Annotated in this window: 43 protein-coding genes (1 of these 43 running past the window's edge); 16 read left to right on the plus strand and 27 right to left on the minus strand. The window is 70.0% G+C overall.

Annotated features, from left to right (window positions below):
- The 7 genes from AC5RUW_RS07170 to AC5RUW_RS07200 all read left to right on the plus strand — a co-directional run.
- Positions 1-628, plus strand: the end of a protein-coding gene (locus AC5RUW_RS07170; protein WP_494160041.1) for a 3-hydroxyacyl-CoA dehydrogenase NAD-binding domain-containing protein. The gene continues 1,511 nt to the left of window position 1, outside the view; only the last 628 of its 2,139 coding nucleotides appear in the window; its start codon lies off the left edge, out of view; it ends in the stop codon at positions 626-628.
- Between the two features lie 221 nt (positions 629-849).
- Positions 850-1,122 (plus strand): pyrophosphorylase, encoded by a 273-nt coding sequence (locus AC5RUW_RS07175; protein ID WP_494008250.1) that lies wholly within the window; start codon positions 850-852, stop codon positions 1,120-1,122.
- Between the two features lie 882 nt (positions 1,123-2,004).
- Entirely contained in the window at positions 2,005-2,370 is a 366-nt protein-coding gene (locus AC5RUW_RS07180) for a hypothetical protein (protein WP_494160042.1), read from the plus strand.
- An 801-nt stretch (positions 2,371-3,171) separates the two neighbouring features.
- Positions 3,172-3,444 carry a pyrophosphorylase gene (locus AC5RUW_RS07185; protein ID WP_494160043.1) on the plus strand — a complete coding sequence of 91 codons (273 nt, stop codon included), beginning with the start codon at positions 3,172-3,174 and terminating at the stop codon, positions 3,442-3,444.
- Between the two features lie 360 nt (positions 3,445-3,804).
- Entirely contained in the window at positions 3,805-9,297 is a 5,493-nt protein-coding gene (locus AC5RUW_RS07190) for a DUF6531 domain-containing protein (RefSeq protein WP_494160044.1), read from the plus strand.
- Between the two features lie 7 nt (positions 9,298-9,304).
- Entirely contained in the window at positions 9,305-10,084 is a 780-nt protein-coding gene (locus AC5RUW_RS07195; protein WP_494160045.1) for a hypothetical protein, read from the plus strand.
- A 77-nt stretch (positions 10,085-10,161) separates the two neighbouring features.
- Positions 10,162-10,971: an SDR family oxidoreductase gene (locus AC5RUW_RS07200; protein WP_494160046.1), complete on the plus strand. Its 810-nt coding sequence runs from the start codon at positions 10,162-10,164 to the stop codon at positions 10,969-10,971.
- Between the two features lie 23 nt (positions 10,972-10,994).
- Here AC5RUW_RS07200 and uvrA read toward each other — a convergent pair whose 3' ends face one another.
- From uvrA to AC5RUW_RS07235, 7 genes are all read right to left on the minus strand, one after another.
- The gene (gene uvrA / locus AC5RUW_RS07205) at positions 10,995-13,499 is read right to left on the minus strand and encodes an excinuclease ABC subunit UvrA (protein WP_494160210.1); all 2,505 of its coding nucleotides are present in this window, start codon (positions 13,497-13,499) and stop codon (positions 10,995-10,997) included.
- A gap of 176 nt (positions 13,500-13,675) precedes the next feature.
- Positions 13,676-14,653 carry an aldo/keto reductase gene (locus AC5RUW_RS07210; RefSeq protein WP_494160047.1) on the minus strand — a complete coding sequence of 326 codons (978 nt, stop codon included), beginning with the start codon at positions 14,651-14,653 and terminating at the stop codon, positions 13,676-13,678.
- 24 nt (positions 14,654-14,677) lie between these two features.
- On the minus strand, positions 14,678-15,052 hold the full coding sequence (locus tag AC5RUW_RS07215) for a hypothetical protein (protein WP_494160048.1): 375 nt from the start codon (positions 15,050-15,052) through the stop codon (positions 14,678-14,680).
- Between the two features lie 74 nt (positions 15,053-15,126).
- A complete protein-coding gene (locus AC5RUW_RS07220) occupies positions 15,127-15,972 on the minus strand; it encodes an SDR family oxidoreductase (protein ID WP_494160049.1) in 846 nt (281 codons plus the stop codon).
- Between the two features lie 45 nt (positions 15,973-16,017).
- On the minus strand, positions 16,018-17,991 hold the full coding sequence (dxs, locus tag AC5RUW_RS07225) for a 1-deoxy-D-xylulose-5-phosphate synthase (protein ID WP_494160050.1): 1,974 nt from the start codon (positions 17,989-17,991) through the stop codon (positions 16,018-16,020).
- Positions 17,992-18,171: 180 nt separating this feature from the next.
- Entirely contained in the window at positions 18,172-21,000 is a 2,829-nt protein-coding gene (locus AC5RUW_RS07230; RefSeq protein WP_494160051.1) for an aconitate hydratase, read from the minus strand.
- Positions 21,001-21,293: 293 nt separating this feature from the next.
- The gene (locus AC5RUW_RS07235) at positions 21,294-22,622 is read right to left on the minus strand and encodes a class I SAM-dependent RNA methyltransferase (protein WP_494160052.1); all 1,329 of its coding nucleotides are present in this window, start codon (positions 22,620-22,622) and stop codon (positions 21,294-21,296) included.
- A 181-nt stretch (positions 22,623-22,803) separates the two neighbouring features.
- Between AC5RUW_RS07235 and AC5RUW_RS07240 the strand changes: the two genes are divergently transcribed.
- On the plus strand, positions 22,804-23,478 hold the full coding sequence (locus AC5RUW_RS07240) for a potassium channel family protein (protein WP_494160053.1): 675 nt from the start codon (positions 22,804-22,806) through the stop codon (positions 23,476-23,478).
- Positions 23,479-24,165 carry a potassium channel family protein gene (locus AC5RUW_RS07245; RefSeq protein ID WP_494160054.1) on the plus strand — a complete coding sequence of 229 codons (687 nt, stop codon included), beginning with the start codon at positions 23,479-23,481 and terminating at the stop codon, positions 24,163-24,165.
- Here AC5RUW_RS07245 and AC5RUW_RS07250 read toward each other — a convergent pair.
- Genes AC5RUW_RS07250 through dut form a run of 4 tightly spaced genes read right to left on the minus strand, consistent with a single transcriptional unit; the run spans position 24,162 to position 26,456 of the window.
- On the minus strand, positions 24,162-24,911 hold the full coding sequence (locus tag AC5RUW_RS07250) for a DUF3159 domain-containing protein (protein ID WP_494160055.1): 750 nt from the start codon (positions 24,909-24,911) through the stop codon (positions 24,162-24,164). The genes AC5RUW_RS07245 and AC5RUW_RS07250 overlap by 4 nt on opposite strands.
- The gene (locus AC5RUW_RS07255; protein WP_494160056.1) at positions 24,908-25,249 is read right to left on the minus strand and encodes a single stranded DNA-binding domain-containing protein; all 342 of its coding nucleotides are present in this window, start codon (positions 25,247-25,249) and stop codon (positions 24,908-24,910) included. Before AC5RUW_RS07255 ends, AC5RUW_RS07250 begins: the two co-directional genes overlap by 4 nt.
- Positions 25,242-25,937: a DUF3710 domain-containing protein gene (locus tag AC5RUW_RS07260; protein WP_494160057.1), complete on the minus strand. Its 696-nt coding sequence runs from the start codon at positions 25,935-25,937 to the stop codon at positions 25,242-25,244. The genes AC5RUW_RS07255 and AC5RUW_RS07260 overlap by 8 nt, the downstream gene beginning before the upstream one ends.
- 42 nt (positions 25,938-25,979) lie before the next feature.
- Complete coding sequence (gene dut, locus AC5RUW_RS07265; protein WP_494160058.1) at positions 25,980-26,456, minus strand: dUTP diphosphatase; 477 nt, start codon at positions 26,454-26,456, stop codon at positions 25,980-25,982.
- Positions 26,457-26,640: 184 nt separating this feature from the next.
- Here dut and AC5RUW_RS07270 point away from each other — a divergent pair, with 184 nt between their 5' ends.
- Positions 26,641-27,117, plus strand: coding sequence for a DUF3093 domain-containing protein (locus AC5RUW_RS07270; protein WP_494160059.1), 477 nt, complete (start codon positions 26,641-26,643; stop codon positions 27,115-27,117).
- A 25-nt stretch (positions 27,118-27,142) separates the two neighbouring features.
- On the opposite strand, the gene AC5RUW_RS07275 is transcribed toward AC5RUW_RS07270, so the two are convergent.
- Entirely contained in the window at positions 27,143-27,442 is a 300-nt protein-coding gene (locus AC5RUW_RS07275) for a DUF4193 domain-containing protein (RefSeq protein WP_494160060.1), read from the minus strand.
- Positions 27,443-27,746: 304 nt separating this feature from the next.
- Here AC5RUW_RS07275 and sepH point away from each other — a divergent pair, with 304 nt between their 5' ends.
- Positions 27,747-29,078 carry a septation protein SepH gene (gene sepH, locus AC5RUW_RS07280; protein ID WP_494160061.1) on the plus strand — a complete coding sequence of 444 codons (1,332 nt, stop codon included), beginning with the start codon at positions 27,747-27,749 and terminating at the stop codon, positions 29,076-29,078.
- A gap of 91 nt (positions 29,079-29,169) precedes the next feature.
- Here sepH and AC5RUW_RS07285 read toward each other — a convergent pair whose 3' ends face one another.
- The 3 genes from AC5RUW_RS07285 to AC5RUW_RS07295 form a co-directional block, all read right to left on the minus strand.
- A complete protein-coding gene (locus AC5RUW_RS07285) occupies positions 29,170-30,345 on the minus strand; it encodes an alkaline phosphatase family protein (protein WP_494160062.1) in 1,176 nt (391 codons plus the stop codon).
- A gap of 5 nt (positions 30,346-30,350) precedes the next feature.
- Entirely contained in the window at positions 30,351-31,016 is a 666-nt protein-coding gene (locus AC5RUW_RS07290; protein ID WP_494006792.1) for a DUF5998 family protein, read from the minus strand.
- An 80-nt stretch (positions 31,017-31,096) separates the two neighbouring features.
- Complete coding sequence (locus tag AC5RUW_RS07295) at positions 31,097-33,793, minus strand: bifunctional acetate--CoA ligase family protein/GNAT family N-acetyltransferase (RefSeq protein ID WP_494160063.1); 2,697 nt, start codon at positions 33,791-33,793, stop codon at positions 31,097-31,099.
- A 152-nt stretch (positions 33,794-33,945) separates the two neighbouring features.
- Here AC5RUW_RS07295 and AC5RUW_RS07300 point away from each other — a divergent pair, with 152 nt between their 5' ends.
- Positions 33,946-36,426 (plus strand): DNA gyrase/topoisomerase IV subunit A, encoded by a 2,481-nt coding sequence (locus AC5RUW_RS07300; protein WP_494160064.1) that lies wholly within the window; start codon positions 33,946-33,948, stop codon positions 36,424-36,426.
- 119 nt (positions 36,427-36,545) lie between these two features.
- Here AC5RUW_RS07300 and AC5RUW_RS07305 read toward each other — a convergent pair whose 3' ends face one another.
- The 3 genes from AC5RUW_RS07305 to AC5RUW_RS07315 form a co-directional block, all read right to left on the minus strand.
- Entirely contained in the window at positions 36,546-38,858 is a 2,313-nt protein-coding gene (locus tag AC5RUW_RS07305; protein ID WP_494160065.1) for a heavy metal translocating P-type ATPase, read from the minus strand.
- Between the two features lie 33 nt (positions 38,859-38,891).
- Positions 38,892-39,110 carry a heavy-metal-associated domain-containing protein gene (locus AC5RUW_RS07310; RefSeq protein WP_494160066.1) on the minus strand — a complete coding sequence of 73 codons (219 nt, stop codon included), beginning with the start codon at positions 39,108-39,110 and terminating at the stop codon, positions 38,892-38,894.
- 65 nt (positions 39,111-39,175) lie between these two features.
- Positions 39,176-39,517, minus strand: a complete 342-nt coding sequence (locus AC5RUW_RS07315; RefSeq protein ID WP_494160211.1) for a metal-sensitive transcriptional regulator — start codon at positions 39,515-39,517, stop codon at positions 39,176-39,178.
- A gap of 140 nt (positions 39,518-39,657) precedes the next feature.
- Between AC5RUW_RS07315 and AC5RUW_RS07320 the strand changes: the two genes are divergently transcribed.
- Complete coding sequence (locus AC5RUW_RS07320) at positions 39,658-40,350, plus strand: metal-dependent transcriptional regulator (protein WP_494160067.1); 693 nt, start codon at positions 39,658-39,660, stop codon at positions 40,348-40,350.
- 11 nt (positions 40,351-40,361) lie between these two features.
- Here AC5RUW_RS07320 and AC5RUW_RS07325 read toward each other — a convergent pair whose 3' ends face one another.
- The 4 genes from AC5RUW_RS07325 to AC5RUW_RS07340 form a co-directional block, all read right to left on the minus strand.
- Positions 40,362-41,351 carry a GNAT family N-acetyltransferase gene (locus tag AC5RUW_RS07325; RefSeq protein ID WP_494160068.1) on the minus strand — a complete coding sequence of 330 codons (990 nt, stop codon included), beginning with the start codon at positions 41,349-41,351 and terminating at the stop codon, positions 40,362-40,364.
- A gap of 2 nt (positions 41,352-41,353) precedes the next feature.
- Positions 41,354-44,818, minus strand: coding sequence for a thiol reductant ABC exporter subunit CydD (gene cydD / locus AC5RUW_RS07330; RefSeq protein ID WP_494160069.1), 3,465 nt, complete (start codon positions 44,816-44,818; stop codon positions 41,354-41,356).
- Positions 44,815-45,786, minus strand: a complete 972-nt coding sequence (gene cydB / locus AC5RUW_RS07335; protein WP_494160212.1) for a cytochrome d ubiquinol oxidase subunit II — start codon at positions 45,784-45,786, stop codon at positions 44,815-44,817. The genes cydD and cydB overlap by 4 nt, the downstream gene beginning before the upstream one ends.
- Positions 45,787-45,858: 72 nt before the next feature.
- The gene (locus AC5RUW_RS07340) at positions 45,859-47,478 is read right to left on the minus strand and encodes a cytochrome ubiquinol oxidase subunit I (protein ID WP_494160070.1); all 1,620 of its coding nucleotides are present in this window, start codon (positions 47,476-47,478) and stop codon (positions 45,859-45,861) included.
- Between the two features lie 236 nt (positions 47,479-47,714).
- On the opposite strand from AC5RUW_RS07340, the gene AC5RUW_RS07345 reads away from it, so the two are divergent.
- Positions 47,715-48,083, plus strand: a complete 369-nt coding sequence (locus AC5RUW_RS07345) for a BlaI/MecI/CopY family transcriptional regulator (RefSeq protein WP_494160071.1) — start codon at positions 47,715-47,717, stop codon at positions 48,081-48,083.
- Between the two features lie 12 nt (positions 48,084-48,095).
- On the plus strand, positions 48,096-49,064 hold the full coding sequence (locus AC5RUW_RS07350; RefSeq protein WP_494160072.1) for a M56 family metallopeptidase: 969 nt from the start codon (positions 48,096-48,098) through the stop codon (positions 49,062-49,064).
- A gap of 96 nt (positions 49,065-49,160) precedes the next feature.
- Here AC5RUW_RS07350 and AC5RUW_RS07355 read toward each other — a convergent pair whose 3' ends face one another.
- Positions 49,161-51,266, minus strand: a complete 2,106-nt coding sequence (locus AC5RUW_RS07355; protein WP_494160073.1) for a DNA gyrase/topoisomerase IV subunit B — start codon at positions 51,264-51,266, stop codon at positions 49,161-49,163.
- A gap of 251 nt (positions 51,267-51,517) precedes the next feature.
- Here AC5RUW_RS07355 and AC5RUW_RS07360 point away from each other — a divergent pair, with 251 nt between their 5' ends.
- Entirely contained in the window at positions 51,518-51,730 is a 213-nt protein-coding gene (locus AC5RUW_RS07360) for a DUF7455 domain-containing protein (protein ID WP_494006779.1), read from the plus strand.
- A gap of 206 nt (positions 51,731-51,936) precedes the next feature.
- Here AC5RUW_RS07360 and AC5RUW_RS07365 read toward each other — a convergent pair whose 3' ends face one another.
- The 4 genes from AC5RUW_RS07365 to AC5RUW_RS07380 form a co-directional block, all read right to left on the minus strand.
- Complete coding sequence (locus AC5RUW_RS07365) at positions 51,937-53,250, minus strand: RNA polymerase sigma factor (protein WP_494160074.1); 1,314 nt, start codon at positions 53,248-53,250, stop codon at positions 51,937-51,939.
- A gap of 285 nt (positions 53,251-53,535) precedes the next feature.
- A complete protein-coding gene (locus AC5RUW_RS07370; RefSeq protein ID WP_494160075.1) occupies positions 53,536-54,975 on the minus strand; it encodes a DUF4192 domain-containing protein in 1,440 nt (479 codons plus the stop codon).
- A gap of 139 nt (positions 54,976-55,114) precedes the next feature.
- On the minus strand, positions 55,115-56,446 hold the full coding sequence (locus AC5RUW_RS07375) for an MFS transporter (protein ID WP_494160076.1): 1,332 nt from the start codon (positions 56,444-56,446) through the stop codon (positions 55,115-55,117).
- 27 nt (positions 56,447-56,473) lie between these two features.
- Positions 56,474-57,502: a proteasome assembly chaperone family protein gene (locus AC5RUW_RS07380; protein WP_494160077.1), complete on the minus strand. Its 1,029-nt coding sequence runs from the start codon at positions 57,500-57,502 to the stop codon at positions 56,474-56,476.
- Between the last annotated feature and the right edge of the window lie 169 nt (positions 57,503-57,671).

Raw genomic sequence — 57,671 nt, forward strand, 5'->3', positions numbered from 1 at the left:
GGCCACCGCCTTTGCCCTGGCCAAGCAGCTGAAGAAGACCGCCGTGCTGGTCAAGGACGCGGCCGCGTTCGTGGTCAACCGCATCCTGGGGCGCATGTTCGGCGAGATCACCAAGGTCTTCGACGAGGGCACCGACGCCGCCGTCGCGGACAACGCGTTGCGCCCGATGGGCCTGCCGATGACTCCGTTCAACCTGCTGGCCCTGGTGGGCCTGCCGGTGGGCCAGCACGTGCAGGAATCCCTGCACGCCGCGTTCGGCGGCCGGTTCCACGTCTCCGCCAACCAGCAGAGGCTCATCGACAACGGCATCAAATCGCTGTGGCAGCAGGGCGAGGACGGCTCGCAGTACATTCCACAGGAGACGCTGGACCTGCTCGAGTTCGGCGACTCCCCCTCCACCTCCGAGGAGGTGCTGCGCCGTGCGCAGGATGCCCTCGCCGAGGAAATCGGGCTGATGCTCGAGGAAGGCGTGGTGGCCGGGCCCGAAGACATCGACCTGTGCGTCATCCTGGGGGCCGGCTGGCCGATGCACCTGGGCGGCATTACCCCGTATCTGGACCGGGTAGGCGCCTCGGAGCGGGTCAACGGACGCCGTTTCCACGCCGAGCGGGAACCGGCTTCCGTGTAGGTTCACCACTTCGCGTCACCGCGCGCCGGGCGGACCGAACGGCTGCTGCTGCATTTCCCATTCCGGGAAACGTCGTGGCAGCTGGACGGCCCGTCCGGCGCATTTTTCATTCCTTGGCTTAAACCGGCCATATTGCTAGGCTCGCTGTCGTTCGGCCGCCGGCATTGCCTGTGTCCGGCGGAGCATGACTGCCAACGAATTGGGGGATTCATATGTCGCGCGTGTTGTCTACTGAGCAGGCTAAGACCGCAATTAACCAGGTGCAGTCGATCATCAACGGCGGTTTCACGGATCAGATCTCGGCGCTGGATGCGCAGGGCAAGATCCTTTCGGATCCGAACGTGTGGGACGGCCCGCTGGCGGCTCAGTTCCGCGGCTCGACCTGGCCCGAGACCAAGGCGGCGCTGGACAAGGCCCGCGAGGAGCTGGAGCAGCTCCGCGGCCAGCTGCAGCAGATCTCCCAGAACATCTTCTCCGCGGGCGGCGGCGCCTAGGCCTGCGGTTTCCCGGTGCAGGGGCCGGGCTGCCGCGCCGTCTGCGGTCGCCCGGCCGCCTGCATCTTCCTGTACCGGCTGCTCTGTGCGCCGGGCATACTGACCGCCGGCCCGCAGCCGCAGGTCCTTTCACACCCCGCGCATGTTTAACGCTTTTCGTTGAGCGGGCCCGGTGCTGCTCGTCTTCTTTCCGGACGGCCGTCCAGCAGCCGCCCGTTTCCTGTCTGCAGTTGGACTCCTGGGTGGCCTATACGATGGCATATACGAGGGATCACGGCATGCTGCAGAGAAGAATGGCCTGCTGCCCTAATACCAGGACCCTTACTCGTGGCGGAAGTGATATATCGCAATTCGACATATAAGAGGGCCGAGTGGGATTGGGGACGATTTCTTGAGTCTTGAAGACGGGGCAAACCCGAAAAACACATACACGCAGCACGAGATTCGGCCCGGAGTCAAGGCTAATAAATTCCTTCGGGTGTTATCCTTTACTACTTTCGCGGGATGCCTAGTGATCGCAGGCGTTGTCCTTTTTGCCGTACCTTTTGGAACAGTAATTTCATATAACGGGCGATTTGGCAGGGATGGCTTTCCTGCTTGGATTGCCGTGGCCCTGCCGCCTATCGCCGCCTCCTTCGCATGGCGCGCGACGCGAAAGCATGATGCCCGTTCCGTGCCGAAAGTCGAAATATTACTAACACATGCTCTGGGGGCGCCGATACTACTTATCATCCTATACGCCCAGTGCCTGTTCGCCCACTCCGCACTAGTCGAAGCTGGAGTCCTCGCTGGATGAATGAAATCGAAACCTAAAGCCAAGGCAGCAGGTACGTTTTTCACATGTTTCCACTGCACCATTAGACACTTCCAAAGGAGTGGACAATGACCGAGGTGTTTGCTGCCGTGGCCGTCGCCGGCGTGGTGTTCTTTTGTTTGATGCTGCTGATGCTTTTTCTGCTCAAGGACCGGCAGGCACAAAAGCTGCAGCTGCCTGGTGTCAGTGTGGGCGTGGACCGCAGGAAACTGGCCCGGCTGGCACTCTTGGCTGCCGGACTGTTGGCCTGTGTGTGCATTGGCTTGACCCTCTTGCTAAACCAGATCGTATCGATGCTGGTATTCGGAGGAGCCCTGATGACCCTCCTTCTGACGATCCGACCCATAGTTCATGCCACGGTCGGCTCCCCCTTCATCCTGCGCGCACCCGATGGAAGCGTCATAGAGCTCCCTCAGCCAACCAACCAGGGATAAAAGAGTCGAACCGGCAGGCGTGCACTGCCTGAAGAGTTCGACGACGGCCTCCGGTTTCGGGATTCCGAAAGGAACGCCTCTTCAAGCAATGACCGTCCGTCCGCCCGACTCCATAGCCGCCCGGCCTTCGGCAGCGCGGGCGCCCACCCTTCCTGGCGCTCACCAAGACAGACACCGGGTATGCAGTGATAGACCTGCTGGCCGATGGCGGGATGCTGGCGACAGAAGGTGAGGCAGTCCCAGCTATCGCGGCTTATGAGTCAGCAGCCCGCCAAGTCAGCTACGTCCGGCCATGCAACTCCGAACTGAATCCAATGCACATCGAATCAAAGGGGACTGTTCATCGAGATCGAAGGGGGCGGGGAACTCACCTTCAGTGGCCGCAATGTTTCTGTGGTCAAGAGCCGCTTTGAGAAGTACCCGGCGCTCAAGATAGGGGGGCTTCGAACGGGCCTTATGGGACCCGCACGACGGTGTTTCTCCACCAAGACGGTACAGTTCCGGTCAGGTCACCTTCGCCTGCCCATCCCCTGGCTATCTCCACAGGTTTGACCGCGCGAAGCGGTAGCCATGCCATGGCACTTGGAGGAATGACCGCAGCCGGTCGGCGGGTCCGACCCCAGGCCGTGGTCCAGGCGCGACACCTCGACGCTGGGTACCCTCCGGCCGCGGGGTGCCTTCAGAGTGCCGGCCCCTGTTCATCTTCTTGGAACCCGCCAGCTCCAATTGATAAGGTTCCTTCGTCCGTTGCCGGCCTGCAGAGCCGGTACACATTTTTTGAGGGGGATTTTCATGTCTCGGGTGTTGTCTACTGAGCAGGCGAAGACTGCGATCAACCAGGTGCAGTCGATCATCAACGGCGGTTTCACGGATCAGATCTCGGCGCTGGACGCGCAGGGCAAGATCCTCTCGGATCCGAACGTGTGGGACGGCCCGCTGGCGGCACAGTTCCGCGGCTCGACCTGGCCCGAGACCAAGGCCGCCCTGGACAAGGCCCGCGAGGAGCTGGAGCAGCTGCGTTCTCAGCTGCAGCAGATCTCCCAGAACATCTTCTCCGCAGGCGGCGGCGCCTAAGCGTACGTGCCCACGCGCCAGGGCCGGGCATTCCCGCCGCTCCTGCGGCATGCCGGATGCCCGGCCCCTTGGCGCTCCCGGTACTTGATACCGGTTTCGGACGGTTGACGACGGAGCAAAAAGCAGCGTGGTCGCTCCACACCGTCGACCCGACAAGTCTTTCAATTCAAGCTGTGTTTTTATCTGGGGGCCCTGACAGTGACGTTCGTTGAGATGCCGTTGTTGCCGGACGATTCGCGTGGACGGTTCGTGTACGGCGTGGCAGCCGAAATGAAGTCGGTTTTCGAGTCCGCAGCGTCGCGGCTCGAAATGCAGTTGGGTCCTCGCCTTTCCTACGCCACAGACGCTGGACAGGACTTTTTGGGCCGCTTTTCCGAAGTCTTCCAGGCCAACGCCGCTGTCGCCCGCCAAGATGCCGGCGCCCTCGCTGACGCCCTGCGGACCGTCGCCGGCTACGTCGACGTCATGGTCACGGCAGCGAGGGAAGAAGACGCCCGCCGGGAGGAGAACAACGCCTGGGTCCGCCGGAACAACGACCGCAGCTGGCTGGAGGAGATCGGGGACTGGATCTGGGGCGCGGACCCGCGGCCGAACATGGACCCGGCACCCGCGCCTTCCTTTCCCCAGGCAGCCCCCGCCAACGGGGTCCGGCAGACCCCTGCCCCGGGCAGCGGAGGCGACGCCGGAGGCGGCACCTCCTCGGCGCGACCGTCGCATCTGCGCACCTTCGCCGCCCGTTCCCGCACTCTCGATGACGCGCTGGCTTCCACGCCGGGAACATTGGAAGGCCACTTGGCCTCCTTTGCCGCCCAGTGCAATTGGGGCCACATCGACGCCGGGGGCGTCATTCGCGCCTTCCGGCAATATCTGGAAGCCAACGAGGCGGATGCGGTGTGGGCGGTGACGGTGGCGGATGCGTTTGCTGCTGCCGGTGGTGAGGGGAATGTGTCGACGGTGTCCGATGCGGCGTTGGCGGAGGCGCTGGCCGCGGCGGGGGTGAGCGCGACCCGGGCGTCGCTGCAGATTGATCCGCCGACGGCGTGGGGCGCGAAGCCGACGACCGGGTATGCGAATGATCCGGTGAACACGGCCACGGGCAACTTCATTGAGCCGGAAACCGATCTGGGTTTCGCCGGGGTCGCGTCGAACCTGGTGCTGTCCCGCATGTATAACTCGCTGGCCGTGGCAGCGCAGGACGCTGATGAAGTTTCGGCGGCGCCGGGGGTGTTTGGTCCGGGTTGGTCCTCGGTGCTGGATCAGCGTCTGGTGTTCAGTGATGAGGGTTGCCGGTGGGTGATGGCCGACGGTCGGGCGGTGGACTTCCCGCGCGAGGGTGACGGTTGGGGCCGGGCTGTGGAGGAGAACTACTGGCTCTCCCGCGAACCGGCCGACACGCCCTCCTTGGCGGAGCTGGCGTCGGTTCCTGCCGGGACCGGGCACCTCATGGTGGTCCGGGACAACAAGGGCGCCTGGTGGGCCTACACCCTCACCGGCGCCTGGCTGGGCACCGGCTCCGGGCCCGGCCGCACCGTCTCCGTCGACCGTGATTCTTCCATGACCGCCGGTGCCGACGCCGACGCCGGCGCCGCCGCCGGTGACAGGGGTGTGGTGTCGCGCCTGTGGCATGTGCGGGGCCGGTTGCTGGAGGTGGAGTATGTGGGCGGCCGGGTGGCCGTGGTGCGGGCCTCGGACGGGCGTCGGGTGGAGTACGGGTATGACGACGCCGGCCGGCTGACCGAGGTGTCCACGGCGGCGGGGACCCGCCGGTACCGGATCAACGAGGCGGGCCTGGTCGACGCCGTGTACTCGGCCGCCGGGGTGCTGGAGGCGGAGAACACGTACGACGCGTCCGGCCGGGTCGTGCTGCAGGTGACCCAGCACGGGCGGCGGACCCGGTTCGCCTACCTGCCCGGCCGGGTGACCGTGGTCTCGGACGAGGACGGCACCCGCTCGAATTCGTGGATCGCGGATGCGCGGGGCCGGTTGGTCGGGGTCCGGGACTCGCATGACGAGCGCCAATCCATGGCCTACGACCGGCACGGCAACCTGGTCTCCTTCACCGAACGCGACGGCTCGGTCACCGTCCACGCCTATGACGAGCGGGGCCGCCGGACCCGGACGGTGACGCCGGAGGGCGCGGACTTCACCTACGGGTGGGACGATCAGGACCGGATCACCACCCTGGTCACCGACACAGGGTCGGTCATCACCTACGACTACGCGGACGAGATCACCCGGGACCCGTCCGTCGTCACCGACGCGTTGGGTGGGCGGACGGAACTGGTGTGGGAGCAGGGCCTGCTGGTGCAGGTCACCGACCCGGCCGGGGTCACCATCGGCTTCACCTACGACCAGTTCGGGGACCTGATCGCGACGACGAACGCGGCCGGGGACACCGCGGTCATCATCCGCGATCAGGCCGGCCGGCCGGTGGAAGCGACCACCCCCTCCGGCGCCCTCACCCGCTACGCCTACAACCCGGCCGGGCAGCTCACCCGCCGGGAGGACCCGGACGGAGCGGTCTGGTCCTTCGAGCACGATCCCGCTGGCCGGCTCACCGCGGTCACCGCACCGGACGGGGGCCGCACCGGCCTCGAGTACGCGGGCAATGGGGAACTGGTCCGCACCATCGATCCGCTCGGCCGGGCCGTGGAACGGGTCTTTGACGACCTGGGCAACGTCACCGCGGCGGTCCTGCCCGACGGCACCCGCTGGGGCTTCACCCACGACTCCCTGTCCCGGCTGACCCGGATCACCGACCCGGCCGGGAACGACTGGAACCGCGAGTACGACACGGTCGGGAACCTGACCGCCGTCATCGACCCGACCGGAGTCCGCGCCGACGCGACCACGGACCGGAAGACCGGCACCGCCACCTTGCGGGACGCGTTCGCGTCCACCACCTACACCTTCGACGAGTACGGGCGCCCCACCCGGGTGGAAGCCGAGGACGGCACCGCCGAACTGGTGACTTACGATGCGGCCGGTAACCCGGTGGAACTGCTTGACGGGGAAGGCGGGCTGACCGTCCTGGCCCGCGATGTTGCGGGCAGGATCACCTCGATCACCTCACCCACGGGCGCGGTCACCCGGTACGAATACGACAACTGCGGGCGGCCGTGGAAGACGATCGACCCGTTGGGTGCGGTCACCGAGCTGGCGTACGACGCGGACCAGCGGGTGATCGCCCGGATCCTGCCGACCGGGGAAACCGAGACGTTCACCTATGACGGGGCGGGCCGGTTGACCGGCCGCCGGACCCCGGGCCAGGGCGTGGCCCGGTACGGGTATGACAAGGTCGGGCGGCTGACCTTCGCCCAGGACACCTGGTACGGCACCCGCCGCTTCAAATACAACCAGGCCGGTGAACTCATCGAAACGACCAACGGGGTCGGCGGGCGGACCCGGTTCGACTACGACCCCCGCGGCCGGCTGGTGAAGATCACCGACCCGCTGGGCGGGGCCACCACCCGCACCTACACCGACACCGACCAGGTCGCCTCGGTCACCGACCCGCTGGGCCGGGTCACCACCGCAACCTACGATCCGGCCGGCCGGCAGCTGTCCCAGACCGACCCGGACGGCAACACCACCACCTGGACCTACGACACCGCCGGCCAGGAAACCGCCACCGCCTACAACGGGCGGGTCCTGGCCGAGGTACGCCGCGACAAGCTCAACCGGCGCATCGTGATCGTGGACTCCACCGGCACCGACGGGCTGGTCATCGAGCACGAACTCGGATTCAACCGGCGCGGGCAGCTGACCTCCCGCACCCGCGGCAGCCAGGGCATGACCTGGGCCTACGACGCGGACGGGCACCGCACCGCCTACACCGACCCCACCGGAACCACCACCACCTACACCCGCGACCCGGCAGGCCGCCTAGTCACGGTCAGCAACCCCCGCCTCGGCGACGCGACCTTCGCCTACGACGCCTCCGGTCGGCTCACCACCGCCACCGCCGGCGACCTCATCCAAACCTGGGCCTACCGCAACGGCCACCTGGCCGAACACACCCGCACCACCGGCACCGGCACCGCCATGACCCTCATCGGCAGGGACGACGACGGACGGATCACCGGCCTCACCCGCGCCGGAACAACAACCCGCTACGCCTACGACAACGCCGGACAACTCGTCGCCGCCGCCACCACCGGGCAGGATGGCAGCCTGCCCTCAACCAGCTCCGACACGGTGTCGGAATGGCAGTACGACGCCGGCGGACGCCTGATCCGCGAACTGAGCCCGGCCCGAACCCGGACCTACCGCTACGACTCATCAGGCCAGCTCGCAGCCGTCCTCACTTCCGATGGATCCGGAGTGGAGTACGTGTATGACGGGCTGGGCCGACGGATCCGCCTCACCCGCGCCGACGGGTCCTCGACGGACTACGCCTGGGGCCCCACCGGCTACCTCGCGGCGGTCATCGAACGCTCACCAAGCGGAAACGCCGCTTCCCGTCATCAGCTGTGGGTCGACGCCCTGGGCGAGCTGACCGCTGTCGACGGCTGCGACCTCTGGTGGGACACTGCCAACCCCATTCCCACCCTCGCCGGCATCGCCGACCAGCAGGTCCTTAACCTGCCCGGCGGCATCACCGGCGTCGGCAGCACGTGGCTCTCCCCCACCTGGCGGGCCGCCCGCCCCACCGATCCGGCCGATCCCTGGGCGGTCGTCGGCGCGTCGCCGGTTCCCCAGCCCGCTGCCGCCACGCCGGTCGGTGCGGGCACGCTCGGCGCTCTGGCGGCCCCTGGCCTTCCTCCGGAACTCAGCCTCACCGCCGGCGGCGGGCTCGGCGTCGCCGGCCTGGAATGGCTCGGGCGGCGGGCGTACGATCCCTCCACGCCAGGGTTCCTGTCCACCGACCCGCTTCCGCCCGTGCTCGGTGCCGGGTGGGACGGCAACCCCTACGCCTACGCCGGCAACAACCCCCTCAACACCAGCGATCCCACCGGCCTGCGCCCCATGACCGATGAGGAGCTGAAGGCCTACGACGGGCAGAGCCAGGGCGCCCTCGCCGCCGCCGGGGACTGGATGAAGGACAATTGGGAGTACGTCGCCGGCGGGGTGGCCGTGGTCGGCGGCGCCGCCCTGATGTTTGTCCCGGGCGGGCAGGCGGCGGGCCTGGGGCTGATGAGTTTCGGTGCCGACGTTGTGATCCAGAAAGCGACCACCGGCGAGGTCAACTGGGCACAGTCGGCGGCGGTCGGAGTCAGCGGCGTGTTGGGCGGCGCGGCATTCGGCGCTGCCCGTGCAGCGATGGCCACGTCGTCCTCGGTGTCGCGGCTGGGCGGCTATGTGGCAATCAATGCCAGCGTCAACGGGGCGGCGGGCGCGGCGGGCGGCGGTTTGATCCACGTGGTCAAGAACGGCGGCGTGAAGGACTGGCGATCCCTGGCCGGCGCGATGACCGGCGGCGCCATCAGCGGTGCGATCGGCGGCCTCGCCGGGCCGGCCGGAGGAACCCTGGCCAAGGCGGGCGGCCACAAGGTGTACACGATGGCCAACGGCACCGCCAGCACCACCATGCAGACGCTGTGGCGGACGACGGCGCTGGGCAGCGGCGGCGGCGTCGCCGGCACCCTGGCTGACAAATCCATCACCGGTGACCCCGTGCGTTCACAGGACCTCCTCTGGTCGGCAGTGACCGGCGGGGGCCTGACGCACCTTCCCGGCGGCCCCTCTCCCTCCAGCACTCTCTCGCAGGCCGCTCGAACCAACACCAGCACCTTGTCCGGGCTCCTGCACGGGGGTGGAGTCAACGGCCACGCCCTCCTCCGCTCCGGGGCCACCGGTGCAGGGGTCCTGACCGGAGTGGAATACGGCAAGTTCCTGATAACAGGTGAATAGGCACGAAATGACTGGCACTACCCATTCCTCACCGCTTCAGCGCTTCCTGCGCTACACCGGCCTCTTCCTGGCCTTCATCCTGGCCGGCGCCGCCGCGCTGTTCGCGGCCACCTTCTCCCTCGTCGGCGGCGCCTACGGGCTGGAAATCCTTGCCCTGGTCGTCGCAGGGCTGGTGGGTGGCGGCCTCGTGCGCAGCCTGGTCCCCGAGGCGCGGGTCACGGTCGTTTTCATTCTCGTCGTCGTGGCTGAATGTCTCCTGCTGTCCCAGCTCAGCGATCCCTGGTCCAGGCTGTGGGTCGTCCTCATTCCCGCCAACGCCCTCGGCCTCATGGCCGGCAACACCATCCGGCTCGGCCTGAACGTGAGCCGGGCGGCGCCGCCACGGGACGTCTGGACATTGAACGGACGCGAGTACGCCCGCACGGACGATGCCCGCGCCGCGGCGCTGACTGCACTTGCCTCCTGGGACAGCGCCGTCTCCGGCCCCCTCCGGATGCAGCGGCTCGACAGCCTCCTCGAGGCGATGGGAAGCGCCCGGACCGGATTCGTGGTCCACTGCACGCCCACGGTCCGTGACGACGCCGATTGGCGCGTCCTCGGCACGATTACCGGACCCGGCGAAACGGAAATCAGGATTCCCAGCGGCCCTGCTTTTGTCCCGAGCGGAGCCGTGGTCGATCTGGATACCGCTCAGCAGGCGCTGCGGGGCTTCTTCCACTACCGCGGCCCCGATCCCGAGCTGGCCTGGACTGCCGGCCCGGAGGTGCTCGACCTGAGGTTCGGTTAGACCGGCTCTGGTCCGGCGCTGACCGCCGTGTCGGCGGGCATCCCTGCAGGCCGCATCCGCCGCAGTAGCATGGGCGGATGACTTCTCCTCCCCTGGCTGGACGTACCGCCGTCGTCACCGGCGTCAGCCGCCGCGCCGGCATCGGTTGTGCCGTTGCCGCCCGTCTGGCGGAGATGGGCGCCAGCCTGTACCTGCAGCATTACGCGCCACATGACGCCGAGCAGCCGTGGGGCGGGGACGACGTCGACGCCGTCATGGACGGGCTGCGCGACCGCCTGCAGCCCGGAGCCCGGCTGGCGCACGGCGAGCACGATTTCGCCGATCCCCACGCCCCCGCAGCCATGCTCGACGCCGCGGCCTCCACGCTGGGCCATGTGGACATCCTGGTCTGCAACCACGCGCGCAGCGGCGGGGACGGTCCCCTTCAGTCCCTGGACGCAGAGATGCTCGATACGCACTGGGCCGTCAACGCCAGGTCCGTCCTCCTGGCCACGGCCCGCTTCGCCGACCAGCATGACGGACGCCCGGGCGGCCGGGTGATCTGGTTCACCAGCGGGCAGCTCCTGGGACCGATGCCCGGTGAAATCGCGTACGCCGCTTCGAAGGCTGCCCTGGCCGGGGTCACCGCCTCGGTGGCTGCCGACCTCGCTGACCGCGGCATCCTGCTCAACACCGTCAATCCCGGTCCGGTCAACACCGGTTACCTGGACGCCCAAACCGCGGACCGCCCGCTGGAGGTCCTTGAGGATGTCCGTGCCGCGTTCCCCGCGGGCAGGATGGGTGCGCCCGATGACCCGGCGCGCCTGATTGCCTGGCTGGTCTCGGACGAGGGCCGGTGGGTGGTGGGCCAGACGATCAGCAGCGAAGGCGGGTTCCGCCGCGGCTGAGACCGCGCCGGGGCCGCCGGTCCTCAGGCCAGGCGTTCCAGCGCGGCGGTCAGGTACGGTGCTGTGCGGCTTGCTTTGCACACGGCGACATCCCCGGCGGTGCCGGCGCAGATGATCCGGCCACCCTCGTCGCCGCCGGCCGGGCCCATGTCGATCACCCAGTCGGCCGCCGCCACCACGTCCATCGCATGTTCGACGACGACGACGGTGTTGCCGGCATCCACCAGCCGGTTCAGCTGGGCCAGCAGCAGCTGCACGTCCTGCGGGTGCAGGCCGGTGGTCGGTTCATCCAGCAGGTACAGGGTATGGCCGCGCCGGGCCCGCTGCAGTTCCGTGGCCAGCTTGATCCGCTGCGCCTCACCGCCGGAGAGCTCCGTCGCCGGCTGTCCCAGCCGAAGGTAGCCGAGGCCGACGTCGAGCAGCGCGCCCAGGCTGCGCGCCGCGGCCGGCACATCGGCCAGGAACTCCGCGGCGGTTTCGACCCGCATGCCCAGCACATCCGCGATGGTCCTGTCCCGGTAGGTGACCTGCAGGGTCTCCTCGTTGTAGCGGGCACCGTGGCACACCGGGCAGGGCCCGTACGTGCCGGGCAGGAACAGCAGCTCGACGGCGAGGAACCCCTCCCCCTGGCACGTTTCGCATCGCCCGCCGGCCACGTTAAAGGAGAACCGGCCGGCAGTGTAGCCGCGTGCCTTGGCCTCATCGGTACCGGCATAGAGCTTCCGCACGGCGTCGAACAGTCCCGTGTACGTCGCCAGGTTGGAGCGCGGAGTGCGGCCGATGGGCCGCTGGTCCACCCGCACCAGGCGGTCCAGATGCTCGAGGCCGGAAATGCTGCGGACCCTTGCCGCCGTTTCCCGGGCCGTTTCCACGCCGGATGCGGAGCCGACGTCGCCCTCGCCGTCCTCATGGTCCTCGGCGGCGGGCGGGGCGCCGTTCACCTCGGTGCCCACGGTCTCGGCCAGGACCTGGCTGACCAGGGTGGACTTGCCGGAGCCGGACACCCCGGTGACCGCGGTCATCACGCCGAGCGGGATCTCCGCGTCCAGGTCCCGGAGGTTGTGCCGGGTGATGCCCTTCAGGGACAGCCACTGCTCGGGCCTCCGGCGCGGCGGCGCCGGCCGATCGGCCTCTCCGAACAGGAACGGGCGGGTGGCGCTGTCCTTCACATCGGCCAGCCCGGCCACGGGGCCGCTGTACAGCACGGTGCCGCCGCCGTCGCCGGCCTGCGGACCGACGTCGACGACCCACTCCGCGTTGCGGACCACATCCATGTTGTGCTCGACGACGAAGACCGAGTTGCCGGCGTCGCGCAGCTCCTGCAGCACCTCCAGCAGCGGTTCGGCGTCTGCCGGGTGCAGACCGGCCGAAGGCTCGTCCAGCACGTAGACAACCCCGAACAGGCCTGAGCGGAGCTGAGTGGCGATCCGCAGCCGCTGCACTTCCCCCGGTGACAGGGTGGGGGTGGCACGGGCGAGGCTGAGATATCCCAGGCCCAGGCTGATCAGCACGTCGAGCCGGGCGAGCAGGTCGCGCGTGATGGTGACCGCCACCTCGGTGTCCTCATTGGAGGCCGCGGAACGGGACGCGGTGCCGGCGGACTGCAGTTCCGCCGTGGGGCGGATGATGTCCGCCAGCTCAGCCAGCGTGGCACTGTTCAGTTCGGCGATGTTCCGTCCGGCGAAGGTGACGGCCAGAGCTTCCGGACGCAGGCCCGCTCCCCCGCACACAGGGCACGGTCCGGACACCATGTACTCCAGCACCCGTTCACGCATCTTCGCGCTGGCGGAGTCGGCGAGGGTGTGCAGCACGTAGCTGCGGGCGCTCCAGAAGCGGCCTTTGTACGGTTTGGCCACCCGGTCACGCTGCGGGGTGATCGTCACCACCGGCTGCTCCTCGGTGAACAGGATCCAGTTCCGGTCCTTCTGCGGCAGCTTCCGCCAGGGCACATCGACGTCATAGCCCAGGTGGATCAGGATGTCGCGGAGGTTCTTGCCCTGCCACGCCCCCGGCCAGGCGGCGATCGCACCCTCGCGGATGGTGAGGTTCGGGTCCGGGACCAGCGAGTCCTCGGTCACGGTGTGCGCGACGCCGAGGCCAGAGCACTCCCGGCAGGCACCGGCGGCGGTATTCGGCGAGAACGCGTCGGAGTCCAGGCTGCCGGGCTCGAGGCCTGAGGGGTAGGTTCCGCCGCGGGAGAAGAGCATCCGCATCGAGTTGGACAGAGTGGTGAGGGTGCCGACCGTGGACCGCGAACTGGGCGTGCCGCGGCGCTGCTGGAGCGCGACGGCGGGCGGCAGCCCGCTGATCTGACCAACCTTTGGATTGTGTCCCTGGGAGAGCAGCCGTCGGGCGTAGGGAGCCACGGACTCGAAGTAGCGGCGCTGGGCTTCCGCATAGATGGTGCCGAACGCCAGGGACGACTTTCCGGAACCCGAGACCCCGGTGAAGGCGACGATTGCGTCCCGGGGGACGTCGACGTCGACGCCGCGCAGGTTGTTCTCCTCGGCGCCCCGGACGCGGACCATGCCGGCTTGCGTGGCTGCGGACACGGGGACCGGACCGGAGGACGGCCGCTGCTTGGATCGGATGGAAGTACTCACCCTTCGACCCTAGCCGCGGAGCCCGGCGGAATAATAATCAGCACCCTTAGGACGCCTGTCCCGCCGGGCGCCGGCCCGACGGGACAGGCGTCCCGGAAGCGCTAGAACAAAGCCACCTTCGGTGCCTGCGGGAAGATCCGGTCCAGCTCCTCGAGGTCCTTTTCATCCGGCACCCAGGACGCCGCTTCGGCGTTCTGCTTCACCTGTTCCGGCTTGGTTGCTCCGGCGATGACCGATGCCACGGACGGGCGGGACGTCAGCCAGGAGAAGGCGACCTCCACTTCGCTCAGCCCGCGGTCCCGGGCGAAGGCACCGAACTCGGCCAGCTGCTCCAGATCGGCCTTCTCCAGCAGGTTCTGCCGCGAGTGCGTCAGACGGCTGCCCTCCGGTGCCTGGCCGGAAGAGTACTTGCCGGTCAGCAGGCCGTTGGCGAGCGGGAAGTAGGGCAGCACACCGAGGCCGTAGGCCTCCGCCGCCGGTGTGACTTCCAGCTCGGCCCGGCGGTCCAGCAGGTTGTAGTGGTTCTGGGCGGAGATGAAGGGGGTGTATCCACCCATCCGGGCCGTGAACTCAGCCTCGGCGATCTGCCAGCCGGCGCGGTTGCTGTGCCCGATGTAGCGGACCTTTCCGGCGGTCACCAGGTCATTGAGGGCGGCAAGCGTCTCCTCGATCGGCGTCAGGTCATCCGGAGTGTGGAACTGGTAGAGGTCGATCCAGTCCGTGCCGAGGCGGCGGAGCGACGCCTCGGCGGCCCGCACGATGTACCGGCGGGATCCCCGTGCGCCGAAGTCGGGCCCGTTGGCACCGGCCATGTCCATGCCGAACTTGGTGGCGAGCACGACGTCCTGCCGCCGGGCGCCCAGCGCCTTGCCCAGCATCTCCTCGCTGAGGCCCGGGTGGGCGCCGTAGCTGTCGGCCACGTCGAAGAGCGTAATGCCGGCGTCGAGGGCGGCATTCACCACCGCATCGGTGCCTTCCTGGGTTCGGGTGGCGGTTCCGGTGCGTCCGAGATTGTTGCAGCCCAGGCCAACAGTGGAGACGGTCAGGCCGGAGCGGCCCAGTCGTGTGTAAGAGGTCATGGGCCCTACGCTACCAAGCCTGATTCAGGTCCCGGGAAGCAGGTTCAGGGCGCTGTTGAGGCTGGGCGGTTTGTCCGTCTCAAGGATGTATTGGATGGGTATGGGCCCGGTGGGCAGCACTCCCGGGTACACCTGCTCCTGGTGCCGCCGCTGCGGTTCCAGGCCCTGGCCCCGCGCGGCAGCGGAGAACGCCTGCACCGAGGCCGGGGTGCCGCCCGCCTGTTCGCACCAGATGATGTACATGCCGTAGAGGTCTGCGGCGGGGGTCGCGGCAGTGTCGTCGAGGCCACCCACGGTGCAGTCCGCGAGGAACCGGGCAATGTCCTCAGGGGTTTCACCGGCGTCCGGTGCCCCTTCCAATGCGGGGACATGGGCATAGGGATGCATCTCACTCACCATGCCCCCGACCCTAGTCCGGCGTACGGACGCCCGCCAGAGGTCAGGCCGGAACCGGGGCCCTGTTCACCAAAGGTTCACTGAAGCAGATAGCGTTCGAGCCGGATCGGCGGGGAACCGGTGAGCTGCTCCACGTCCTGGCTGACGGCGGACAGATGCCCGGCGGCGACGGCCGCGTAGGTGCTGGCCCAGGCCTCGGCCTGCCACGGCGAGGCCCCGGCTGCCTGCCGCGACTCGATGGCCTCCTGAAGGGTCTCGTTGTGATAGCTGACCCGGGACCCGGTCACCCGCGTCAGGATTGCGGCGATCTCGGAGAAGTTCAGCGCCTGCGGGCCGGTCAGCGTGTAGGTCCGGTCGCGGTGGTCCTCCGGCCGGGCAAGAATCCTCGCCGCTGCCCGGGCGACGTCGGCGCGGGCCACGGAGGCAAGCCTGCCCTCCCCGGCGGGTCCGCGGATCACGCCGTCGGGACCGGCGAAACCCGGCAGCACATCCTGATACAGGCAGCTGCGCAGGAAGGTGTGGGTGATCCGGTGACTGCGGATGTACTCCTCGGTATCCCAGTGATCCCGGGCCAGGGTGAACACTGCGTCAGGGGCGGCCGCCATGAACGAGGTGTAGACGATGTGCCGCACGCCCGCGTCCGCGGCTGCGTCCACAAAGGTCCGCTGCTCCTCCCACCGGCGCGGGTGTTCGTCCACGGACACCATGAACAGGACCTCGACGCCCTGCAGCGCCTTCTCCGCGGCGAGGCGGTCTGCGTATGTGACCGCGTAGACCGGGACGCCCGGCAGCGGGGGTAGCCGCGCCGGATGGCGGGCGAGCAGCCGGTGGGTGACGCCGGCCTCGGCCAGGAGCCGGGCGACGGCGCCGCCCAGCGCTCCGGTGGCGCCGGTGACAGCGAGTGCGGGAAGGTTCTGTGCCATGGTGTTTCCATCCTTCGCTCACTGCCCCCGGCCGGCGGCCGGCGGCTACTGGATCTTCGGTATCTGCCCGGTGGGCAGCTCCTGTCCCGGCAGCGGCCGGGCAAAGGGAACCTTGGTTCCGAGCACCTGCGCCGTGACGTCCTGCGCAACCTGGCGGGCGGTAAGGCCCACCCTTTCGAGCACCTCGGCGCGCGTGCCGTGGTCAAGGAACTCGACCGGCAGACCCACCTCGTTCAGCGCGGTGTCCACGCCCGCCGCGCGCATCTCCTGCCGGATGCGGGAGCCGACGCCGCCGGCCCGCACCCCGTCTTCGATGACAATCACGATCCGGTGTTCGGCGGCCATGCTGATGATGGAGCGCGGCACCGGAAGCACCCAGCGGGGGTCCGCCACGGTGGAGCTGATCCCCTGGGCGGCCAGCCGCTCCGACACCTCGAGCCCCATTTCGGCCATAGCTCCCACCGTGACGATGAGCACGTCGGCGCTGTCTCCGTCGGTCCTGCGCCGGCGAAGGACGTCCACACCGTCCGCGGTGCGTTCCTCGGCATTGATGTCCGCGCCCACGGTGCCCTTGGAGAAGCGCACGACGCTGGGCGCGTCGGAAATCTGCACGGCCTCGCGCAGCTCCTCCTTGAGCCGGGTGGCATCGCGGGGCGCGGCCAGATGCAGGCCGGGAACGATCTGCAGCATGGACATGTCCCACATGCCGTGGTGGCTCGCGCCGTCGGGCCCGGTCACGCCGGCACGGTCGAGCACCACGGTGACTCCGGCCTTGTGCAGGGCCACGTCCATCAGCAGCTGGTCGAAGGCGCGGTTCAGGAAGGTCGCATATACCGCCACCACCGGGTGCAGCCCGCCGTAGGCCATGCCCGCGGCGGAGGCGAGGGCATGCTGTTCGGCGATGCCGACGTCGAACACCCGCTCCGGGTACTTCTCGGCGAACCGGTGCAGGCCCACGGGAATCAGCATCGCGCCCGTGATGCCCACGATGTCGGGCCGCTCCCCGGCGATCTCGGCAATCTCGGTGGCGAAGACGGAGGTCCAGGACTCCTTGCCGCCCGGCGCCACGGGCGCCCCGGTCTCGGGGTCGATCACGCCGACGGCGTGGAACTGATCGGCGACGTCGGCCCGCGCCGGAGCGTAGCCGCGCCCCTTCTCAGTGATGGCATGGACGATCACCGGACCGCCGTAGTTGCGGGCCTTCTGCAGCGCCTGTTCGACGGCGGCCAGGTCATGGCCGTCCACGGGACCGACGTATTTTAGCCCCAGGTCCTCGAACAGGCCCTGCGGGGCCCACCAGTCCTTGATGCCTTTCTTGGCGGCGTGGAGGCTGTGGTAGGCCAGACGGCCGAGCGGGCCGCCGCTCTGCAGCCGGCCCTTCCAGTAGTTAAGGGTGCGCTCATACACGCGGTGCGTCCGCACCGAGTCGAGCGTGGGCCGCAGCGACGCCAGGTAGTCGGCGACGCCGCCGATGGTGGGGGCGTAGGACCGTCCGTTGTCGTTGACGACAATGACCACGCGGCGCCGCTGATCGGCGGCAATGTTGTTCAGGGCCTCCCAGGCCATGCCGCCGGTGAGCGCGCCGTCGCCCACCAGGACGACCGTGTAGCGCTCGGAGTCACCTGACAGCTGCCGGGCCCGGGAGATCCCGTCCGCCCAGGACAGCGAAGATGAGGCGTGCGAGCTTTCCACGATGTCGTGGACCGACTCGGCACGGGAGGGGTACCCGGACAGGCCCCCCTGCTGGCGCAGCGTGGCAAAGTCGCGGCGGCCGGTGACGATTTTGTGCACGTACGACTGATGCCCGGTGTCGAAGATGAAACTGTCACGCGGGGAGTCGAAGACACGGTGCATGCCGAGCGTGAGTTCCACCACGCCGAGGTTGGGGCCGAGGTGCCCGCCGGTCTGCGCAACGTTCCGGATGAGGAATGCGCGGATCTCTTCAGCCAGGTTCTCGAGCTGCCGCTGCGAAAGCCGGCTAAGGTCCCGGGGATCTTGGATGGTTTCCAGAAGTCCCAAAAGGGTTGCCTCCCTTGTTCGAAGGGCGGCGGTAAGCGCCGCCGCATCGGTTAACTTTAGCGCGTCGGCCCGGCCCCGGCACGCAGAAGGCCCCGGGCCCGGCCTCCGTCCGCGTGATGCGGATGGTGGCCGGGCCCGGGGCCTTCGCCCGCCCCAGGAGGCGGGACGCGCTTGGCGCTGCTACTTGGCGGAAATCTGCCGCAGCACGTACTGCAGGATGCCGCCGTTGCGGTAGTAGTCGGCTTCGCCCGGAGTGTCGATGCGGACAACCGCGTCGAACTCGATGGCCTCGCCGTTCTCGGGCTTGGCCGTGACCTTGACGGTCTTCGGGGTGGTGCCGTTGTTCAGCTCGGTGACGCCCTCGACGGAGAAGGTCTCGGTGCCGGTCAGGCCCAGGGTCTCGGCGTTCACGCCGGCCGGGTACTGCAGCGGCAGGACGCCCATGCCGATGAGGTTCGAGCGGTGGATCCGCTCGTAGCTCTCGGCGATGACGGCCTTGACGCCCAGCAGCGCGGTGCCCTTGGCGGCCCAGTCACGCGACGAGCCGGAACCGTACTCCTTGCCGGCCAGGACGACCAGCGGCGTGCCGGCGGCCTGGTAGTTCATCGCGGCGTCGTAGACCGTGTTCTGCGGTCCGTCGGCCTGCGTGAAGTCGCGGGTGAAGCCGCCCTCGACGCCGTCGAGGAGCTGGTTCTTGATGCGGATGTTCGCGAACGTACCGCGGATCATCACCTCGTGGTTGCCACGGCGGGAGCCGTACGAGTTGAAGTCCTTGCGCGCAACACCGTGCTCCAGCAGGTACTTGCCGGCGGGGGTGTCGGACTTGAAGGAGCCGGCCGGGGAGATGTGGTCGGTGGTGACCGAATCGCCCAGCTTCAGCAGCACGCGGGCGCCGTCGATGTCGGAAACCGGCTCGGGCTGCGCCTTCATGCCCTCGAAGTACGGGGGCTTCCGCACGTAGGTGGACTCGGGGTTCCACTCGAACGTCGCGCCTTCCGGCGTCGGCAGGGACTGCCACCGCTCGTCACCCTCGAAGATGGTGTTGTAGCTGTCGGTGAACATCTCCTTGTCGATGGACGAGTCGATGATCTGCTGAACCTCGTTCGGGTTCGGCCAGATGTCCTTGAGGAAGACCTCGTTGCCGTCGGCGTCCTGGCCCAGCGGATCGTTCTCGAAGTCGAAGTCCATCGTGCCGGCGAGGGCGTAGGCGACCACCAGCGGCGGGGAGGCCAGGTAGTTCATCTTCACATCGGGGTTGATGCGGCCCTCGAAGTTGCGGTTGCCCGAAAGCACCGCGGTCACGGCGAGGTCGGCCTCGTTGATCGCGTCGGAGATCTCCTGCTCCAGCGGGCCGGAGTTGCCGATGCAGGTGGCGCAGCCGTAGCCGACGATGAAGAAGCCGAGCTTCTCCAGGTACGGGATCAGGCCCGACTTCTCGTAGTAATCGGTGACCACCTTCGAGCCGGGGGCGACCGAGGTCTTGACCCACGGCTTCGAGGCGAGGCCCTTCTCGACCGCGTTGCGGGCCAGCACCGCGGCGGCCATCATCACGGACGGGTTGGACGTGTTCGTGCAGGAGGTGATCGACGCGATCGTGACGGCGCCGTGGTCCAGCTCGAAGCTGCGGCCGTCGGCCATCGTGACCGGCACCTGGTGGGAGGCGCGGCCGTCGACGGTGTGGGCGTGGTCCTCGCGCGGCCGGTCCTTCTCGGACTGCTCGTCCGTGGCGTCGAACGCCGGGGCGTCGGAGGCCGGGAAGGACTGGGCGGAGGCGTCGTCGGCGGTGTCGCCCGCGGTGACGTCTTCATCCACGTGGGTGACGTAGTTCTTCAGGTCGTCACGGAACTGCGCCTTGGCGTTCGTCAGTTCCACACGGTCCTGCGGCCGCTTCGGGCCGGCGATGGAAGGCACCACGGTGGACAGGTCCAGCTCAAGGTACTCGGAGTACTTGACCTCGTTGGACGGGTCGTGCCACAGGCCCTGTTCCTTGGCGTAGGCCTCGACCAGGGCGACGTTCTCCTCGGAGCGGCCGGTCAGGCGCAGGTAGTCCAGGGTCACGTCGTCGATCGGGAAGATCGCGGCGGTGGAACCGAACTCGGGGCTCATGTTGCCGATGGTGGCGCGGTTGGCCAGCGGCACGGAGGCAACGCCTTCGCCGTAGAACTCGACGAACTTGCCGACGACACCGTGCTTGCGCAGCATTTCGGTGATGGTGAGCACGACGTCGGTGGCGGTGGCGCCGGCGGGGATCTCGCCGGTCAGCTTGAAGCCGACGACGCGCGGAATCAGCATGGAGACGGGCTGGCCGAGCATGGCCGCCTCGGCCTCGATGCCGCCGACGCCCCAGCCGAGCACGCCCAGGCCGTTGACCATGGTGGTGTGCGAGTCGGTGCCGACGCAGGTGTCGGGGTAGGCGCGCAGCACGCCGTCAACCTCGCGGGTCATGACCGTGCGGGCCAGGTACTCGATGTTGACCTGGTGGACGATGCCCATGCCCGGGGGAACGACCTTGAAGTCGTCGAACGCGGTCTGGCCCCAGCGCAGGAACTGGTACCGCTCGCCGTTGCGCTGGTACTCGATCTCCATGTTGCGCTCGAGGGCGCCGGAGTTGCCGAAGGCGTCGATCTGCACGGAGTGGTCGATGACCATTTCCGCCGGAGCGAGCGGGTTGACCCGCTTGGGGTCGCCGCCGAGGTCGGCAACGGCTTCACGCATGGTCGCCAGGTCCACGATGCAGGGAACGCCGGTGAAGTCCTGCATGATCACGCGGGCCGGGGTGAACTGGATTTCGGTGCTGGGCTCTGCGTCTGCGTCCCACTGCGCCAGGGCGCGGACGTGGTCGGCCGTGATGTTGGCACCGTCTTCGGTGCGCAGCAGGTTCTCCAGCAGTACCTTGAGGCTGAACGGAAGGCTCTGGGCGCCTTCGACCGAATTCAGCCGGAAAATTTCGTACTCGGATCCACCGACGTTTAGAACGCCTTTGGAACCGAAGCTGTCCACATTAGTCATAACAGGACTCCTCTCGCCACCGTCTTATCTTTGTCCAGCGCTCCACCACCCGCCAGTTAGGTTTTCCTAACCGGCTCCCTTATGGGCGGCAGGCAAAACGGTGGTCTGTTTTCACTGCCGGGGCACCTGCCTGCGCGCCGGCGGGAGCCGATTTCACAGTCCGGCAGCCGTGCCGGGCCATATTATGCAGCAGGCTTTCCCCAGGCGGAACGGGACAACTGGTCCCCATCCTATCGGTTTCGGTGCCGGTTGGGGCTGAATACCGGCCGCTCCGCGAGTTGAGCTGTGGCTGCTCAGTCCCGCGTCAGGACGGCAAAGGACTCCATGTGATGGGTGTGGGGGTAGAGATCGAAGACCCGCAGCGCGCGCAGTCCCCACCCTGAACGGCGCAGGTACCCCAGGTCCCGGGCGAACGACGCCGGGTCGCAGGACACGTAGCCGACGGCGCGCGGGGCGGCCGCGTCGATCTGCGCGATGACCTGCTTTCCCGCGCCGGCCCGGGGCGGGTCCAGCAGCACCAGGTCCAGGGCCCGGCGGTCGCGGCCCAGCACCCGGTCCACCCGGCCCTGGACGATGTCGACCTGGGGTTGGTCGAACAGGTTCTTCCGCGCGTCGCGGCTGGTGCCGGGTGAGCCCTCGACGGAAAGCACCGAGCCGCCGGGCCCGACGGCGGCGGCCAGCGGGCCGGTGAACAGCCCGGCCCCGGCGTACAGATCCGCGGCGCGCTCCCCCGGCTCCGGCTGCAGGCCCTCGAGCACGGCGCCGACCAGGGTCTGCGGGGCGGTGCGGTGGATCTGCCAGAAGCCCGCGCCGGTGACCCGGTAACGGTGTCCTGCGGCTTCCTCACGCACCCAGGTCCGGCCGCGCAGGCGGGTCAGCCGGTGGGTTTCCGGTTCCCAGGCGGCCACCGAGCAGGTCCCCGGCAGCTCGGCGGCGATCCGGGACAGGCGTGCGGCGCGGGTTCCGGGGGCCGGGATCAGCAGGACCAGCGGATCGTCGCCGGCCGCCGGAGCCGCCACCTCCACCCGTTCGACGCCGGTGAAGTCCGTCTTCCACAGGTTCAGCGCATTGAGCGCCGGCACGGCCAGGGGCATTGCCTCCACCGGAACCAGGGCCTCGGAACGGTGGGGGTGCATGGCCAGCTGCCCCTCGGGCGTCACGGAGAAGGAGGCCCTCGTCCGCCATCCCAGCCCGTCCGGTGCCTCCGCCAGGGCGGGCTCCACCTCGACGGCGCGGTCCAGGCCGGCCAGCCGGGCCAGCTGCTCCTCGAAGATGCGGGCCTTGAGCCGGCGCTGTTCGGCCAGGTCGATGTGCCCGAACTCGGCGCCTCCCACCGGGAGCCGGCTCTCGGCGGCGGCGCGCAGCGCATCGGCCTCGGCCCAGAAATGCTCCCTCCGGCCGTCGGCCGGCTCCAGCACCTCGACGGTGTCCGCGCGCCAGAATTTCGCGTCCGGGCCGCCATCGGTCAGACGCGCCCTGACCCGTTCGCCGGGCAGGGCATGGCGGACGAAGACCACGCGCCCTTCGTGCCGCGCCACGAAGTGGCCGCCGTGCGCCGGGGCCTCGACGGTGAGCTCGAGGGTGCCCTGCTTGTCTGTGTTCACGTTTGTTGTGCCGTTCATGGTGCCGGTGCTTCTTCCTTGCTCGATGACTCCATCTCACCACGGCGGCGCCGCGGAGGCGGAATGGCTCCGCCCTCAACTAAGCTTTCGATACGTATCAGCCCGGCGCGGCATGCCGCAGCCGCCGGGCAGCGCAGCGGCCGCCCGCGCAGGCGGCCGGGAAAACCGAGGTGGAACGGGCGTGGCCCACTACGTGATCATGGGGTGCGGCAGGGTCGGGATGACGCTGGCCCACACCCTGGACAATGCCGGCCATTCGGTGGCGGTGATCGACCAGGACGAGAGTGCCTTCCGGCGGCTGCGCCACACCTTCTCCGGGCGGCGCGTGACCGGCGTCGGCTTCGACCGGGACACCCTGCAGGAAGCCGGCATCGACCAGGCCTACGCCTTCGCCGCGGTCTCCAGCGGCGACAACTCCAACATCCTGGCCACCCGGGTGGCCCGCGAAACCTTCCACGTTCCGCACGTGGTGGCCCGGATCTATGATCCCGGCCGGGCCGAGATCTATCAGCGCCTCGGCATCCCCACCGTCGCGGCCGTGCGCTGGAGCGCCGACCAGGTGCTGCGCCGGATCCTGCCCGAGCAGAGCATCAACGGAGACTTCCGGGAATCCTCCGGACGCCTGATCCTGGGCGAACTGACGCTGGCCGAAGACTGGCTGGGCCGGCCGCTCAGCCTGATCGAGGCGACCGCCGGTGTCCGGATCGCGTACCTCACCCGGTTCGGGGAAGGCATCCTGCCCGGCGCCGGAACGCGGTACCAGCAGGGAGACACGGTGCACGCCATGATGGCCGTGGAGCGCACTGCGGAGATCTCCCGCATATTGGCCAAGGGACCGGACGGAGGCAACGGGTAGATGCGGGTAGTGATTGCCGGAGCAGGCAGCGTCGGTTCCTCCATCGCGCGGGAGCTGCTCTCCCACGGCCACGATGTGCTGCTGATCGACCGGAAACCCGAGGCGGTGGGACGCAGCGAAGTGGTCGGCGCCCGTTGGTTGATCGGCGATGCGTGCGAGTTCAGCACCCTGCAGGACGCCCGCCTGGAGGACGCCGACGTCGTCGTCGCCGCAACCGGCGACGACAAGGCGAACCTGGTGCTCTCCCTGCTCGCCAAGAGCGAGTTCGGCGTGGCCCGCACGGTGGGCCGGGTGAACAACCCGAAGAACGACTGGATGTTCGACGACTCCTGGGGTGTCGACGTCGCCGTCAGCACCCCCCGCCTGATGACCGCCCTGGTCGAGGAGGCGGTCGAGGTCGGCGACCTGGTGCGGCTGCTGACGCTGCAGACCGGGGTCTCATCCATGGTGGAGTTCACCGTTCCGGACGGTTCGGTGCTCACCGGGCGCACGCTTGGCGAGGTGTCCTGGCCGGCGGACTCGACCGTCGTCGCCATCCTGCGCGACGACGTTCCGATCACGCCCAGCCCCGACGACGTGATCGAGCCCGGCGACGAGCTGTTCTTCGTGACGACCATCGCCGCCGAGGACGAGCTGCGGGCGGTGCTGGGCGGGCGCACCGGCGCGGGAGACGAAGGAGCGGCCTAGCGCCCGGCGCCGTCGTTGCCGGGTGCTTCGGCGGCGCCGCCCGGAGCGGCCGGCACCGGTGGGCGGGAGACCATCCACGCCAGCCACAGGCCCAGTGCGTACAGGGGCACGCCCATCGCCAGCCGCAGGGTGCCCAGCGCGGCCACGTTGTCGGCCAGGTAGAGCGGCAGCTGGACGGCCAGGCGCAGCGCGAAGACGGAGGCGATGATCCAGGTGGCCAGCTGGTAGGAGCGCACCCTGGCCCGGCTGGCACGCCACTCGATGCCCTCGCCGCGGATGAACCCGAACAGCAGTCCGGCCACCGGCCAGCGGACCGCGATCGAGACGATGAAGGCCAGGACGTAGGCGCCGTTGGTGTAGAAGCCCGGGAGGAAGTATGTGGTCCCGCTGCCGCTGCGAAGGGCGAAGACGGCGCAGATGAGCACGCCGATCAGGCCGGTGAGGGACTGCATCAGGGGCCGGCGGGCGATGAGCGAGGCGACCGAGAACCCGGCGGCGGAGACGACGGCGACGGTCAGGGCCGCCCCCAGGCCTGCACCGGCGGTGAACAGGACGGTGAACAGCAGCCCGGGCACCACGGCCTCGACGAGGCCGCGGACGCCGCCCACGGAAGCCAGGACGTCGATCTGCCCGTCACCGCGGCGCTCCACCCCGGCCCGCTCGGCGTACTGCCGGGCGAGGTCGGCCGCGGACGGGGCGGGCGGTTCGCCGGCCGGACCTGCTGTGCTGCCTGGTTCCTTGCTCATGCTGTGCCCTCCGGGCGTCCGAGGATCTCGTATCGGGGGTTGTAGATCGTGGGCAGGCCCTTCGCGGTGCTGACCATGCCTTCGAAGGCCAGCAGCGTGCCGGCCTCGATACCGCTGATCCGGCGCTGTCCGATCCATACCAGCCGGACGCGGCGGCGCGGACCGCGGGACCCGGGATCGGCGGCCGTGTCCTCCACATAGGCGGTGAACCGCGGCGGCTCCGACGCCGGCACCAGGGTCAGGGCCTGGACGTAGCCGCTGCACCGGACGCGTCCTCGCGAAGGCAGCTGCGCCACCGGGCAGGAGCGGAGGCCCGGTCCGACCGGGCGCTCAGCCAATGGTGGTGATCTCCGGGCCGCGGGTGGGCGGGACCGGCGGCTCCTTGCGGCGCGGCAGCGGTGAGGCATCCCGGGGCAGCCGCAGCTGCAGCAGGTCCCGCGGCGGCAGCGGCTGCTCCCCGCGGACCACCACCACGTTGCGGAAGACGTCTTCGAGGGCGGCCGCCGCCTTCGGGTCAACCGCGGCGGGTCCGCCGAAGACCCCGCGCAGGAACCAGCGCGGTCCGTCCACGCCGACGAAGCGTGCGACCCGGAAACCGCGGGACCCGTCCTGGGCCTGAGCCGGAACCTTGGCCAGCAGCTGGGTGCCGAACGGGCCCTCCAGCTCATCTACGGTGCCGCCCTGCGATGCGACGGAGGCGCTGATCTGGCCGCGGATGTCGTCCCAGAGCTGCTCGGAGCGGGGTGCGGCGAAGGCCTGCAGCTGCAGGCTGGAGCCTTCGAAGTCCAGGGTCACGGCCACGACGCGCTGGCTGCGTTCCTCCACTTCCAGGCGCAGCTGCAGTCCCTGGGTGGCCGCGATCCGAAGGGCGCCGAGGTCGATGTAGCCCTCCTCACCGGGCTTGTCGGCTTCATCCCAGGGACCGGCGGCGTCGTCGGCGTGCTGTTCGGGTTCGTTGTCCGAGCGGACTTCGGCAGCCTCGTCGGGCTGCTGCTCTGCGTTCTTCTTCCGGCGCCCAAATGCCATGGCCGGTTCCTTTCCGTAGTGGGTGGGACCAGTGGTCCGGGGCTAGCGCGGACCGGCGCCGAAGCCTCCGGTGGAGCCGAACCCGCCGGCTCCGCGCGCCGTGCCGTCGAGTTCGTCCACGGTTTCGAACCGGACGGTCTCCACCCGCTGGATCAGCAGCTGGGCGATCCGGTCGCCGCGGCGGAAGCTGATCGGCTCCGTTCGGTCCGTATTCACCAGTGTGACCGAGATTTCGCCCCGGTACCCCGCATCGACGGTTCCCGGCGCGTTGAGGACGGTCACACCGTGCCTGGCGGCCAGCCCTGACCGGGGGTGCACCAGGGCAACGTAGCCGAACGGCAGGGCGATGCTGACCCCTGTCGGGACCAGACGGCGTTCCCCGGGCCCGAGCGTGAAGTCCTCGCGGGTGCACAGGTCCGCGCCCGCGTCGCCCGGGTGGGCGTACGCGGGGACGGCGAGGCCGTCGTCGAGCATCTTCAGCTTCACCGTCATGGTGGCGCCGGATTCCGTAGCCGTCATTTTGTGCCTGTTCCTGCCTTGTCGTACCGAGCGTGGCCGCGGCACGCGGCCGCAGCACCCTACTTTAGCCGTTCCGTTCGGCCCCGGCCGCGGCCCTCCATCACCCGGCGCCGGGCGGTGTGCCGCGCTCCCGGCCCCGGGGGCCCGATATGAAATCCTGCGGCCGAGGTGGGATGCTGGGACCATGCCCAACTCCGCACAGCAGACCTCCCCCACCGCCCCGATCTACACCGAAAGGCTGCTGCCGTCGTTCTGGATCTGGCTGGTCGTGGCCGGCATCGCCGCCTCGTGCGTGCTGGTGTTCGTGCCCATCAGCCTCGAGGCGGGGATCATAGCCGCGATCGTGGCCGCGATCATCATGACGGTGCTGCTGCTGCTCTCCACCCCGGTGATCGAGGTGACGCCGACGACCCTGCGGGTGGGCCGCGCGCAGATCGAGCGCCGCTTTGTGGGCGACGTCGAGGCCTTCACCGGTGACGAAGCGACCGCCGAGCGGGGCACCCGCCTCAACGGCATCGCCTACCTGTGCATCCGGGGATGGATCTCGCCCGTGGTGCGGATCGAAATCACCGACCCGGCTGACCGCACGCCGTACTGGCTGACCTCCACGCGCCGCCCCGAGCAGCTCGCGGCCGCCCTGCGGACCGGCCGCACGGACTGACCCGCGGCGGCGGGGCGGGCCGAAATCAGGCGGCGCAGTCGCTGCAGTAGAGCATCCCGTCCTTTTCGGCTGCTATCTGCGAGCGGTGCCGGACCAGGAAGCACGAGGCGCAGGTGAATTCATCGGACTGCGCCGGGAGCACGCGGACCAGCAGCTCCTCGCCGGAGAGGTCCGCTCCCGGCAACTCGTAGGCGTCCGCCGCCTCCGCTTCGTCTTCGTCCACCACCGCGGACCGGGTCTCGGTGCGGCGGGTCTTGAGCTCCTCGAGGGAGTCCTCCTTGATGTCCTCTTCGGACTTCCGCGGAGCGTCGTAGTCTGTTGCCATAATCCGTTCTCTGCGTTCCCTGGAGTCGGAGCAGCGGCGCCCTTGCGCCGCAGCCGGCCGCCTCCGGACCAGGAGCGTCCGGGAAGCGGCTTAGGTGTACAACGCCGTCTGCCTCCCCTTCGTGCCCGGTGTAAGCCATTAATTGCAGTTTGTGAGCAAAGAGGCTCCGGGGCGTGGCCCGGATCACGTGCCCGGCCCGGACCGGGCCCGCGGATCCGCGCCACACCCGGGCAAAGCGTAGGTTTTCCCCCCGGGAAATGGCATTGTGTCAAGAAGGAACTTGTTACCGGCTGGAGGATTTTTCATGCAGGATCTGCGGCTCGTCGGGGTCCACGAAGATGGGGAGCACCTGCTGCTCAGCGGCAAGGGCGGCGAAACGTTCCGGCTCCGCATCGATGAGGCGCTTCGGGTTGCCGCCAACCGCCCGACGCATCGGCCCGTCCAAGCTGGCGAGTCCGACGGCCCTACCATGACGCCCCGCGATATCCAGGCCCGCATCCGTGCCGGCGCCAGCGCCGAGGAGGTCGCCCGCCTTTCGGGGCACGACCTGGCCCATGTGCTGCGTTATGAAGGCCCGGTCCGGGCGGAGCGGGACTACATTGCCCGCCAGGCGCAGGGCGTGGAGGTGGCTGCCCCGGGCGCCGCTCCCGGCGAACGGCACCGGACGGCGTTCGGCGAGCGTCCGGTCAGCCTGGGCGAGATGGTCGCCTACCGCCTGCGCGACTTCGCGGTGGACCCCGAGGACGTGGAGTGGGACGCGTGGCGGCGTCCGGATAATTCCTGGGAGGTCGTGGCCGGCTTCTCCCTGCCGGAGGACTCCGCGGTCTCCGTGGGCGAGGAGCCTCCCGCCAAGTGGATCTTCAGCCCGCTGCGGCGCAGCGTCTCCAACGCCAACCGGTGGGCCCAGCTGCTCAGTGAGCTGGAGCCCCTGGACTCCCCCGTTCCGGCCCGCCGGCTGTCGGCCGTGGCGGACCGTGTGTTCGACATCGAAGCGGAAGCCGACGCCGAGGGCGCCGATCCCGACGACACCGACAACCTGCTCAGCGTCCTGCGCTCCCGGCGCGGACAGCGGCTCGGCGCTGATGAGGACGCCGACGACGCCCTGGCGGCGATGCTGGCCAAGGGCAGCATTCCGGCCGCCCATCCGCGCCCGGGCCAGGCACCTGATGACGAGGGAACTGCTGCTCCGCGCACCGGCCGCCTCAACCTGGTGGCCCCGGCCGACGACCCCGATGAGGCCGACCCGCTGCACCTGCCGGCCGGAAGCGAACCGACGCGGGAGATCACCCTCCTCGCGCGGCCCTTCCGCCGTCGCGGCCCCGTCCCCGCAGAGCCTGCCGAGTCCACAGAGCCTGCCGACAGCGGCCGGGACCAGGCGGACGGCGCGGAGGACCAGGCTGAGGAAGAAGCCGTCCAGCCGGCCGCGGACCGCCCGGAGTCGGCCCCGGCACGGGCAGGGGCGCGCAGCGGCGGCTTCCCCTGGGACAAGGTTGAACCCGCGCCCGGGCACGAGGAGGCCGAAGAGGCCCGCAGCGGACGCGGCGGGGAAAATGCCCGGGAGCGCCGGACCATCAAGCCCAAGCGCTCCTCCGTGCCCAGCTGGGATGAAATCGTCTTCGGCACCAAAAGCGACTGACCGGCCCCTCCGGCGCGCCGGCCTGTGAGGGTTCGGCCGCCCGGTGCCCGGCACCGTCGTCAAATCGGCCGGCAGGAACCTGCCGGTGGCGTCAGCGGCGGCCCGGAGCGGCCAGGGTCAGCAGCGGAACCTCCCGCTCGACGCGGGTCAGCGATCCGTGATAGCCCACCATGTCCAGGGCGGTCTCCGGCTGGCGCCGGGTGTCGAACAATGCGATCGGTTCCCTCGCGGCCACCAGCACGTCGCCGATCCGCGGCCGGACCGCCGGATCGACCTCCGCGCCGAAGAGGCCGGCCGCCAGCGCCTGGTCCCGCGTGAGGATCCATGCCCGGCTGCCGTAGGCCTTCCGCCATGCGGCGAGCAGCGCGTCCCGGTGGGCTTCGGTGGCATCGGGCTCCAGGTAGAGGTGGAGCATGCGCGGCTCCCCCGCGGTGTGCCGCACCCCGGCCACCAGGGCGGAATCGGCTGAGAAGTCGTACCGGTGCCGGGCCTCGACGTCGAGCATGCCGTGGTCGGCGGTCAGGACCACCAGGGTATCCGCCGGCACCCGCCGGACCAGGGTGCGCAGCGCGCCGTCGAGCTCCTCCAGCTGGTCCCCCCAGCGGCCCGACTGGCAGCCGTACCGGTGCCCCGCCTTGTCCAGCTCATTCCAGTACAGGTACATCAGCATGCTCTTCTCGGATACCAGGGCCTCCGAAGCGGCGGTGACCCGTGCGTGCATCCCCTCCGCCGAGATGAACCGGCCGCCGCGCAGCGCCGCCCGGGTCATGGCCGAATCGGCAAACCGCGGCAACGAGACGGTCACGGTGGGCACATGCTCCTCGGCGCGCTCAAAGACGGTCGGGTGCGGCTGCCAGGCTTTCGGATCCACTCCGGGATCCCAGCCGCCGAGCTGGTTGACCACGCGGTCCTGCGCCGGGTCCAGCACGTCATAGCCGACCATCCCGTGCCGTCCGGGCGGCAGGCCGGTGCCCAGCGAAGCCAGCGACGCCGCCGTCGTGGTGGGAAAGGCGGCCGAGAGCGTCCGGCCGGTGGAGGCCAGGCCGCGCAGGAACGGCGCATGGCCGGCCCGCTGCCGCAGCAGGGACTGGCCGAGGCCGTCCACCATGACCACGCAGACCCGCCGCGCGGGCGGCAGTGCCAGCGCATTGGCGAAACCGGGCACGCCGACGACGGCGGCCGCGCTGGAGAGCACCTCCGCAACGGTCCGGGACCCGAAGGGCGGAGCCGCCGGCAGGTCCTGGGCGGAACCGGTGTCCTGGAGCACCGCCGCTACCGCTGGTGGTGGCCGCGGTTGAACCGGACGCCCGGCATCCGGCGGTCCAGTCCGGCGTCCAGGGGCCGCGCCGCGGTGGTGGCGTCGGTGTTGACCTTGCGCAGCGCCCGGGCGAACGCCTTGGCGTTCTGCACCGCCTGCAGCCCGTCGGCCTCGGCGCTGACCCGCAGGACGATGTCCTCCTGGGCGACGGTGCCGGTGTAGCCGTGGTCGGCGTCGCACTGGGGATCGGCGCAGCCGGCCGGGCCCATGTCCAGCCGCTGGCCGCCGGACCACGCAATGGCCAGGGTCAGCTCGCGGGCCTGGTCGGACGGCTTGTAGTTCTGCGGCTGGGCGTAGATGTAGCCCAGGACGACGGAGCGGATCTGGGCCACGGGAACCGACTCGGTGGAGACCTGGGCCATCATCTGCTCGCCCGCGTCATCCAGCTGCTGGTCATCGACATGGGTGACCACCAGCATGTCCTCGGTGAGCACGAGCACGGTGATGTGCCGGTGCACCTCGGTGCGGTCGAAATGGGTTTCCAGGTGGATCAGGTGCGAGAGCGGCTCGCGGTCGTCCAGGGCGTCATGGACGACGTCGGCCAGCAGGGTCGGGTAGAAACCCGCCCGTTCGATCGAAGCGTCGAGGCTGCGTCGGGCAGCGGAAAGTAGCGGAGCCATGCAACCAGTTTCCCCCGTCCCGGCCCCCATCGCCTAAACGGACGCGCCGGGCTGTGGGCAGCCGCGCCGCCGGACCCCGCTTAGCCGCGCAGGGCCCGTCTGGCGCTGTCGGTGCGCCGCTGCGGGTTGCCCAGCCGGATGTCGGCGCTGAGCACCGTCACGCCGTTGCCGGAGACCAGGACGGGGTTGATTTCCAGCAGGGCCACCTGCGGATGCTCGTCCTTGAGCAGGGCCAGGCGCGCCACCAGGTCCTCGAGGGCGGCGACGTCGGCCGGCGGCAGTCCCTGATAGCCGAACAGCTTGGTGGAGGCCCGCGGGGCACGGATCAGGTCCGCGACGTCGACGTCGGTCAGCGGCGGAATGCCGTGCGCCCAGTCGTCCAGCAGGTTCACCGCATCGCCGGCCAACCCGAAGGACAGCACCGGGCCGAGCAGCGGATCCTCAATGGCGCGGATGGTGCAGCCCTGCCCGGTGGGTGCCATCGCCTGCACCTCCAGCTCGAAGCTTCCGTAGGGGGCCAGGGCCTGGTGCATGTGTTCGATGTTGCGGCGCAGCGACTCCGGGGTGGAGATGTTCAGGCGCACCCCGCCCAGGTCCAGGCGGTGGCGCAGATGTTCGTCCATGGTTTTGATCGCCACCGGCCAGCCCAGCCGGTCGGCGGCGGCCACGGCCTCGTCGGCGGTCCGGAACGGAACGGAGGGCAGCACCGAGACCCCGTAGCTGCCCAGCAGCTGTGCCGTCTGCGCGGCGTCCAGGCGCATCAGCCGGTCCCCCGGCACCTGGTCCATCAGCGCATCGATCAGTTCCTGCGCCGCGGCCGGATCAGTGTTGTCCGGCTCCACGAAGTGGCCGTGCTCGCGGGAGGCCCATTCGGTGTACCGCATCACGGCGGCCAGGGCGCTGACGGCCGCGCCCGGGCTGGCGAAGCAGGGCAGCCCGTGCTGGCGGCCGTTGCCCCCGTCGTCGCGGGTGGCGAGCAGGCCCTCGACGTGGGCCATCGGTTCCATGATTCCGGTGAACGCGGCGACCACCGGCTTGCCGAGTTCCTCCACGCATTCGGCGAGGCAGTCGGCGATGGCGTCCATGGTCAGGCCCGGCGAGGGCAGCAGCGTGACGACGGCGGCGTCGACGGCGTCGTCGCCCATCACCTTGGTGATGGTGGCGCGCAGCTGCGGCAGGGCAACGCTCATGCCGGTGTCGAGCTCCAGGTCCGCCTCGACGCGGGCCACCTCCAGGTCCAGCGACACCGCGGCGTCGGCCACCACCCGGCCCAGGGCGGCGGAGTTGCTGAAAACCGCGAGCCGGCGCCCGCGCGGCAGCGGCTGGCTGACGGCGATCTGCGCCACGTCCATGAGCTGTTCGTTGGTGTCCACCCGGATCACTCCGGACTGGCGGAACATGGCGTCCAGCGCCCCGGGCGGGGCCTGCGTGGTGCGCACGGCGTGCCCGGGCGGCAGCCGCAGGCCGGTGACGTCGGACTTGGCGACGATCACCGGCTTGGAGGTGGCCAGCCGGCGGGCGATCCGGGAGAACTTGCGGGGATTGCCCACCGACTCGAGGTATAGGCCCACCACGCGGGTGTCGGCGTCGTCCTCCCAGTACTGCATGGCGTCGTTGCCGGACACGTCGGCCCGGTTGCCGGCGGAAATCGTCGAGGAGATGCCCAGGGACCGCCGCTGCGCCGCGGCGTAAAGCAGCACGCCGATGGCCGCCGACTGGCTGAACAGGCCCAGCCCGCCGCGGCGCGGCAGCTCGGGCGCCATGGACGCGTTCAGGCAGACCCCGGGCCGGGTGTTGATCATGCCCAGCGACGCCGGGCCGACCACGCGCATGCCGTTCGCCCGGGCCCGCCGCACCAGCTCCCGCTGCCGCGCCAAACCCCGTTCGCCGTCGCCGGCGAATCCCGCGGTGGCCACCAGCAGCCCCTTCACCCCGGCTGCGGCGCATTCGTCGACCACCGGCAGGACCTGCTCGTAGGGCACGGCGATGACGGCCAGCTGCACCGGCTCCGGCACTTCGGCGATCCGCGCGTAGGAGACCATGCCGGCCAGCTCGAAGGCCTCCGGGTTGACCGCGTATACCGGCCCGTTGAAACCGCCCTCCACGATGTGCTCCAGCAGCTGGTAGCCCACCGTGCCCCATTCCCGGCTGGCGCCGATCACGGCCACCGACGACGGCGCGAGCAGGTCAGCGACGCTGCGCGCCTCGGCGCGGTGCTCGCGTGCCTCCATCACCGCCCGGGACTTCTCGGTGGGGTCGATGTTGAAGTCCAGGGCGATCACGCCGTCGTCGAAGTGGCGGCGCACCTCGTAGCCGGCGTCGGCGAAGACGCCGATCATCTTCCGGTTCTCGGGCAGCACCTCCGCGGAGAACCGGCGGATCCCGTTCTCGCGGGCGGCGTCGGCGAGGTGCTCCAGCAGGATGGACCCCAGGCCGCGGCCCTGGTGGTCATCTGAGATATTGAACGCAACCTCGGCCTCGGCCGGGTCGTCGAGGCGGTCATACCGGCCGATGCCCACGATCTCCGAACCGATGGTGACCACCAGCGCCACCCGGTCCCGGTGGTCGACCTTGGTGAAGCGGGCCAGCTCCTTGCTGCTCAGCTTGGCCTTGTAGGTGAAGAAGCGCAGGTAGATGGAGTTCTGCGACTGGCGCATGTGGAAGGCCTGCAGCGCTTCGGCGTCGTCGGGGTGCACCGGCCGGAGGTGGGCCGTGCCGCCGTCGCGCAACACGATGTCCGCTTCCCAATGTTCGGGGTACTGTCCCTGGTCCGCCATAGACTCAGGGTAGTGGGATTTTTCCCGCACTGTCAGCAAACCTGCCGGGCGGGTCCGTCAGCCAGGCCCCGGCGTGCCGCCGCGGACCGCGGCGCATGTCGGGCCCTTGCCCGGCGGGACCGCCCAACCGACCGCAAGGACACAACCCCAGCATGGCCCGGCGCTCCTCCCCGTCCAATCCTCCCGAGCAGATCGCTGAGAACATCGTCGACATCGACGTGACCAGCGAGATGGAGGGCTCCTTCCTGGAGTACGCCTACTCGGTGATCTACTCGCGTGCGCTTCCCGACGCCCGAGACGGCCTGAAGCCGGTGCAGCGGCGCATCCTCTACATGATGGCCGAGATGGGCCTGCGCCCGGACCGCGGCCACGTCAAGAGCGCCCGCGTGGTGGGCGAGGTGATGGGCAAGCTGCACCCCCACGGCGACACCGCCATCTACGATGCGATGGTCCGCATGGCGCAGGACTGGGCGCTGCGGCTGCCGCTGATCGACGGCCACGGCAACTTCGGCTCGCTCGACGACGGCCCGGCCGCCGCCCGGTACACCGAGGCGCGCCTGGCCGCCCCGGCACTGACGCTGACCAGCCACCTCGACGAAGACGTGGTGGACTTCGTTCCGAACTACGACAACCAGCTGCAGCAGCCCGAGGTGCTGCCCGCCGCCTTCCCGAACCTCCTGGTCAACGGCGCCTCCGGCATCGCCGTCGGCATGGCCACCAACATGGCCCCGCACAACCTCGGCGAGGTCATTGCCGCGGCCCGGCACCTGATCCTGCACCCGGACGCCACGCTTGAGGACATGATGCGCTTCGTGCCCGGGCCCGACCTGCCCTCCGGCGGACGGATCGTGGGCCTGGACGGCATCCGCGACGCGTACGCCACCGGGCGCGGTTCCTTCAAGACCCGCGCCAAGGTGGAGATCGAACAGATCAGCCCCCGGCGGACGGGCCTGGTGGTCACCGAACTGCCCTACATGGTGGGCCCGGAAAAGGTGATCGAAAAGATCAAGGACGCCGTCACCTCCAAGAAGCTCGCCGGGATCTCCGACGTCGTGGACCTCACCGACCGGACCAACGGGCTGCGGCTGGTCATCGAGCTGAAGAACGGCTTTAATCCGCAGGCGGTGCTGGCCCAGCTGTACCGGTACACCCCGCTGGAGGACTCCTTCGGCATCAACAACGTTGCCCTGGTCGACGGCCAGCCGCGCACCCTGGGCCTGCTCGAGCTGCTGCAGGTGTACGTCGCCCACCGCCTCGGCGTGGTGCGCCGCCGCACCGCCTTCCGGCTGGGCCGGAAGAAAGACCGGCTGCACCTGGTCGAGGGCCTGCTGGTGGCCATCATGGACATCGACGAGGTCATCCAGATCATCCGGTCCTCCGACGAGACCGCGCAGGCCCGGGAGCGGCTGATGGCGATCTACGACCTCTCCGAGGTGCAGGCCAACCACATCCTGGAGCTAAGGCTGCGCCAGCTCACCCGTTATTCGCGGATCGAGCTGGAAAAGGAGCAGGAGGAGCTGCGCCGCGACATCGCCGAGCTCGAGGAGATCCTGGCCTCCGATACCCGGCTGCGCGCCCTGGTCTCGGACGAGCTGGCCGAGATTGCCGACAAGTACGCCACGCCCCGCCGGACCCTGCTGCTGGAATCGGAGGCCGACGGCGCGGCCGCCGCCGCGTCCCTCACCGCCAAGGGCAAGGCCGCCAAGGCCGTCCTGCCGCTGGAGATCGCCGACGACCCGTGCTGGGTGATCCTGTCCACCTCCGGCCAGGTGGCCCGCACCGCGGACCAGCAGGAACTCACCGAATCCGGTAAACGGGCACGCCATGACGCGTTCCGCTCCGTGGTGCGTGCCACCGCGCGCGGCGAAATTGCCGCCCTGACCTCCACCGGCCGGATGGTGCGGGTGCAGGTCATGGACCTGCCCGTGCTTGCGCCGGGCATCGGCCTGCCGAATCTGGCCGGCGGGGTGCCGGTGAAGGAGTTCCTGTCCCTCGGGAAGAACGAACGCCTGGTGGCCCTGGTCCCGCTGAACCAGGTCCTCGCCCTCGGCACACGCAACGGAGTGGTGAAGCGGGTCAATCCCGACTATCCGCTGAACCGCGATGAGTGGGAGGCGATCGCCCTCAAGGACCGCGACGAAGTGGTGGGCGCAGCAGTGGCCGCCGAGGACAGCGATGAGCTCGTGTTCGTCACCTCCGGCGGGCAGCTGCTGCGCTTCCCCGCCGCCGCCGTGCGGGCGCAGGGCCGGACCGCGGGAGGCATGGCCGGCATCAGGCTCGCCGACGGCGACCAGGTGGTGTTCTTCGGCGTGGTGTCCGCCGAGGACCCGCAGGCGGTGGTCGTGACGGTGTCCACCGGGGCCGAGACCCTGCCCGGCACGCCGGGAGGCTCGGTGAAGGTCACCCCGCTGCAGGAGTACCCGGTGAAGGGCCGTGCCACGGCCGGTGTGCGTGCGCACCGGTTCCTGAAGGGCGAGGACACGGTGTCGCTGGCCTGGGCCGGGCACGGCCCCGCCAAGGCCGCCGCGGCCAACGGCGTGGCCCGGGCGCTGCCCACCGAGCACGGCCGCCGCGACGGCTCCGGAGTGCCGCTGGCCAGCCAGGTCGACGCCGTCGGACCCAGCCTCGGATAGCGCAGCGCCGTCCGCTGCGGACACCGGAAACGGGAAACGGGCCGGCCGCCACCTGGAAGGGTGGCGGCCGGCCCGTGTCGTCTCCCGGCCGAAGGGGCAGCCCTCCGCTGTCCCGGCACTCACCGGCCCGAGGCGGACCCCCGCGGCGTGAACCGGCGCAGGCGCAGCGAGTTGGCCACGACCAGGACCGAGGATGCCGCCATGGCGGCTCCGGCGATCATCGGGTTGAGCAGCCCCAGCGCGGCCACCGGAATGCCGACCGCGTTGTAGAAGAAGGCCCAGAACAGGTTGGTCTTGATGGTGGCCAGGGTCTTCCGGGACAGTTCGATGGCACCGGCCACCTGGGACAGATCCGAGCCCATCACGGTCAGGTCGGCCGCTTCGATGGCGACGTCGGTGCCCGAGCCCATGGCGATGCCCAGGTCGGCCTGCGCCAGGGCGGCGGCATCGTTCACCCCGTCACCGGCCATGGCCACGGTCGCTCCCCCGGCCTGCAGCTCGCGGACCACCTCCACCTTGCGGCTGGGCAGCACGTCGGCGTGGACGTCCGTGATGCCGACGGCGGCGGCAACCTTGGCTGCCACGGCTGCGTTGTCGCCGGTCAGCAGCACCGGGCGCAGGCCGAGTTCACGGAACCGGGCCACCGCCGCGGCGGAGCTGTCCTTGATCGTGTCCTGCAGGCTGAGGATGCCCGCGGCCCGGCCGTCGACGGCGATGAACACGGCCGTGTTCCCGGACTCCTGCTCGCGCAGCAGCGCGGCGCGGGCGGCGTCGGTGAGACCGATGCCGTTGTCCTCAAGCCAGCCGGTGCGGCCGACCACCACGCTGCGGCCCTCGACGGAGCCGCGGACACCGCCGCCGGGAGCGGACTCAAACCCCGTGACCGGGGCATGTTCCGGGACCGCCTCGGCGATGGCCCGGGCGACGGGGTGTTCGCTGGCGGCCTCGACCGCCGCGGCGAGCCGCAGCAGGACGCCGTCGTCGAGGTCCTGGCCATCGAAGGCCCGCACGTGGGCCAGGGACAGCCGCCCGGTGGTGACCGTTCCGGTCTTGTCCAGCACGATCGTGTCCACGGTGCGGGTGTCTTCAAGGACCTGCGGGCCCTTGATCAGGATGCCCAGCTGCGCGCCGCGGCCGGTGCCGGTCAGCAGGCCCACGGGCGTGGCCAGCCCCAGGGCACACGGGCAGGCGATGACGAGGACGGCCACGGCGGCGGTAAAGGCCGCCTGCAGGTCGCCGCTGAACAGCATCCAGAGCGCAAAGGTCGCCACGGCGATGCCCAGGACCACGGGCACGAACACGGCGCTGATCCGGTCCGCGAGGCGTGCGATCGGGGCCTTGCCGGACTGCGCCTGGCTGACCAGGCGCCCCATCTGGGCCAAAGTGGTCTCCGAGCCCACGCGGCTGGCTTCCACGATCAGCCGCCCGGAGGTGTTCAGGGTGGCGCCGGTGACGGTGTCTCCGGGGCCGGTCTCGACCGGTACGCTCTCACCGGTCAGCAGTGACGCGTCGACGGCGGAGCGGCCTTCGAGCACGATCCCGTCGGTGGCCACCTTCTCGCCGGGGCGGACGACAAAGACGTCCCCCACCGCCAGGCGGTCGGCGGGCACCATGACCTCCCGGCCGTCGCGCAGCACCGCCGCCTCGCGGGCTCCGAGGCTGAGCAGGGCGCGCAGGGCCGAGGAGGCGCGCGCCTTGGCGCCTGCCTCCAGCCAGCGTCCCAGCAGGAGGAACGTGACGACGACGGCGGCCACTTCAAAGTAAAGCTCCACGCCTCCGCCCATCCCGTCCATGCCGTCCATGCCGGGATCGGCGGTGGCTCCGGGGCTCAGCAGCAGTTCGGCCAGCGAGAAGAGGTAGGCGGCGCTCACCCCGATGGACACCAGCGTGTCCATGGTGGAGGCCCCGTGCCGGGCGTTGACGGCGGCGGCGCGGTGGAAGGGCCAGGCCGCCCACGTCACCACGGGAGTGGCCAGGGCGGCCACCACCCAGCCCCACTGCGGGAACTGCAGCGCCGGCACCATGCTGATCAGCAGCACCGGCAGGGACAGCACAGCGGCGGTGATCAGCCGGGGCCGCAGGTCGGCGGCCGTGCCGCCGTGGGCCATGTGGTCTTCGTGCGCGGGTCCTGCCCCGGCGTGCCCGTCATGGTCCGTCTCCCCCGCTCCGTGGGCGCGCGGTTCGGGTGCGGGCCGCCGGAGGCGGGCGTGGTATCCGGCGGAGTTGACCGCCTCGACGACCTGCTCATCGGTCACGTCGTCGGGGACCTGCACCACCGCGGACTCCAGCGGCAGGTTCACGGTGGCGGAGACTCCCTCGATCCTGCCCAGTTTGCGCTCGACCCGCCCCACGCAGGAGGCGCAGGTCATACCCTCGATGTCCAGTTCCAGGACCCGGGCGGGACGTTGGTTCAACAGTTCTTCAGTGCTCATCGGAACCCCTCCTTTCGGGGCGGAGCGCCGGGCTCAGGAGCCGGCGACGACGGTGTACCCGGCTTCAGCGACGGCCTCGCTCAGCTGCTGCCGGGTGACGTTGGGGTCATGGCGGACCACGGCGGCGGAGGCCTGCCCGCTGTTGAGGGTGACGTCCACGCCTTCGACGCCGGGCACTGCTGTGAGCTCCTCGGTGACCGAGGAGACGCAGTGGGCGCAGGTCATGCCGGTGATGTTGAGCACGGTTTCCATGGTGGTGCCTTTCGGTGGTTTCGGCTGGGTTCGGCTTCTTCAGTGGGGCGGCGGCCGGCGCGCGCTCAGCGCAGCAGGCGGCCGATGGCGTCGGCGGCTTCCTGGACCTTCTCCTGGACGACGGAGGGGTCGCCGGTGGCCTGAGCCTGCTCGGCGGCCCCCACCACGCAGTGCGACATATGGTCGCGGACCAGGCCCAGGCTCACCGCATGCAGCGCCTTGTTGATGGCTGCGACCTGCGTGAGGATGTCGATGCAGTACTTGTCCTCCTCGACCATCCGCGCGATGCCGCGGACCTGCCCCTCAATGCGGCGCAGGCGCCGTAGATAGGCCTCTTTATCCTCGGTGTAGCCGTAGCCGTGCCCGGTGGTGGCGGCCGGGCCGTCGGGCTGCAGATCGGTGTCCATGGCGGGCTCCTCGGTGAAGTGGGCGGCGTGTGTCAACAGCCCTCAAGTTATACCCCCTGAGGGTATCCGTCAAGTACCCCCAGGGGGTATCTGCAGCCTGCTTCCGACCGGCTCCGCGGGCTCTGGCGTATGGTGGACGGGTGCCCGATATCCAGCTTTCAGCCGCCGCTGAGGACTACCTGAAGGTCATCTGGACAGCGCAGGAGTGGACCAGCGCGCCGGTGACCATCTCGGCCCTGTCCGCTCATATGGGCTTTTCCCCGTCCTCGGTCTCGGAGGCGGTGAAGCGCCTGACCCGGCAGGGCCTGCTGCAGCACGCCCGCTACGGCTCCATCGCGCTCACCGAGGCCGGGCACCGGGCAGCGGTCGCCATGGTGCGACGGCATCGGCTGATCGAAACGTTCCTCGTGGAGTACCTCGGCTATGGGTGGGACGAGGTGCATGACGAGGCGGAGCAGCTTGAACACGCCGTCTCCGACAAGATGGTCGATGCCCTGGCCGAGCGTCTTGGTCACCCGCTGCGGGATCCGCACGGCGACCCCATCCCCGGCCGTGACGGCAGCTTTCCGCCCCTGGACGCCCGCAGGCTCAGCCGCTGTGAACCGGGCGAGCAGGTGCAGGTGGCACGTGTTTCGGACACCGACCCCCAGCTGCTGCGCTATCTGGCCGGGCTGGGGCTTAACCTCGACGTCGGGCTGCAGGTGCTGGAGCGGCAGGCCTACGCCGGAACGGTGACCCTGCTGGCCGCCGGGAAGCGGCTGGACCTGGGCCTGCCCGCGGCCGAAGCCATCTGGGTGGTTCCGCGCGCCGCGGATCCGGTTCCCGCCGACTGACCGCCCCCGCTTCAGCGCAGGGGGAAGTCGAACACCACTTCGCGGTGCGTGGGCCGGTAGCCGAGGTTCTCGTACAGGGCCAGGGCACCGGAGGGATTTTCGGTATCCACGGCCAGCGCCGCCTTCTGCATCTGCGAGGCGGCGTAGCGCCGCATCGCCTCGGCCAGCATGGCGGGCGCCAGGCCCTGGCCGCGCCAGCCGCGCCGCACGCCGAGCAGTTCCGTGTAGCCCTCGGTGTGCCCGTGGATGCGCTCGCATTCCGGGTCGTAGCTGGCCAGGTGGTAGCCGGCGACCTGCCCCTCGCCGTCGAGCACGGCGAAGCTCCAGTCCCGTCGGAAATGCGGGTGCGTGGTGGTGAACTTCCAGCGCTCCAGGTCCCGCGGCTCGCTGCCCCAGTGGTCCCGGAAGGCCTCGTTGTGGGCCTGCCGGATGGGCTCGGAAAGCCGGTTGCTGAACGTCGCGAAGCTCATGCCGTCCGGCAGCGGCGCCTCGGGCGGCGCAGAGTCCAGGGAGCGGGTCATTTCCGTGAAGTACCGGGACACCGATCCTCCGGCCGCGGCCAGCAGCCCGACATGCCCGGCGTTGGCTTCCTCCGCGTAGACGCGCAGCACCGGGCGGCGGTGCCCCGGGCCGTGCAGCCGCTGCCGGGCACGCTCCAGCTGCCAGCGCAGCACCTCCCGGCCGATTCCCCGGCCGCGCAGTTCGGGGTCCACGCCGCCGAATCCGTCGGCGGTTTCGGATCCGCGGTTGAGCGCCACGCGGCCGAAGGCCCGCAGCGCCCCGGTCCGGTCGAAGCCGGCCTGGGTGTCCCGCGCGGGGTCGTTGCTGCTGTTGGCCAGGGCGTGTTCCAGATCCGCCGTGGTGTCGGTCCACGGCGGCCGGTCGGCTGCCGCCATGCGCTGTATCAGCGCGTGCCAGGCCGGGACATCGGCGGTTTCAAGGGCGCGCCAGCGCAGGCCGGTCTCCGGGCCGGGGCGGCGGGGTTCGATGGGTGCCGTCATTCCTACAGCCTAGCCAGAACCTCCGCCGGGGGCTCCATTCGGCCGTGCTCCAGGTGCATGCGGCGCTCACACCACGCTGCATCGTCGGGATTGTGGGTGACCATGACGACGGTCCGACCGGCCAGCCCGCTGCGGAGGTCGGCCATCAGCTGCCGTCCGGCCTCTGCGTCGAGGTGCGCGGTCGGTTCGTCCAGCAGCACGACGTCGGCGTCCGTGAGCAGCGCGCGGGCCACCGCGACCCGCTGCCGCTGGCCGCCGGAGAGGAAGTGGCCGCCGGCACCTACCCGGGTATCGAGTCCCTCGGGCAGCCGCTCAAGCAGCGGGCCGAGGCCCACGGCCTGCAGCGCCTGCTCCAGCTCCGGCTCCGTGGGGGCGTGCCTGCGGTCGCGCGCCAGCAGCAGGTTTCCGCGCAGCGTGGAGTCGAAGAGGTGGGCCTCCTGGGGGCACCAGGCCATGCGCCGAGCGGCCGGGGGCAGATCGTCGGCCGGGCGCCCGTTGATCAGGATCCGGCCTTCCTCCGGCGTGAGGAAGCCGAGCAGGACACCCAGCAGCGTGGACTTCCCGCTGCCCGAGGGCCCCGTGACGGCCAGCCAGTCTCCGCTCTCCAGCGTCAGGTCAATGCCGTGCAGCGTGGCTGCCGGTGCGCCCGGATAGCGGTAGCCGACGCCGGCGAGCTCCAGCGTGTGGACCGGCGCACCGTCGGCCGCCGGCTGGGAATCCGCAGCTGCGGTGCCGCTCCCGGTGTTCCCGTCGTCGTCGACGTCCGGGCTGCCGAGGTCGGGCAGCACCCGGTCCCCCAGGGTGCGCCAGGCGCTGAGCTGCTGGATGGAGCCGTTGACGGCAACGAAGGGCTCAATCAGGGCCAGCTGCATCAGGATGATGACCGCTGCGATCGACGGCGCGGTGCCGCCGGTGTGCAGGCAGGCCCAGAGGGCGGAGGCGGCGCAGGCCAGCGCGGTGAGGGCGTTGGCCAGGCCCTCGGCCCAGGCACTGCGGCGCACGGCCGCGGAGGCCTGCGCCTCCAGCGCACGCTGCCGGGCCAGCACCGGGCCGGCGGAGCCGTTGGCCTCCAGGTCGGGGGCGGCTGCCAGCAGGCGGGCCATCGCGGCCATGGCGGAGGACTGCAGGCGGACCGTCCGCGCCCGGGCGGCCGCGTCGGCGGCCAGCGCGAGCAGCGGGGAAACGACCAGCCCGAACAGGCACAGCAGCAGGACCCCGGGCAGGGCCGCCGGCATCAGCAGCCCGGTGGCGAGGCAGGCGACGGCCGCGGTGAGCAGACCGGTCATCGGGGCGAAGACCACCCGCGGTGCAATGTCGCGCAGCTCGTCGACGTCGCCGACCAGGCGTTCCAGGGCGCCGCCGCCGCGGGCCAGCCGCCGCCAGCCGGCCGGCCGCTCAAGCAGTCCGTTCCAGAGCCGGATGCGCAGGGCGTTGGTGGCGCGGAAGACGGCGTCGTGCAGGTGCAGGCGTTCGCGGTAGCGCAGTACCGCCCGGCCGATGCCGAAGAAGCGGACGCCGACGATGGCGGTCAGCAGGTAGAGGATCGGCGGCTGTTCGCTGGCCCGGACGATGAGCCAGCCGGAGAGCGAGGACAGCGCGACCGCGAAGAGCGTGGCCCCCGTGCCCAGGAGCAGGGCCAGCAGGAACTGCGGGCTCCACGGCCGCAGGACCAGCAGGTTGAGCCGGAACGGCTGCCGGACGGGGGCCTTCCCCGGTGCGTCGGCCGTGTCCGTCGCCGCACTGACCGCCGTGAAGCCGGCTGCGGTCTCAGCGGTGTCGACGACGGAGACCTCCGGCGCTGCGGCGCCGGGGTGCACCGGGATGTGCAGGTCCGCGGCGGCGGCGGTGGCCGCGTCGTGGGCCACCAGCAGCACGGTGGCCCTCCCCCGCAGCCGCTGCAGGGCGGCGATGACGGCGCGGGCGCTGGCGGCGTCGAGGTGGGCGGTGGGCTCATCGGCCAGCAGCAGGACAACCTCGGGCCGATGCGCCAGCCGTGCCAGCGCGCGGGCCACCGCCACGCGGCGCTGCTCGCCGGGGCTGAGGTCTCCCGTGGCGGCGTCGATCAGGTGGCCGGCGTCGATGTCGGCCAGTGCCCGGGCAGCGGCCTCACGTCCGGCCTCGGCGGTGGAGGCGCCGGCATAGAGGGCGATTTCCGCGGCCACGGTGTCCTCGACGAGCACCGGGTGCTGCGGAATCCAGGCGGTGGTGTCCGCAGACGCACCGGTCACTGTGCCGGTGATGACGGCGGCGCCGTCGTCGGACGGAGCGGTCGCATCACCGGATTCTGCGGCGGGAACGGCCCGGCGCAGTCCGGCCAGGACTTCGAGCACGGTCGTCTTGCCGGTGCCGCTGGGGCCTGTGAGCGCGGCGATGCGGCCGGCGGGAACGGTAAACCCCAGGTCCTGGACCACGGCGCCGTCCCGGGCAGGATAGCGGACCGTCAATCCGCTGACCGTGAGGTCGCGGGGAGCGGCGGCGTTTCCGGCACCGGAACCGGGATCCGACGGCGCAGCGGCCGGCACCAGCGGGGTGGAGGCGGGCGCCGTCAGTACCTCGTCGGTGCGGCGCAGCGCCTCGAGCCCGTCCTCGCTGGCATGGTGGGCCGTGCCGAGGTCGCGCAGCGGCTGGTAGCACTCCGGCGCCAGGATGAGGGCCAGCAGGCCCAGCTCCAGGGACATGTCGCCGTTGACCAGCCGGATGCCGATGAAGACGGCGACCACGGCCACCGAGATGGTCGAGATCAGTTCCAGGGCCAGCGAGGACAGGAAGGCCACGCGCAGGGTCTGCAGCGTCGTCTTCCGGTATTCGTCGGCCACGTCGCGCAGGGCGCGGGCCTGGGCCCGGGCGCGGCCGAGGCCGACGAGCACGGGCAGGCCGCGGACCAGCTCCAGCATGTGGTCGGAGAGGCGGTGCAGGGCGTCGATGGCCTTGGCCGTGCGGTCACCGGTATGCAGGCCGATCAGGATCATGAACACCGGCACCAGCGGGACGGTAAGCACGATGACGACTGCACTGACCCAGTCCGCCGCCAGGATCCGCAGGCCCACCAGGGCGGGCACGACGGCGCAGGTCACCAGTGCCGGCAGGTACTTGGAGTAGTAGGTGTCCAGGCCGTCCAGCCCGCGGGTGAGCAGCACGCTGAGGGCGCCGTTGCCCATGCCGGGCACGGAACCGCCTTCGGCCAGGATCCGGTCGGTGAGCCGGGCCCGCAGTTCGTCCTTGACGCCGACGGCGGCGCGCTGGGACACCGATTCCTGTGCCCACATGGCCAGGGACCGCAGCATTGCGCCTGCCGCGCCGGTGCCCAGGGCGTGCGCCCAGTCGACGCCGCCGGCGGCTATGCCGGCGATCGCTTCGGCGGCGCCGCCGGCGAGGAGCACCAGGCCCACGGCCTTGACCGCGGCCACGAGGCCCAGCAGGTACAGTGCGCGGCGGCTGGCGGCACTGACGGGCAGGACCGGCTTCACTGAGCGCTGAAGGTGTGGGCCGCCGGGATGGAGTCCGCGGAGACGCGCTTGCGGAACACCCAGTAGGTCCACCCCTGGTAGAGGATCACGATGGGCAGGCCGAGCAGCGACACCCAGCTGATCACGGTGAGGGTGTAGGAGCCGGAGGAGGCGTTCTGGACCGTCAGGTCCCACGCGGCGTCGAGGCTGCTGGGCAGCACCACGGGGTACATGGCGGTGAAGATCGACGCCGCGCCGGCCACCAGGAACGCCCCCAGGGAGGCGAAGGCGAACCCTTCACGTTCCCGCCGGGCGAAGTCCCAGGCCATGGCGACCGCCACCACCGCGACGGCGAGCAGCACCAGCGAGGCCAGGCTGCCGCTGTCCAGGTTAACGCCCACCGCCCAGACGGCCATCGGCGCGATGCCCAGCGGAAGCCAGCGCACCAGGGCACGGCGGGCCCGCAGACGGATATCGCCGTCGGTCTTGAGCATGAGGAACGCCAGGGCGTGCACGAGGGCGAAGCCGACCACGGCCAGGCCGCCGATGACGGCCCATCCGTTGAACCAGGCGAACGGTCCGCCTACCCGGTCGCCGTTCTCGTTCAGCGGCAGGCCGGTGCTGGTCAGCGCCAGCGCGGCGCCCACGCCGAACGCGGAGACGAAGGAGCCCAGGGACAGGGCCCAGTCCCAGCGGCTGCGCCACCGGTCGTCGTCGTGCTTGCCGCGGTACTCGATGGCAACCGCCCGGAAGATCAGTCCGAGCAGGACCAGCACCAGGGGCAGGTACAGCGTCGAGAACAGCGAGGCGTACCAGAGCGGGAAGGCGGCGAAGGTCATGGCGCCTGCGGTGACGAGCCAGACCTCGTTGCCGTCCCAGACCGGGCCGATGGTGTTGAGCATGACCCGGCGGTCCTTGTCGTTGCGTGCCATGAGCTTCATGAGCATGCCGACGCCGAGGTCGAAGCCTTCCAGGAAGAGGTAGCCCATCCACAGGAAGGCGATGATGATGAACCACAAAGTGGGAAGCGTCACGTCAGTTCTCCAGAAGTCGGTCGCGGGTCAGTACGCGAAGTCGAGGACGTCGTCGGCCTTCTTCCGGCCGCCGTCCGGGTCGTCGCCGCCAGCCGAGTCGAGTCCGCCGGACGGGCCGTCGTCCCCGTCATGGAGCAGTCCGGGCATCGAGGACGGCACGCCGCCGCGGACGAACTTGACCAGCAGGCGCACCTCGACCACCAGCAGGGCGAAGTAGACCAGCGTGAACGCGATGACCGAGAAGAGCAGCTCGCTCAGCTCGACGCCCGGTGAGACGGCGGCGGCGGTGAACATGAACACGCCGTCGTTGCCGCCGAAGGCCAGCGCGGCGGGGTTGGGTGCCACGACGAAGGGCTGCCGGCCCAGCTCCGTGAAGACCCACCCGGCGGCGTTGGCGCCGAAGGGGGCCAGGATGCCGAAGACGGCCAGGCGCATGAGCCACTTGGACTGCGGGACGGTGCCCTTCCGGGTGACCCAGAGCGCGGCGGCGGCCGCCGCTGCGGCTATGGCGCCGAACCCGATCATGATGCGGAAGGCCCAGTAGGTGGCAGCCAGGTCGGGCACGTAGTTGACGGGCGCACCCGAGTAGTCGCCGTACATCTCTCCTTCGGGCAGGAACTCGCCGTAGGCCTCCTGGTACTCGGGGATCAGGGTGTTCACGCCCTTGACCTCGGTGGTGAAGTCGCCGTTGGCCAGGAAGGAGAGCAGGCCCGGAACCTCGATGAGGTTGGTGACGTCGTTGCAGTCCGTGGAGCCTACGTCGCCGATGGCGAGCACGGAGAAGCCGGTGCCGTCGTGGCAGGCGGATTCGGCCGCGGCCATCTTCATGGGCTGCTGCTCAAACATCAGCTTGGCCTGGAGGTCGCCGGTGACGGCGACTCCCGCGAACGCGATGACGGCGATCCAGGCGCCGATGCGCAGCGAACGGAACCAGACCTTGTGGTCCGCCTTGTCCCGGCCGGTGCCGGGCACCTCGCCGACCACCACGCGGCCGGATTCGTCCACGGTGTCGATGCCGTCCTTCCGGCGCTTCCACAGGTGGTACCAGGCGATGCCGAGCAGGAAGCCGCCGGCAACGGCGAGGGCGCCCGTAATGGTGTGCGGGAAGGCGACCAGGAGGGTGTTGTTGGTGAGCACCGCCCAGATGTCGGTCAGCCTGGCGCGGCCGTCGACGATCTCCGTGCCGACGGGGTGCTGCATCCACGAGTTGGCGGCGAGGATGAAGTAGGCGGAGACGACGGAGGCCAGCACCGCGGCCCAGATGGTGGCGAGGTGGATCTTCTTCGGCAGGCGCTTCCAGCCGAAGATCCACAGGCCCAGGAACACGGACTCCGTGAAGAAGGCGAGCAGCGATTCCAGGGCCAGCGGGGCGCCGAACACGTCGCCCACGAAGCGGCTGTACTCGCTCCAGGCCAGGCCGAACTGGAACTCCTGGACCAGGCCGGTGGCGATGCCGAGGATGAAGTTGATGAGGAAGAGCTTGCCCCAGAACTTGGTCATCCTCAGGTATTCGTCCTTGCCGGTGCGGACCCAGACGGTCTGCAGCGTAGCCACCACCAGCCCGAGGCCGATGGTCAGGGGAACCATGAGGAAGTGGTAAACGGTGGTGATGCCGAACTGCCACCGTGCGATGTCTAGAGCGTCCAACGCGGGATCCTTCGAACGGAAAGAAACAGAACTTCTACCTTGTGTAGAAGTATCTTCTTCTACAGATCGTAGAACACCGGGGTAAAAATTTCTACGGTTCGTAGAAACATGGCGGGAAACACGGTACATTTGGTGGTACAGTTTCGTGCCTCGGCGGCCCGGCCTCCACGGCGGACACCCTGGAGGACACGGACGCAGCATGACGCAGCACGACCGGATAGATGTAAGGACGGAAGATGGCAACCCTCGGCGAGCTTGAGCGGGCGATGATGGACCTGCTGTGGGATTCGGCCGAAGCGGCCACCGCCAATGAACTGCGTGAACAGCTCGCCGCCCGGGGCGGCGAAGGCAAGGACCTTGCCGTGACCACGGTCCTCACCGTGCTTTCACGTCTGGAGAAGAAGTCCCTGGTCGAGCGGGAGCGGGACACCCGACCGCACCGCTACCGGGCCGTCACCACCCGGGCCGAGCACACCGCCGAACTCATGCATGAGGCCCTCGGCTCCGCCAGTGACCGCGAGGCCGTGCTGGCCCGGTTCATCGGCTCGGTTTCCGAGAGCGAGGCGCAGACGCTGCGCCGCCTGCTCGGCGCCGTCGCGCCGTAGGGCTCCGCCCAGGTGTTCCTGGCCTCCTACCTGCTGGCCGGGCTGGCCATCATCCTGGCCTGGCCCGTGCCGATCCTGCTGTCCCGGGCCGCATGGACCGCAAGATCCCCGTTTGCCGCCCTGGTGCTGTGGCAGGCGATCGCGCTGGCCGGCGGCCTGTCCATGATCGGTGCCATGCTCACGTGGGGCCTGGAGCCGCTCGGCGACAACCTGCCGGCTGCGTTCCGCGGGCTGTGGGGCATCCTGATCCACGGCGAGCCGGCCACCACGCTGGGCCTGGTGCACGTCTTCGCCCTCAGCGCGGCCCTGCTGCTGGGCGCGCATCTCGTCTTCACGCTGCTGCTCACCTACTACCGCATCACCAGGGACCGCCGGCGCCACCGTTCCATGCTGCAGCTGCTCAGCTCCCCCTCCCCGGATTACGGCGCGACGGTGGTGGTGCCCTACGCAGCGCCCGTGGCCTACTGCCTGCCCGGCGGCGGCCGGGCCGTCACGGTCCTGTCCGACGGGCTGCTGGAGATGCTGACCCCGGGCGAGCTGCAGGCGGTCCTCACGCACGAACGTGCCCATCTGCTGCAGCGGCACCATCTGCTGCTCTGGGCGTTCGCCGCCTGGCGGGCTGCCCTGCCCTGGCTGCCGACGTCGCAGCTGGCCCAGCAGGCCGTGCACGAACTGATCGAAATGCTGGCCGACGACGAGGCGCTGCGTGAGGTGGACCGCCCCACCATGGTGCGGGCACTGGCCCTCGTCGCGAACGGCTCGGCGCCGCTTCCGCCCGATACCGCTCCCGACGGCCCGCCCGCGCTCGGCGGAGCACAGTCCTCGGAACCGGTGGACGCCGCACGCCGGCTGGGCCGGCTGCTGACTCCCCGGCCGCCGCTGGCGGCCTGGCAGCGGGCGATGGTGCTGCTGGCAGCCTTGGCGCTGGTGGCCGTGCCGACCGTACTGCTGCTTGCGCCCCAGCTGGTGCCCTGGCGCTGAGCCCCCGGTCCACACGGTCCTCAGTGAATCCTCCGGACCGAAGCAGGGCAGCGGCCGGCCCGGCGGCACCATCCGCCGACGGGCCTGCCGGCCGGTCTAGGCGTCGATGCGGTCCCGGTCCAGCATGGACGCTCCGGCCACGATGAAGTCCTTGCGCGGAGCGACGTTGGAGCCCATCAGCAGCTCAAAAACCTGCTCGGCGGCCGCAGCCTCACCGATCCGCACCCGGCGCAGCATCCGGTGCCGTGGGTCCATGGTGGTCTCCGCCAGCTGATCGGCGTCCATCTCGCCCAGGCCCTTGTAGCGCTGGATCGGCTCCTTGTACCGCCGCCCCTCCTGTTCCAGCCTGGAGAGCAGCTGGTGCAGCTCCTTGTCGCTGTACGTGTACACGGTCTCGTTGGCCTTGGAGCCCGGGTTGATGATCTCCACCCGATGCAGCGGCGGGACGGCGGCGAAGACGCGTCCGGCCTCCACCAGCGGGCGCATGTAACGGTAGAACAAAGTCAGCAGCAGGGTCCGGATGTGGGCACCGTCCACGTCGGCGTCGGTCATGAAGATCACCTTGCCGTAACGGGCGGCGTCCAGCTGGAAGCTGCGCCCGGACCCGGCGCCGACCACCTGGATCAGCGCCGCGCACTCGGCGTTGGACAGCATGTCGGAGATCGAGGCCTTCTGCACGTTCAGGATCTTGCCTCGGATGGGCAGCAGCGCCTGGTAGTCGGAGGACCGCGCCATCTTGGCGGTGCCGAGCGCGCTGTCGCCCTCCACGATGAACAGCTCGGAGCGCTCCGGATCATCCAGCCGGCAGTCCGCCAGCTTGGCGGGCATGGAGGAGGTCTCCAGAGCGTTCTTACGCCGCTGGGTCTCCTTGTGGACGCGGGCCGAAATGCGGGACTTCATTTCCGCGACGACCTTGTCCAGCAGCTGCGAGGCCTGGTGTTTGTCCGCCTTGGAGGTGGCGTTCAGGCGCGCGGTCAGCTCCTTTTCGACCACCTTGGCCACGATGGACTTCACGGCGGAGGTCCCAAGGACCTCCTTGGTCTGGCCTTCGAACTGCGGTTCCGCCAGCCGGACGGTCAGCACCGCGGTGAGCCCGGCGAGGACGTCGTCCTTTTCGAGCTTGTCGTTGCCCGCCTTGAGCTTGCGGGCGTTGGCCTCCACGGTCTTCCGGAAGGTCTTGAGCAGCGCCTGCTCGAAGCCGGCCAGGTGGGTGCCGCCCTTCGGGGTGGCAATGATGTTCACGAACGAACGGATGGTGGTGTCGTAGCCGATGCCCCAGCGCAGGGCGATGTCCACCTCGCATTCACGCTCGACGTCGGCGATCCGGCTGTGGCCGGATTCATCGAGCACCGGGACGGACTCGGTGAAGCGGCCGGATCCCTGGAAGCGCCAGGTGTCGGTGACCGGGGCGTCGGCCGCCAGGAACTCGGCGAATTCGGACAGGCCGCCGTCGTAATGGAACACCTCCTCGACCGGGCCCTCTTCGCCCGCCGTGCCGGGCAGCCGGCGTTCGTCCCGCAGCGTGATGCGCAGCCCGGGAACCAGGAAGGCGGTCTGCCGCGCCCGCGCCTGGAGCTCCGTGTAGGAGAATTTCGCGTCGGGTGTGAAGATCTGCCGGTCCGCCCAGTAGCGGATCCGGGTTCCGGTGACGCCGCGCTTGGCCTTTCCCACCACTTCGAGGCGGGAGCTTTCCAGGAAGGGCGAGAACGCCGCATCGGGAGCCGGGCGGGCGCCGTCGTCGAAGGTGCCGGGCTCGCCGCGGCGGAAGGACATCTGGTACGTCTTGCCGGCGCGGTCGACCTGGACGTCCAAGCGCGCGGAGAGCGCATTGACCACGGAGGCGCCGACGCCGTGCAGGCCGCCGGAGGCGGCGTACGAGCCGCCGCCGAACTTGCCGCCGGCATGCAACTTGGTGAAGACCACCTCGACGCCGCTGAGGCCGGTCCGCGGTTCGACGTCGACCGGGATGCCGCGTCCGTCGTCATGGACCTCAACGGAGCCGTCGGCGTGCAGGATGACCTTGATGCTCTGGCCGAATCCGGCCAAGGCCTCATCCACCGAGTTGTCGATGATCTCCCAGAGACAGTGCATCAGGCCCCGGGAGTCGGTGGACCCGATGTACATGCCGGGACGCTTCCGTACCGCTTCGAGCCCTTCCAGGACGGACAGGTGCCGGGCGGTGTACTCAGAACTGGGCGCCACGTGTGTTGGAACTCCTCCGGCTGCAGGGCCGATCGGCGGCCGGAACGCTGCCGGCCGGTGTGCTGACGGTCCGCGGGAGGGGACCTTTCCTCAAGGTTAGTGCCCGCCACCCCCGGAACGGGCCAGCGACGTGGAGGACGTGTCCGGCCCCACACGTGCCGTACGCGCTGAGCGAAAGCGGGGCGCGTCCGGAAAGACCCTGACGGCAAAGGTGGTTGAATGAAGTATCAACACCCTTGAGGAGGCATCCAATGACAGCTGCAGTAGCTAATCGTACGTTGACTGCGCTGGACCGCTGCGACCGCTGCGGAGCCCAGGCGTATGTTCGGGCCGTGCTTGAGTCCTCCGGCGGGGAACTGCTTTTCTGCGGGCACCACGCCCGCGCGGTGGAGGCGAACCTGCGCCCGCTGACCTCGGAATGGCAGGACGAGACCTCCCGTCTGCACGAGAAGGCAGAGGCCTGATCGGCGGGAACATCCCGGCGGGGCCGATGCCCTGAACGAGCTTGGAAAGGCCCCTTCCGCATCTGCGGAAGGGGCCTTTTCCTTCATCCGGCGCGTTCGACCCGGCACTGTCCGCAGGGCGATGTCCGTCCTACGGAAAAGGCACCCCGGGCCGGGATGCCTTTTCCGTGGTTCGACGGCCGGTTCCGCACTGCGGCGGAACGGAGTCAGTCGAGGTAGTCGCGCAGCACCTGGGACCGCGAGGGGTGGCGCAGCTTGGACATCGTCTTGGACTCGATCTGGCGGATACGCTCACGGGTCACCCCGTAGACCTTGCCGATCTCGTCGAGGGTCTTCGGCTGGCCGTCGGTCAGCCCGAAGCGCATGGCGACGACGCCGGCCTCCCGCTCGGACAGGGTGTCGAGCACGGAGTGCAGCTGTTCCTGCAGCAGCGTGAAGCTCACGGCGTCCGCGGGGACCACTGCTTCCGAGTCCTCGATCAGGTCACCGAACTCGGAGTCTCCGTCTTCGCCCAGCGGGGTGTGCAGCGAGATGGGCTCGCGGCCGTACTTCTGCACCTCGATGACCTTCTCGGGGGTCATGTCCAGCTCAAGGGCCAGCTCCTCCGGAGCCGGCTCCCGGCCCAGGTCCTGCAGCATCTGCCGCTGGACACGGGCGAGCTTGTTGATGACCTCGACCATGTGCACCGGGATGCGGATGGTACGGGCCTGGTCGGCCATGGCCCGGGTGATGGCCTGGCGGATCCACCAGGTCGCATAGGTGGAGAACTTGAAGCCCTTGGTGTAGTCGAACTTCTCGACGGCACGAATCAGGCCCAGGTTGCCTTCCTGGATCAGGTCCAGGAACAGCATGCCGCGGCCGGTGTAGCGTTTGGCCAGCGAGACGACCAGGCGGAGGTTGGCCTCGAGCAGGTGGTTCTTGGCACGCTTGCCGTCGTGCACCACCCACTGCAGTTCGCGCTTGAGCTTGGCGTCCATGTCCGGGTCCTCGGCGAGCTTCTGCTCGGCGTAGAGGCCGGCCTCGATGCGCAGCGCGAGGTCCACTTCCTGCTCGGCGTTCAGCAGCGCGACCTTGCCGATCTGCTTCAGGTAGTCCTTGACCGGATCGGCCGTGGCGCCTGCGGACACGACCTGCTGGGCAGGGGCGTCGTCATCATCGGCGTCGGAGTAGACGAACCCGGTGCCGGTGGGAGCCCCGGCCTTCGCGGTGTCGGTATCCTCCGCGTCGGCGGAAACAATGGCGTCGGCGTCGGGCTCGGCTTCAAGATCGTCGTCGCCGTCCAGGACCTCGTCCTCTTCGGGCTTCGGCTCTTCCTTGGCCGCGGCCTTCTTGCGTCCACCGGTCTTGGCCCCGGCCTTGGCCGTGGTCTTCCGTCCGGCTGCCGGCTTGCGGGGGGCCTTGGCAGCGGTCTTGGTGCCGGCAGCAGCCTCAGCGGAGCCGGCCTCAACGGTCCCGGCTGCAGCGGTGAGCGTACTTGCAGTGTCAGTCTCTTCGACTGCAGTTGTCTTTCTCGGCGACACAGAAAACCTTTCACATACGGCGGGTTGTGGCGTCACCATCGGTCGCAACACCACTATGACCCTGTCAAGTCCGTGTTTTGCAACCAAGTGGCCGGCAGCACTGCTGCCGAAGCTGCAACAACTGCCGTGCACGTATTGTTCCCTGCGCCTGCGGCGCCGGAGCAAACGTGACACTTGATACACGAACCCGACCGGGTCTCGGTTCCCATTGTCGCACGGATTCCGGGCGGCGGACAGCACGCCGCCCCTGTGCCGGGCAGGGGCGGCGTGCTGTGCCCGGGAAAATCAGCCGTGGCCGGGGCTCCAGGCGGTGGCCGGCCGCCTGGTCCAACGGGGCACCGTTCCCCCGGCGAACAGTTCCGACATCAGCACGGCGAGGCGGTAGCCGGGATGATCCGCAAGCGTCTGCTCCAGCAGCAGCCTGGCACGCGAGCCGCGGCCGCGCGCCCATTCGATCCACGCCAGCAGAGTCGGAACCGCCGGCTCCGCGGTGGACACCAGGCCGCCCGCGCCTGCCGGAGGGCGGACAGGCCCGGCAGCGGCGGCATCCGGCGCGGCGGCGACGGATTCGCCTGCCGCGGCCGGCTCCGTGGGCATGCAGGCAAACCACGCCAGCAGGCGGAAGGCATTGTCCAGCCGGCCCCAGTCCGGCGCGCCGTCCCATTGCCCGGTGAGGACCTCCCCCAGCCCGGGCTGCGGGTCCGGCGCCGGTGGGCCCTGCCTTTCCGCGGTCTCCCCGGCGACGGCGTCCGGGCCGATTCCGGATTCGAGGCGCAGCGCCGCCCGCACGTCCGGCGGGAGGGCGGGGAGGTTCATGAGCACTGCCGCGGGCACCGGTCCGTCGATCATCAGTCCGGCTCCCGCAGCTCCCCGGAGGGCCGGGCCCAGGCCGACGGCCGCCTGCACGGGCAGCAGGTCCCGTATCGTCCGACTGGCGAGGCTCGCCGCCAGCAGGGCCGCCTCGGCCGGGTCTGGCGCCGTTCCCTCGGCGGCACGGGCCAGGGCGGCTTCCCACGCCCCAAGGACATGGCGCAGCACGGTGCCATGCTGCCACCAGCCACGGAACACGCCGGGGCGGCGGTCCCCGGCACGCTGCAGCCGCCATGCGGCGTCGCCGCCGGCCGTCGCCGATGGACCCGGCGTGGCGTGTTCCGCTGCGGGATCGGCCCCGGAGCTCCGGAGCCAAGCTGCCGCTTCCCGCAGCTCGCGGCCGATGGCCTCCGCAACGCTCCCGGCCGCCACGCTGCCGCGGAACACCAGTTCGGTGCCGAGCGGTGCCGAGGCCAGGTCCGCGGTCGGGCGCCCGGGCAACGGGCAGCAGCCTGGATCGGTGCAGAAGCTGCTCCGCCAGTAGCCGGCACCGACCGTCCAGCCGTCCTGGACGGGCAGTCCCGCCCGGACCGCCTCGTCCGCCAGGCGGCCCGGCAGCTGTTCCAAGGCCCCGCCGGGCGAGGTCAGGGCCTCGGGCGCATAGAGAACCATGAGCATCCCGTCGGCCTGCCGGTCGGTGCGCAGCAGCCGTACCGCCTCACGGAGGAACCGGCCGTGCAGCGCCTCCCGCGGCAGGTCGATCCGGACGGCTGCGCCGAGGTGCTGTCCACGCAGGGCCAGGAGCACAAGGGAGCGGTCCGGGGTGAACCCAAGGAGGTGGGGCACAAGGGCGAGCACGTCCTCAGCGGCGCGGATGCGCAGGCCGGAGGCTTCGCCGTGGGAGATCTGGCTCATGCGCAGCAGTCTTCGGCCCATACAGTCCGCCGGCGGGCACAGAGTCCGGATTGTGGGTCCGGCCCGTATCAGGGCGCCGGAACGCGTGCTGTGGAGGACAGCAGGGCCCGGTGCCGGAAACGGCTGGGCCGGCGCATCCTCAGTCGGCGTCGAGCCTGGTCTGGCGCCGTCGTGCCCGCTCACGGGCCAGCGCTTCGCGCAGCGGGGGCAGCCGCAGTCCGTCGGCGGCCATCGCCCGGCGCACCTTGCCCCGGGTGGTCAGCACGCCGACGGCTCCCCCGAGGACAACCGCCAGCTGCACGGCCATCGCAATCCTGAAGGAGGTCAGTTCATAGAGGTTGCCCCCGGAGAAGCCCGATGCGAGCAGCAGGTCGAGGATCAGGCCGATCAGGTACATCGAGACCAGGGACGCAAAGAATCCGCCCACGTTGACGATCCCGGTGGCGGTGCCCAGCCGGCTGGCCGGGTTGTAGGTGCGGGCGAAGTCGAAGCCGATCATCGAGCCGGGTCCGCCGACCGCGAGCATCGCCACCAGCACCGTCAGCAGCCACAGCGGCGCCGGCCCGGGCTGAAGCAGCACGGCAATCCAGGCGGCCGACATGGCGCCCGCGATGAGCAGCACCATGGTGGAGCGGCGAAGCGGATGCCGCGCCACCCACGATCCCAGCCAGGGGCCGCACAGGATGCTGACGATGACAAAGACGGTCATCAGCGCCGACGCGGTCGACGGCGCGACGCCCTCGGCGCTGACCAGGTAGGGGTAGCCCCACATCATGACGAACACGGTTCCCGGGAACTGGATCGTGAAGTGGGTCCACAGCCCCAGCCGGGTACCGGGATGGCGCCAGGCGGCCAGCAGCGAAGAGCCGGTCTGGCGCAGCGGCATCGGCACGGGAGCCTCGGCGGCCGGGGGGCGGTTGCGCACCAGCGCGGCCACCAGCACCAGGGCCAGCAGCGACAGCGCCGAGGCGCTGATGAAGGCGGTGCTCCAGCCGGACAGCTGCAGCAGCATCGCAAAGGGGACGGCGCTGAGCACCTGGCCCAGCTGGCCGATGATGCCGGTCCACTGCGTGAGCATCGGCACGCGCGGGCCGGAGAACCAGGCGGGCACCAGGCGCAGGACGGAGATGAAGGTCAGCGCGTCGCCGGCCCCGACGAGCAGCCGCCCGGTGATTCCGCCGCCGATCGAATCCGCGGCGGCAAGCTGGAACTGCCCGGCAAACATGAGCGCCGCACCGGCCGCAATGAGCAGCCGGGGGCCGTAGCGGTCGACCATGACGCCGACCGGCACCTGCAGCAGGGCGTACACGAGCAGCTGGACGACCGTGAAGACGGACAGCACGGAGGCGGAGGCGTCGAAGCGGTCGGTCGCCGCCAGCCCGGCCACGCCGAAACTGGTGCGCTGCGTGACGGCGGCCATGTAGGCCAAGACGCCGATCCCCCAGACCAGCCAGGCGCGTCGCGTGTTCACCGTCCGCCCCCGGCGGTCCGGCGTGTCTCAGCGCCCCGTTTCGTCGCCGCGCGGTCCGTGGTGTGCCCTGTCCGCCTGTCCACTGCTGTCCGTTTCCTCCGTTGACCCGGCACCGCCGGCCTCGCCGCTCTCCGCCGCCTCCGCTGCGCCGGCCGCGCTGGCCAGGAAGGCCTCAGCCGCGGCGCCGAGCTCTTCGGCGTCGGCGATCTCGTCATTGTCCTTCACCAGCAGGCTGCGGCGCACGGTGCTCTCCGTGTATTCGTCGTAGCGCCGCTCAAGGGTGGTGACCACGCCCTTGACCTCCGCCGAGGCCTCCACCTGCTCTGCGATCTGCCGTTCGATCTCCCGGCCCGCCTCGCGCAACCGGTCTGTCGGCAGGACGACGGACGCGGTCGCGCCGAGGTATTCCAGGCCCGCCACGGCGGCGGGCGGAAACTCCGCATCGGCGAGGTAGTGGGGCACGTGCACCACATGCCCGACGACGTCGATCCCGGCCGCGGCCAGCCGCAGCTCCAGCAGGTGTCCAATGGACGCCGGAATCTGCGCGGTCGGACGCCAGGAGCTGATGCCCTCGATGAGGTCGGGCCGGTTGCCGTGCACGGTCACCCCGATCGGACGGGTGTGCGGCACCGGCATGGGCACCGAGTGGATCCAGGCGACGAGTCCGACGTCGAGGGTGCGGACCAGCTCGAGGACGGCGGCCGTGAAGCGTTCCCACTGCAGGTCCGGCTCGAACCCGGTCAGGAACAGGAACGGCTCGCCGAGCCCGTCCGACATGCGGTGCAGTTCGATGCGCGGCGCCTCGTACTCCTCGAGGTGGTCCTCGAGGAACGTGATGGTCGGGCGGCGGGAACGGTAGTCAATGAGCTGATCGGCGTCGAACGTTGCCACAAGCTCGTGCTCGAGGTTTTCGAACAGCTCCTCGCGGATCTGTGACACCACGTGGCCGGCGTCGGCGAATCCGGTGAAGCCGGCCAGCAGCGGTGCTCCGCGCAGGCCGCCGGCGGAACCGGCCGCTGCCGGATCAATGTTGAACAGGGTCTGCGGATCAAGCATTCCTACCCCTTTCCGGCCATAGTGCCTGTACGTGGTCCATGCGGGCGGCGCAGCCGCTCCCGAAATCCGCGCCCGGGAAGCTTCCCTGGCCTGCTGATCGCTCCATTACAGACTAAACGCCGCCGGTGCCGTCTTTCATTCCATCCCGCCGCCGGCCGGCGGGCGGCGG

It is taken from the genome of Arthrobacter sp. Y3222053 (genome assembly GCF_059092805.1).

Excerpts from the sequence above, each read along its gene's own strand:
- AC5RUW_RS07180 (WP_494160042.1), top strand. The coding sequence starts at position 2,005 with ATGACCGAGGTGTTTGCTGCCGTGGCCGTCGCCGGCGTGGTGTTCTTT.
- AC5RUW_RS07195 (WP_494160045.1), top strand. The coding sequence starts at position 9,305 with ATGACTGGCACTACCCATTCCTCACCGCTTCAGCGCTTCCTGCGCTAC.
- AC5RUW_RS07200 (WP_494160046.1), top strand. The coding sequence starts at position 10,162 with ATGACTTCTCCTCCCCTGGCTGGACGTACCGCCGTCGTCACCGGCGTC.
- uvrA (WP_494160210.1), bottom strand. The coding sequence starts at position 13,499 with ATGGTCCGCGTCCGGGGCGCCGAGGAGAACAACCTGCGCGGCGTCGAC.
- AC5RUW_RS07210 (WP_494160047.1), bottom strand. The coding sequence starts at position 14,653 with ATGACCTCTTACACACGACTGGGCCGCTCCGGCCTGACCGTCTCCACT.
- AC5RUW_RS07215 (WP_494160048.1), bottom strand. The coding sequence starts at position 15,052 with ATGGTGAGTGAGATGCATCCCTATGCCCATGTCCCCGCATTGGAAGGG.
- AC5RUW_RS07220 (WP_494160049.1), bottom strand. The coding sequence starts at position 15,972 with ATGGCACAGAACCTTCCCGCACTCGCTGTCACCGGCGCCACCGGAGCG.
- AC5RUW_RS07230 (WP_494160051.1), bottom strand. The coding sequence starts at position 21,000 with ATGACTAATGTGGACAGCTTCGGTTCCAAAGGCGTTCTAAACGTCGGT.
- AC5RUW_RS07235 (WP_494160052.1), bottom strand. The coding sequence starts at position 22,622 with ATGAACGGCACAACAAACGTGAACACAGACAAGCAGGGCACCCTCGAG.
- AC5RUW_RS07245 (WP_494160054.1), top strand. The coding sequence starts at position 23,479 with ATGCGGGTAGTGATTGCCGGAGCAGGCAGCGTCGGTTCCTCCATCGCG.
- AC5RUW_RS07250 (WP_494160055.1), bottom strand. The coding sequence starts at position 24,911 with ATGAGCAAGGAACCAGGCAGCACAGCAGGTCCGGCCGGCGAACCGCCC.
- AC5RUW_RS07260 (WP_494160057.1), bottom strand. The coding sequence starts at position 25,937 with ATGGCATTTGGGCGCCGGAAGAAGAACGCAGAGCAGCAGCCCGACGAG.
- dut (WP_494160058.1), bottom strand. The coding sequence starts at position 26,456 with ATGACGGCTACGGAATCCGGCGCCACCATGACGGTGAAGCTGAAGATG.
- AC5RUW_RS07270 (WP_494160059.1), top strand. The coding sequence starts at position 26,641 with ATGCCCAACTCCGCACAGCAGACCTCCCCCACCGCCCCGATCTACACC.
- AC5RUW_RS07275 (WP_494160060.1), bottom strand. The coding sequence starts at position 27,442 with ATGGCAACAGACTACGACGCTCCGCGGAAGTCCGAAGAGGACATCAAG.
- sepH (WP_494160061.1), top strand. The coding sequence starts at position 27,747 with ATGCAGGATCTGCGGCTCGTCGGGGTCCACGAAGATGGGGAGCACCTG.
- AC5RUW_RS07290 (WP_494006792.1), bottom strand. The coding sequence starts at position 31,016 with ATGGCTCCGCTACTTTCCGCTGCCCGACGCAGCCTCGACGCTTCGATC.
- AC5RUW_RS07295 (WP_494160063.1), bottom strand. The coding sequence starts at position 33,793 with ATGGCGGACCAGGGACAGTACCCCGAACATTGGGAAGCGGACATCGTG.
- AC5RUW_RS07300 (WP_494160064.1), top strand. The coding sequence starts at position 33,946 with ATGGCCCGGCGCTCCTCCCCGTCCAATCCTCCCGAGCAGATCGCTGAG.
- AC5RUW_RS07305 (WP_494160065.1), bottom strand. The coding sequence starts at position 38,858 with ATGAGCACTGAAGAACTGTTGAACCAACGTCCCGCCCGGGTCCTGGAA.
- AC5RUW_RS07310 (WP_494160066.1), bottom strand. The coding sequence starts at position 39,110 with ATGGAAACCGTGCTCAACATCACCGGCATGACCTGCGCCCACTGCGTC.
- AC5RUW_RS07315 (WP_494160211.1), bottom strand. The coding sequence starts at position 39,517 with ATGGACACCGATCTGCAGCCCGACGGCCCGGCCGCCACCACCGGGCAC.
- AC5RUW_RS07325 (WP_494160068.1), bottom strand. The coding sequence starts at position 41,351 with ATGACGGCACCCATCGAACCCCGCCGCCCCGGCCCGGAGACCGGCCTG.
- cydB (WP_494160212.1), bottom strand. The coding sequence starts at position 45,786 with ATGGGCTACCTCTTCCTGGAAGGCTTCGACCTCGGCGTCGGCATGCTC.
- AC5RUW_RS07345 (WP_494160071.1), top strand. The coding sequence starts at position 47,715 with ATGGCAACCCTCGGCGAGCTTGAGCGGGCGATGATGGACCTGCTGTGG.
- AC5RUW_RS07360 (WP_494006779.1), top strand. The coding sequence starts at position 51,518 with ATGACAGCTGCAGTAGCTAATCGTACGTTGACTGCGCTGGACCGCTGC.
- AC5RUW_RS07370 (WP_494160075.1), bottom strand. The coding sequence starts at position 54,975 with ATGAGCCAGATCTCCCACGGCGAAGCCTCCGGCCTGCGCATCCGCGCC.
- AC5RUW_RS07380 (WP_494160077.1), bottom strand. The coding sequence starts at position 57,502 with ATGCTTGATCCGCAGACCCTGTTCAACATTGATCCGGCAGCGGCCGGT.